This is a genomic window from Pseudomonas sp. MF06569 (genome assembly GCF_059862735.1).
Genome location: NZ_JCBCUZ010000015.1, coordinates 57,040 through 114,710, shown reverse-complemented (window position 1 = coordinate 114,710; position 57,671 = coordinate 57,040). Strand labels below are relative to the sequence as shown.

Here is a 57,671-nt window from a genome sequence, read left to right as displayed (position 1 = left end):
GAGTCGGATTGGTGCTTTGTGCTTGCACGCACCGAACCGGGCAGTGTCGGCCATCGCGGCCTGTCTTTTTTGCTGGTCGCCATGGATCAGCCAGGTATACAGGTTCAGCCGATCCAGCAATTGACCGGCACCTGCGAATTCAATGAAGTGTTTTTTGATCAGGCCAGGACGTCGGCGCACAACATGATCGGCCAGCCTGGCGATGGCTGGAAAATTGCCATGGCGCTGCTGGGGTTTGAGCGAGGGGTTTCGACCCTAGGGCAGCAGATGCAGTTTCAGAATGAACTGGACGAAGTCGTGCGTATCGCCAGGGCCAATGGCGCGGCGCAGGACCCCGTCATACGTCAACGCATTGCCCAGGCCTGGGCCGGCTTGCGTGTGTTGCGCTACAACTCGCTGCGCATGTTGTCCGGAGCTCAGGACGGCAGCCTTCGACCTGAAGCAACAATCTACAAGCTGGCGTGGTCCACCTGGCATGTGGAACTTGGAAAGCTGGCGATGGACGTGCTCGGGCCTGAAGCCGAGTTGCTGGCAGGGGCACCTTACGAGCTGACCCGCCTGCAGGCCCTGTTCCTGTTTACCAGGGCCGACACCCTCTACGGTGGCAGTAGTGAAATCCAGCGCAACATCATTGCCGAACGAGCGTTGGGCATGCCGCGCGAAGCGCGTTAGTACCTGTGGGAGCGGGCTTGCTCGCGATGCTATCGACGCGGTTCCCCTGCTGAACCGCGGCGTCTGAATCGCGAGCAATCCCGCTTTCACGGTGTTGCGCAGCAGTCCTTACCTCAACCTGTCAGAACGTGTACTTGCCGTTAAACGACAGGTAGTCCCTGTCAGCCATTGTCCGCCCCTGGGCAATATCGGCCGAACTCAAGTACGCCACGTAGGTAAGCCCCAGCTGGAAGTTACCCAGGTATTTAAAGTCTCCCCCCACTGTCAGGCGCTTCTCGGCACGCCCCAACCCGGAGTAGGCACTGCCGTCGATGTTCTGGGTCCAGGTGGCTTTGGTCGTCAAATCCCAGCCGTTAAACACGTTGGGGTGATCGAAATACGCGCCGATGCCAAGCAGGCTTGAACCACGGGTCTGACCGTCGTACACGAACGTGTTGAAGGTGCCATCCGTGCCCGCTCCACCACCGCTGATCGTCAGGTCATCCACACCCTGAATCCTCTGGTGCACCACCTCGGTCATCAACGTGGTCTGTTGCGCCATGAACGTCGGCCCAATCATGTACACCGCGTTCAGGTTGCCCTGCCACACCTGGCCACGGGCCGGGGCACCATTGCTCAAGTACACCGCGGCACCATCGCGGTAGCTCAGGTCACCGGCAAACTGCACCGAATCACCGACTTTTGTGGTGAAGCTCATGCCCGTGAGCTTGATGTTGTCAAAGTAGCCCAACTGGTAACTCGGGCCATTGCCGTTGCCACCCACCTTACCCAGCGAGGAGTAGTGCGTCTGCCCGGTGAAGTCGAAAAACAGCGCCGGAACCCGATCGTGATAACGGTAGTGAAACAAGCCGATTTCGGTGTTTTGCGTCAACCGGTAGCGGGTGCCCAGGCCCCACTCGCCACTGTTGCCGGGTTTGACTGAACCGCCATAACCGACAGCCGCTGCATCCGGCAAATTATTGATGACTCCCGGGGCCAGCCGAAAGAACTCGGCGCCCGGGCCAAAGGTGTCGCTGCCGAAATAGTCACCCACGGGATTGAGCTGGGTTTCTTCCCACTTGTATTGATAGAAACCGAGCAAGGCCAGATCTTCGTTCACCGACCACGAACCCGAGACTTGCCCGACCGGCAAGTAGGCATCCTTGGCTTCGGTGCCCGGCACGTTGAATTTGGTCGAATCCACTGGCGCCTGGCCCTGGCTGATGTTGGGCCAGAACAGGCTTTCACCCCAGGCCACCAGGTGCCGCCCGGCCTTGAGGGATAAATACTGGTCGTCATTGACCGTAAAGTCGCCGTACACGTAGGCGTCCAGCAGCCGCGCCTTGCTGCCACTGAGTTTGCGCGTGTCCTGGCTGAAGTCGTTGTAGCGTCCGGTCTTGTTGACCGTATCCGGTGAATCGTTGTCGTTGCGCTGACGGTAGACCTCGTCATAAAAGTGACTGCCGCGTACCACGGCGCCGAGGTTGTCGTGCTTGAGCATCAGCTCGCCAAACACACTGACCCGATTATTGATCAGTGAACCGCGCTTGAAGTTGCGCGTGGCGTCGTCGTAGTTGATGTTATTGAGGTATTCGTGATCAGGCTTTTCGGTACGCATCGAAGCCGTGTAGTTCACGGTCAGCGATGAGTCGAGCGTGGTGTTTTCACCCAGCTCGATGGTTGGCGCAGCCAGCGCCAGGCCGCTTAACCCCGACAACAAACCGGTCCCCACAAAACGCGTGTATTGCTTGAACATGCCTTGCTCCTTGTTATTGTTTTTTTTTGCCCCGCCCAGCCGCCTGCGCACAGGCAAGGCCCGTGGCAGACAGCTGGATGGAGTCAGGGCGTTACAGGTTTACTTGCCGGCCCGGCGTGCTGCTTCAGGACCGAAATCCCCCGGCGCAAATCCGCCTTTGTTCAGCACATAGCCGTTACGTTGTTCGTTGATCAGGTTGAACGCCAGGTAGCTGCCCGCATTCAAGTCGTGATACAGGCCAACACCCGCCTGCCAGGTCTGTGTCTCCGGGGCATAGAAGTAGTTGACCATCGAGGTGCGCCACAGCTCGCCACGGTTGTCGTAGTTGTCGCCCATGATCGGGAACCAGCTGTCTTCGTCGATGTACATCGTGCGCTTGCCATACAGATGGCGGTTGCCGGGTTTGAGTACGCCTTCGAGCACCCATACGCGGTGCAGCTCATAGCGCATGTTGTCGGGGTTGATATGGCCCGGGGTCAGCAGGTTGGCGTACTTGAGGTTGCTGTCATGCAAGCGCGCCGTGTTGTACGGGATATACAGCTCTTTCTTGCCGACGATATTCCAGTTGTAGCGCTGGGCAGAGCCGTTGAAGATTCGAACTTCGTCGACCGTGATGGAACCACCGGAGCCCGGGAATGCCATGTCGAAACCGTAACCCGGGGATTGGCGAACGCGACGCGTGCCGGGGTCGTAGCGCCAGCTCTGGCGCGGCTCGGTCTTGTCGTTCCAGTACTCGGTACCGGTATTGATTTCACCCTTGTCGCGCTGTGGCAGCAGGGTCTCGTTGAGATAGAACGATGAGTTGCCGGTGGTATCACCTATTTTGCCTGGCTCAAGGCCCGGCGCCATGTTGCGCGAATGCACACGGCCCCAGTTGATGTTGCCGTCCTTGAGCACATAGGCGTTGTCTGACGTGTACTCCTCAGTCCATGCCCGCACGGTAAACAGCGAGGCGTTTTTCAGCAGCTCGATACCGTTTTGCGGGATAGGGAATGCCACACCGCCGGTGCGAGCAACCACGCCCTCACCGTCATCGACCAGCTTGGCGACCGAAGCATTTTCCAGGGTGGCTTTGCACACGGTGTCAGAGAAACGGAAGTCGCGGTGCGAAGGATAAACCGGCATGCGAAAGGTCTGCGGATAGAGCTTGAACAGGGCTTTCTGCCCCTCGGACAAATGGGCGTCGTACTGACTCAGGTTTTGCGCGGTGATCACAAACAGCGGCTTTTCGGTGGGGTACGGATCCACAGGATGCTTGCCCGTGCCCTCGAACTTCATCCCGGGCGCCGCACCCAGCCATTGACCGCCAAACGCCGGGATTGTGCCTTCGGCATTGCCCGCCTGCTGTGCGCCGACGCAGGTCAGATCCTTGCCCAGCCGGGCGATCTGATCCGCAGGTGCCTGGGCCAGTGCCAGCCCGCTATAACCGTGTAAAACCAGTGCGACTGACAGCCAGCCGCCCATGTGGGTGATGCGTCCCATGGAGTTCTCCTTTTTTATTGGTCATGCAAATGCTCGTGTGGGAGCGGACTCCACCAACGGCTTGCCCAGGTTGAACCACGCGGCCAGCGCCGGAAGCAGGAAGATCGCGCCCAGCACGTTGACCATAAACATGAAGGCCAGCAGCAGGCCCATGTCGGCCTGGAACTTGAGGGGGGCGAACACCCAGGTACACACACCCAGCGACATGGTCAGTGCGGTAAAAACCGCGGCGGTGCCGCGCTGGCACATGGCGCGGTAGAAGGCTTCGCGCAGGTCCTGCCCATCGGCCATTTCATGCTCGATGCGCTCGTAAAGGTAGATCCCGTAGTCCACCCCTACTCCCACGCCCAGCGCCATCACCGGCAGCGTGGCCACCTTGAGGCCAATGCCCAGCAGCGCCATCAGGGCATTGCACAACACGGCGACGATCGCCAGAGGCACCAGGATGCACAACACGGCTCGCACCGAGCGAAAGGTCAGCAGGCAAAACAGCGCCACCGAGAAGAACAACGCTGCGAGCATCACCACCTCGGCGTGTTTGACCGCTTCGTTGGACGCGGCCATGACACCGATGTTGCCGCCCGCCAGTTTGAACTCCACGCCCGGCACCTGGATGGCAGCGATGATGCGCTTGGCCTCGTCCAGTACATGGGCCACGGTGGCGCCTTCATGGTCGGTCAAAAACACCAGAATCTGCATCTGCTGACAGCCGTCAGTCACCAGCCCCGAGTCCGGCGAATAGGCATAGGCGCCCTGCTGCAAGCCCTGGGACGAACCCGGAATGGCTGCCCAGCGAGGATTGCCTTCATTGTTGCCGGCAATCACTTGCTTGCTCATGCCCGCCACGCTTTGCACCGATTGCACACCGGGCACTTCGCGCATTTTGTAGTCGAAAGTTTCCACTGCCCGCATGACCGCCGGATCCAGACAGGCTTCACTGCGATCACTAATAGTCAGGAACACCGACAACACATCCAGCCCGATGGAGTAATTGCTGATGATTTTCTGGTTGTCCTGGTTGTAGCGCGAGTCGGCACGCAGCTCCGGCGCACCTGAACCGATGTCACCGGTCGCCAGCTCACGGGCCTTGATAGCCCCCACCGCCAATAGCACCAGACTCAGGGCGAACACCCACAGGGCCGGGCCCGGTGTGGCCAGCGCTGATACCCGCCACCACAGCGGGTGGCGCTGGTTAGACACGTTCGCCTTTGCCGTCATCAAGCGCGGTTCAAGTCGCAGATGCGCGATGATGAGCGGCAGCATGACCTTGTTAGTGATGATCATCAGCATCACGCCGATGCAGGCCGTAACACCCAGCTCGTGAACGATGGGGATATCGATCAGCATGATCACCCCGAAACCCAGGGCGTTCATCAGCAACGCCAGGGCACCGGGGATAAATATCTTGCTGAACGCCGCCTTGGCGGCAGTGACCGAGTCACTGCCGGCCAGCACTTCCTGCTTCCAGGCGTTGGTCATTTGCACGGCGTGGGACACGCCAATGGAGAAGATCAGGAACGGTACCAGAATCGACATTGGATCGATCCCAAGACCCAGCAATGGCAACAGGCCGAGCAGCCAGATGACCGGCAGCAAGGCGACAAACAGCGCCACCAGCGTCAGGCGCCACGAGCGCGAATACACCCACAACAGCACACCGGTAATCAGGAATGCGATGGCGAAAAAGCCCATCACCGTATTCAGGCCTTCGACCACGTCGCCCACCAGCTTGGCAAAGCCGACGATGTTGATTTCGATATCGGCACTGCTGTATTTGGTGCGGATATCTTCCAGGCGCTGGGCGATCTGCACGTAGCTCACCGGTTGCCCGGTTTTGGGGTCGATGTCCTGCAGGTCGGCGCGCACCATCGCCGATTTCAGATCGTTGGCCAGCAAGCGGCCGATCTGTCCTGAGCGCGCGGCATTACTGCGCACTTGCTGCAAGTCTTCGGGCGTGGCGGCATATTGCGGCGGCACCACCAGATCACCGACATAACCGTCTTCAGTGATTTCGATGTAACGCACGTTGGGGGTAAACAGCGAGGTCACGCTGGGGCGGCTGACCCCGGAGATGTAAAACACGTCGTCGGTGACGTTCTGCAGGGTCTGGAGGAACTCGGGGTTGTAGAGATCGCCCTGGCCTTTCCAGTGCACGCTGACCAGCAGGCGATTGGCGCCGGTGAAGATACGGCTGAAGTCCAGGAAGTTGAGCATGTAGGCATGACGCACCGGAATCTGCTTGTTGAATCCGGGGTCCAGCCGTACGTGGGTGGCGCTGTAGCCCAAGGCCAGGGTTACCAGCAGAAAAAAGCCAAGCAGGACATTGCGCCGGGCCATCAATTGCTCGGCGCAGTTGTTTACAAAGCGCTGCATGCCCATGCTCGCGGTCCCTCGCACACTCGTTTAGGTGATCGCGATAATCAAACGGCCCCGCCCCTTGAACATCGTCCATAAGGGTTATGCTGTTTGAGGGATGGACTGCGCAAAAGCTTAAAGCCAGCGCCTTGAATATGTAGCCGCTGAGGAGCGCAGCGAGGCTGCGATCGGCTGCGCAGCGGCCGTAAACCTGAGTATTCGTTATTGCGCGTAGCCTGAGCTCACGGTGGCAGCGTCGCAGTGGCGCACCATCCCCATAGCAGCCTCGCTACGCTCCTCAGCGACTACAGGGTATCTCTTGTCACTCTTTACTGGCCTTGAACGTCAACTCGCCCTTGGGCCATTTGGCGGCTTTGGCAGTGACGGCCTTCAGGGTTTTGCTCAGGCCTTCCTTGAGCTGCTCCTGGGCGGCGAAGATCAACATCACGGTCTGACCTTCCTTGAATACGATGCCTTCGCCCAGAGGTGAGCTGACATAGGCGTAATCGCCGATGCCGTAGATGGTCATCTTGATGTCGCGGAATTTTATTTCGAACTTGCCACCTTCACGGCTGGGCAGGACCGCAGCGCGAAAATGATCGCCAACCTTGAGCCCCAGGCCTGGCTTGTCATCGACTACCAACGCTGCTTCTGTATCGATTTCAGCGATGTAAATACCTTCTGCGTTCTGCTCGGTGATGTACACAAAGCGGGACTGGAACAGTTTGACCAACCGCGCCCGCAAATCGCCAAGAACAAATAACGCATGCATCTCCAGATTGCTGACTGCCAACGAAAAACCCTCGAAAACGTGAAGTGGAGCTACCAGAACAAATGACAGGCAGCAGAAAAAAGGCCTCAGCCCACTTATATAAAAACCGGATACAACAAAATCTCCGGACTGCTGGAGTCGGGAGTGGCATGTAACAAAGACCGACGATTACCGCAGGTTAATGGGCATCAACCCGGGCCTGCATCAGCAAAAAACAGGCTAAAAAATACAACCGGAGTGCCATTCTACCGACTCACGCCCGAGATTGGGTATACACATCCACTTCTCAATCGGGCAAACCGCTATTTTTACTTCGTTTGCTGACCGTGAAATAGCGCTTTCGTCGCCCGGACACGTTAACTGCGCCGCTGGGTGTCAACAACTGCCATACTTGCGCAAAAATCGACCTGGCCCATGCCGCCGGGTTGTCTGGGCTCCATTACCTCGAAGGGAAAGTGACACGTGACGGAATTTGATATTGGCGAATTTTTTATCCGCGGCGAGTCCAAAGAAGTCGACGGTGAGTTTCAGGCAGTGATTGTCATGCGCGCCAAGCCACCGCTAAAAACGGTGACTTACCATCAGGTCGAGAAAGACCGCTGGTTCAAGACCGCCGAGCAGGCAGAAATTGCAGCCAAGAGTTCGGCACTTGAATTAAAACAGGCGGTGGACGCAGGCGCCCTTAACGCCTAGCCCCTCCAATACGGGAACCCGGCAGACCCGAATCAAGCGCGCTGCGCCCGACCGTGCGCTGCCCATTGGGTGGCGCTCAACTGCGCCATCCAGGCAGAGCGACACTCCTCCGCTTCCAGGCGGCTCGAGAACGCCGTACCCCGCTGCTCACCATTGACCAGCACAACCCAGCAAGCCTTCTGCCCCGTGGCCCGCAACCCTTCGGGCACACCGCTGCCAATCATCACGGCGACATCAACCCGGTTAGACATGATGGTTACTCCACCTATTTAGTTAGTCACCTAACGATGTCGGCCATCTTAAAGAGTAACGCTCGATGGAAAAAGCCATGCCCTGCATAGCTCCATTGCATCAGCTGTAACAATATCCGTGTCACCTACGCTCAGACCGGTGCCTTCTGGTCGAACACAGAGCGCCCACCCTCTTGCGGTATGTTGAAGAATCCCTTGTCCAGCACCCCGAGCCCCTCACCCACATTGGCATTCCAGTTGGCCGAATGATGCACGTAGCGCTGGCGCAGTAAACGCTCCTGGGCATTAGTCAGCTTGATCGCATTTTTCGGCACCTGACCCTCCAGCCTTGCAGCAATGGGGATCAGTTCGTCAGGCAAGGCGTCCTGTGCGTCGCTCAGGGCAGCAAAGGGCACCCCGTGCTCACACGCCAGCCTGTGCATCATGCGTAAATACAGGCGTGAAAGCTGGCCGTACAGGCGGCGTTGCATAAAGACAGCGGCCTGGACCCTCTTCATCGGATCCTGGCGAGTGCCTGCCTTGCGCTCCTCAGTGCGCACCTGCAAAAAATCGTCCGGCGCCAGCGGATCAATCAAGTCCTTCTCCTGCCAGTCCAGCCATTGCGCTTGAGTCAGCTTCCAGGCCCGGGTCAGCCTGACGGGTGTGGACGGGCTGACCAGATTGCTTTGCCAGCGCGTCAACTGCACCTGCTCTTGCATCTCGACCGGATAACCACCCCCCAGATCGGCATGGGCACCCGGCAGAAAAATATCCAGCGGCCATTGCGGCGCAATGCGGGTCAGGGAAAAATTGCGCCGGTATTCATCCCGGGCGCACAACTGCACCACTTGTTGCGCACAGTCAGGCCCCAGATACAGATTGAGCCCCGGGTTGATCTCATCCCCCACATCACCCAGGTCCTCCAACCCGCCCATCGCCGCGACGGTATCGAACAAACCAATAAACTCAATGGAGCATGTGAAGTCGGGCGCCAGGGCAAACTGTTTTTTAAAAGGGAGGGTGCGCACTTGGTTGGCGAAGTGCCGGGCTGCTGCCGCGCCCCGACTGAAGCCAAAGATATCCAGCTGCAAACGACCCAGGGTGTTGGGGGGAGCAAGCCGGACAAATCGCCCCAGACATTGGCTCAGCAGCGCCTGGGCCTCATCGGCCTTGCCCAGCACACCGGTGCGGCCACGGCCATAGCTCAGGCCCGGAAACGCGGTATCCGCCGCAGCGGTGGTGGTGCCAATTCCGCTGACGTAAAGCGATGTCTGCGCTCGCGCATCGCTGAACGTCGTTTGCACAGGGTAATGGCGGTGCAGACGGGCGATATTGGTCGGGGTGCCGGCATAACTGCTGGCGGGATCGACCTTCAGGCCCTGGGCCTGACGCTCCTGGCCCAGCAGAAGGTTGAACTGGTTATTGGCTGTGCCATCGAAAAAGATACCGACACGCAATACACGCTCCGTATTGCTTGAGCGACTCATGACTCTGACCCTCGATTAATTCAGTTTCGCGCAAAAACGCCGTGCCGAATATAAAGGGACATCACCAGGACACTCAGCCAAACGTCTATTTAAAATTTTAGCGGGAATTGCTGCGGGGGAGAGGCTTGCAATGGGAACGACTGCAGAGCCCAAGTTACCGAAACCGCATGGCGCGGTTCCGGCAAGGACAGGCGCTTAGGCCTGACGCTGATGCTTGTCGATTTGCTCGTGACGCTCTTGAGCTTCGATGCAGTACTTGGTGGTAGGGCTGATCAGCAGGCGCTTGAGGCCGATTGCATCGCCACTGTCATCACACCAGCCGAAGCTGTCGTCCTTGATACGCTCAAGTGCTTGCTCAAGCTGAGGCAGCATGCGCTGGTCACGGTCGATTGCGTTCACCAGCCAGGTGCGCTCTTCTTCAACCGAAGCGGCGTCTGCAGGGTCGGCCGGAGTGTCCAGGCTCTCGATCGCGATGCGGTTCTGCTCGATACGCTCGTGGGTTTCAACCTTCATGTTTTGCAACAGCTCGCTGAAAAAAGCATGTTGCTCGGCATTCATGTAGTCATCCGCCGGCATGGCCAGCAACTTATCCTTTGTCATTGATTTCTCTATAAAAAATACGTGCATTAAGGCTAATTAGGGAGCGTTCTGACCGATTTTGATCCCAACCCGTTAGGTGCCATCTATTTCAAGCGCCACCCGGCACTCAATTTACGAGGGGCGGCAGTCTAAGGCCGACTTATCGACTCAGCAACCGAAAAAGCACCTATTGTCCAGCAAAACCTGAAAATCGCTGAAAAACGTGTTCGCCGGGGGCTAATGGAGTGCGTTTATAGCAAGAAATTCAATGGCCAGGCTGAAAATGCACACATCACGTGCTAAGACGTGGTGTGCGCATGGATCTGTAATTACAGGCCGCGAGCCAAGGCTCAGGTTTGAAGATACTCAATGACAGGGGCAATGTTGCTGAGCTGTGGCGCCCTCTCAATCATCTCGCCAGGCAGGCACCACGGGTAATCCAGACTCTGCAGCCAATTCATTACAGGTTCAAGGAATTGCGACGGACAAACCTGCATGTGCTCGATCGTGATGCACAGATGCTCTGCCAGTCCCGACTGCGGCGCAAATCGCCAGTGATATTCGCCGCAACCTATGCGTAATTCGCGAGTCTCTTTGACAGACATTCCCACCAGCCATTTGCAGGCATGGGTATTGGCGCCTGCCTTGGGTGGTTCACCCAGACAAAATGTATAGACGTTTTCATAACTCTGGCCAAAGCGGCGCACCAGCACATCGGCGATACCTGCTCGACCGCTGACCTGAGGGGGAAATGAAATGACACCGGTGCGTACAACCATTTCAAGGGTTGCATCTGCAGTGAAGGCTTGGCGCAAAAGGTCAGGACGGTTTGAATCCTTGGCAAAAATGTACTTTTCAATCGAACCAGCGATGTTCGGCATTAGGGATGCGTCCTGGAAGTCGGGTTTGATGGGCACGCAAAGTCATCTTGAGCAGGGGCTGACAACGCTCGCATAAAGTATTTCTACTTTTAACTACTGATGCCAGCTTCAGCATGAAACCACATCAGTAAAAGCGCGACTGAGCTCATATTCATGAGTGATTTCACGATCCCTCATACCTCACCGACCACATCGAACAATCCTACAGTTTTCTCCGTAAACCTTATCTCTTAGCTACGCATTACCTTACAACACCCCGCAGTTTTGAAACTTTACAATCATTGCCGCTAATCCTAGATCGCCAGCTGAGTAAACAAGCGTTATGTCACTGCTTGTATCCTGATACATGGCATTGGCGACAATACCCTCTATGCGTCCATCCATACCCTGCCTATATGGAGCACAACGTGATGAATGAATCCTTGCTTGCCAATGCTGACCACTGCCCCGAGCAGGACCTGTGTTCCCAGGCGCAAGGATGCGCAGACGACACGTGCGTGCTGACACTGTGCAAGCTGCTGAAACTGCGGGATGCATTGATTGTTCTAAAAGGTCCGCTGGCCAAGAGCCCTGCCGCACGCACCTTTATAGAGCAGCGTCTATTGAACAACGAGGTGTATGAGCGCGTTCTGGGCAAGCTTGCCGCTGATAATCGCGGCTAACATCAAAAATAATGCACTTAACAAGCATTATTATGCATTTGCGGACTGCCCCATTACGGGGCAGACTGCACCCGTTCCTCCCCCAAATGAAGGGACATTTCAAGGGCTTGCCGGTAATCCCGTCAGGCCCTTTTTTTACCTCCCCGCTCCACAACACCGGATTGTCCTGACCATGCAAAACCGCTGGATCAGCCGCCTATTGCCTGCGGCTACGAACACCCGTCCCACTGAATGGAGCCGCGCAGCCGTAGGCGTATCCCTTGGCACGCTGTTCAGCGTCTGGGTGTGCAGCCTGTTCTTTGGTCTGCCCGTGGCCATGCATTTGATTGGCCCGCTGGGTGCTTCGGCCATTTTGCTGTTTGCCGTGTCTTCAGGTGCGCTGGCACAACCCTGGTCGATTGTCGGCGGCTACCTGTGTGCAACGGTGGTGTCTCTGGGAGTGGTGTACTTTTTTGGGCGCGGCCTGGACAGCGCCTGCCTCGCCGTCGGCATCGCCATGCTGTGCATGTGCCTGCTGCGCTGCCTGCACCCGCCTGCCGGTGCGCTGGCGTTACTGGTGGTGCTGGCTGACCCGGACAGTGCCAGCCTGGGGTGGGGCATGCTCGCCCCGGTGATGCTCAGCGCAGTGAGCATGCTGATTGCGGCGCTGGCCTACAACAATCTGACCCGTGTGCGTTACCCAAAAAAATCGGCCGAGGCGAACCCGCTGGTGATTGCTGATCAGGCCCCCGTTGACCCGAGCATTACCGCCCAGGACTTGCAACATGCATTGCAGCAAATGGACGCGTTCATCGACGTCACCCCAGAAGATCTTGAAGAGCTGATCAGGGCCAGCGAACAACATGCGCGCCGTCGCAGCATCGGCGAAGTCTTCGCCCACGAGGGCTGATGCGGATACCGGGCACTATTGGCTTGCCCGGTTTCGATAAGCCGCCAACTCCTGCTAGGGTTATCCGGGCAACTCCGGGGAGAAAATTGTGGAACACTTGATCCCCCCGGATACCGTCATCCGACAGTGATCAAGGCGCGCGATGCTCAAAACCATTGAATCAGCGATTTCGAAACAAGCTGCCCCCCCTGCCTTGCAAGCCGAATTTGCCCAACACGATTTCGAAAAACTGCGCAACTTTTGCCGCCTGACCTACATCACGAGCATTGCGATCTGGTTGCTGTTCAACCTTATTGTCAGCACCAAGGGCGGCCAGGGTTTTACCGGCCTTTCCCTGCTGTTTATCAGCGTCATGGTGGGGCTGACTGTCATTCTTGGCTTTATTCACAACTACCGGCACTTCGACGTACTCAACCTGATTTTCGTCCTGTTCATCACGCTCGGCCTGCGCCTGATCATCTTTGGCCTGCCTGCAGAGACACAGCCCATCTGGCTGGCACTTGCCAGTTCCAGCATTCTTTACAGCGCATCGGTTTTGCCCCTGAGCCGCTGGGCCTTTCTCAGCGTTGCGGCCATCAACTGCGTGATGCTCAACCCTTTCCTGATGACCCAGGCGTCGATCATGGATCTGCGCGGCCTCTTGATCCTGTGCTACTTCGCCTTTTTGTGCAGCCTGACGATCTACAGCTTTTTCAAACTACGCCGGGTCAAACTGCACAACTACACAATGTCCAAATTGCTGGTGGCCCAGGCTTATCTGGATGCCCTGACCGAGATTCCCAACCGGCGCTCCTTCATGCTCCAGGCAGGCCATGAGTTACAGGCCCTGCCCCGGGAACACGACCACTATCTCGCGATGATCGATATCGATAACTTCAAGAAGGTCAACGACCAGTTTGGCCATGATATTGGCGATGAAGTGCTCAAGCGTACTGCCGACATCATCAAGGGAGTGATGGCCGACCATGAATACGCGCGACTGGGCGGAGAAGAGTTTGCCGTGTACCTGGCCGGTGTACGTCGCAGCGACGCCGAGACGCTGATGGATACGTTGTGCCGACAGGTGCGTGAAGCCCCCCATTCGCACCCGGTGACTGTCAGCATCGGCCTGGCCCGGGTGGGCGATGACGACACCCTGAACCTGGCCCTGGCCAATGCAGACAAGGCGTTGTACGCATCCAAGCACAGCGGCAAGGACCGGTTCAGTGTTTATCAGTAGAGACCGACTCGCGATACAGGTGCCGAGGTGTATTCGAACGACCGCAGTGCTTCCATCGCGAGCAAGCCCGCTCCCACAAAGGCGCTGCAACCATCAGGTTTGGTGAGCGCCATCGAGGCAGATTTTATTGTTCCTGAGCACTCAGGTCAGTGCTTCCATCCCAACCGCCACCCAACGCCGCGATCAACTGCACGCTGGCAATCAGTCGGCTTTGCAGCAGGTTGAGCACGCTGCGCTCGGTGCTCAGGGCGGTGGTTTGTACCGAGACCACGTCCAGATAAGCAATCAGGCCCGCCTTGTACTGGTTGCTGGTCAAGCGCAGCGATTCGCGGGCCGATTCCAGTGCCTGTTCCTGCACCACAGACTCATCCCCCAGCACCTTCAACTGCACCATGTAGTTTTCCACTTCCCGTAAACCGTCGAGCACGGTCTGGCGGTACTTGGCCACGGTCTGGTCGTAGACGGCTTCGTTACGGTCCACTTCTGCCGATCGCTGGCCGCCATCAAACAGCGGCAGGGAAATTTTCGGCCCCACCGACCAGAAACGGTTCGGCACGCTGATCCAGTCCTGATACTGGCTGCTGCTGTAACCGCCCGACAGGCTCAGGCTGAAGTCCGGGTAGTAAGCCGCTTTGGCGACGCCGATATTGGCATTGGCAGCGATAACCGAACGCTCCGCCGAGGCGATATCAGGACGTCTTTCCAGCAGTTGTGAAGGCAGGCTGACCGGGATCTGCGGCAGCTTGGGCACGTCTGCCATTTCAGCCAGGTTGAACCCCGCTGGTGCCTGCCCGGTGAGTACCGCGATCGCGTTTTCAAACTGTGCGCGCTGCCAGATCAAGTCGATCAGGCTGGCCTGTGTATTGCGCAACTGGGTTTGCGCCTGAGCCACCGCATCCTTGCCGGAAATCCCCGCACGGTACTGGTTTTCGCTCATTTTCAGCGAACGCTGATACGCCTCGACCGTGGCTTCCAGCAAGCGCTTTTGCTCATCGATAACCCGTAGCTGCAGGTAGTTCTGCACCAGTTCCGATTGCTGGCTCAGGCGCATGGCGGCCAGATCGGCCAGGCTGGCTTCGGCACTGGCCTCGTTGGCTTCCAGGCCGCGACGCAGTTTGCCCCACACATCAGCCTCCCAACTCACCCCGACCTGGGCATTCAAGGTGTCACGAATACCGCTGCTGGAACTGGTCAGGCTTGAGTTGGAGCTACCGGTGCCCTGGCTGGAGCGGGTTTTGCCCACGCTCAAGTCGGCGCTGGGCAAAAAGGCCCCGCGCGCGCTGCGCACCAATGCCTGGGCCTGACGGAACTGGGCTTCGGACTGCGCAATGGTCTGGTTGGAACTGTTGAGTTTTTCAACCAGCCCGTTGAGCTGCTGATCACCGTACAACTCCCACCAGGCACCACGGGCCAATGAATCGCTCGGGTTGGCCTGAGTCCAGCCGGCGGCCTCTTTGTACTCAAGGGGCGCTGAGGTTTGCGGGCGCTGGTAGTCCGGGCCGATTGCACAGGCACTGAGCAGCGCAACGGACAATGCCGGGGCAAGGAGAAACAAACGAGAGGTCATAGCGGAGTTTCCAGAGCAGCATCAGTGCGCACGCCACGCCACTTGTTGAAACGATGGCGCAGACGGTCGAGATAGAGGTAAACCACCGGGGTGGTGTAAAGGGTCAGGATCTGGCTGAAAATCAGCCCGCCGATAATGGTCAGGCCCAGGGGCTGGCGCATTTCTGCACCTTCAGCGGTGCTCAGCATCAACGGCAAGGCGCCGAGAATGGCCGCCAGGGTGGTCATCAAAATCGGCCTTAAACGTTGCAGGCACGCACTGCGGATCGACTCCTGCGGCGCAAGGCCCGAGTGCCGCTCCAGTTGCAGCGCAAGATCGATCATCAAGATCGCGTTTTTCTTCACCACACCGATCAGCAAGAACAAACCGAGCAGCGAGATCAGGCTGAATTCGCCGCCCGTGAGGTAGATACTCAGCAGCGCGCCGACACCGGCCGACGGCAAGGTCGACAGAATGGTCAGCGGGTGGATGTAACTCTCATAGAGAATCCCCAGCACCAGATACACCGCCACCAACGCACCCAGAATCATGAACGGCTGGCTTTTTTGTGTGGCGGCAAAGGCATCTCCCGTACCGGCCATTTTCACGATCACTTCCTCGGGCAAGCCGAGTTTTGCGATAGCCCGTTCAATGGCCGCAGTGCCCTGCTCCAGCGAGACCCCGGGTGCCATGTCAAACGCAATGGTCTCCGAAGCGAACTGGCCTTCGTGGGAGACCCGGTCGTTCTGCAGGCTGTTCTCGTAATGGGCAATGGTCGACAGCGGGATGCGCTGACCCTCGGCGGTAATTACCTGCACCTGATTCAGGGTTTCAGGGTCCTGGGCGTATTTGGGATTGACCTCCATCACCACCTGATACTGGTTCAGGCTGTCATAGATGGTGGAAATCTGCCGCTGGCTGTAGGCGTTGTTGAGCACGGCCGTGACCATGTCCATGTCCACCCCCAGGCGTTTGGCCTGGTCGCGGTCAACCACCAGCGTCACCTGTTGTGCGCCGCGACCTTCGCGGGCATCGATGGCCGTCAGTTCCGGCAGCTCCTTGAGCGCGGCCACCACTTTCGGATACCAGGTGCGCAATTGGCCGAGGTCGCCACTTTGCAGGATGTACGAGTATTGCGAGCTGGTCTGATCACGCCCGCCGCCAAACTGCAGGTCCTGGTCGGCCATCAGCATCAGGCGGCCACCGGGGACTTTGGGCATGTTTTCGCGCAAGCGCTCGATGACCTTTTGTGCAGACACCTTGCGCTCTGAAATCGGCTTGAGGCGCACGATCATGAACGCATTGTTGGTACCGCCGTTACCGCCAATAAAACCCGCGACGCTCTCGACCGCAGGGTCGGCCAGCACCGCCTTGCGGAAGATTTCCATCTTCGGCTGCATCACGCTGAACGACAGGCCATCGTCACCGCGAACAAAACCGATCAGTTGCCCGGTGTCCTGTTGCGGCATGAAGGTTTTCGGTACCACCACATACAGTGCAACGTTGACGCCAATGGTCACCAGCAGGCTGAACAGCGTCAGGCGCTTGTGGCGCAACACCCAGTCCAGGCTGCGGGCATAGCCACTGACCATGCGCTCGTTGAGGCGGATGCTCCAGCGCTGCATGGCGTTTTCAGTGCCCGGCACATGGGGCTTGAGCCAACGTGCACACAGCATCGGCGTCAGGGTCAACGACACCACCAGCGACACTACAATGGACGCTGCCAGGGTGATGGAAAACTCGCGGAACAGGCTTTCGACAATCCCGCCCATGAACAAGATCGACAGGAACACCGCTACCAGCGACACGTTCATCGAGAGCAAGGTGAATCCGACTTCCTTGGCCCCCAGGTACGCGGCTTTCATGGGAGCAATACCGGCATCGATGTGGCGCGAGATGTTCTCCAGCACCACGATGGCGTCATCCACCACCAGCCCGGTGGCCAGAATCAGGGCCATCAGCGACAGGTTGTTCAGCGAGAACCCGTACAGGTACATGATCGCGAAGGTGCCCACCAATGAAACCGGTACCGCCAGCGTCGGAATCAGCGACGCACGGAAATTGCCGAGGAACAGGAACACCACCAGAATCACCAGTGCCACGGCAATCAGCAGGGTCATTTCGGCTTCATGCAAGGTGGCCTTGATCACGGGCGAACGGTCCATCGCCAGGTTCAGCTGGACACTGGCCGGCAGCACCGCCTGCAGGGCCGGCAACTGGGCCTTGATCGCGTTCACGGTCTCGATGATGTTGGCCCCGGCCTGACGGTTGACCACGAGCAGCACCGCTGCATCGTTATTGAAAAAGCCACTGTTGTAGCGGTCTTCGACACTGTCCTTGACCTTGGCCACGTGGCTCAGTCGCAGGGCTGCGCCATCCTGGTAACGGATGATCAGCGGCTCGTAGTCCTTGGCTTTTTCCAGCTGGTCGTTGGCCTGGATCTGCCAGTTGCGATCACCGTCGGACACCGCGCCCTTGGGGCGACGCACGTTGGCATTGGCAATGGTGCTGCGCACGTCATCCAGGGAAACACCGTACTGGTTGAGCAGTTGCGGCTCCAGCTCGATACGCACCGCAGGCAACGAACTGCCGCCAATCTGCACTTCGCCCACACCCGGCACCTGGGACAGGCTTTGGGAGAGGATGGTGGAGGCCAGGTCGTACAGCTGGCCCTTGGAGAGCACCTCGGAAGTCAGCGACAACACCATGATCGGCGCTTGTGACGGGTTGATCTTTTTGTAGGTCGGCATGCTTTTCATGCCACTGGGCAGCAGGTTGCGCGAAGCGTTGATTGCCGCTTGCACTTCCCGTGCTGCGCCGTTGATGTCGCGGTCCTGATCGAACTGCAAAATCACCCGGGTCGAGCCCTGGCTGGAGTTGCTGCTCATGGTGTTGATCCCGGCGATCGCGCCGAAGGATCGCTCCAGCGGCGTGGCCACGGTAGACGCCATGACCTCGGGGCTGGCCCCCGGCAAGTTGGCCGAGACCACGATGACCGGGAAGTCCATTTGGGGCAGCGGCGACACCGGCAACAAACCAAAACTCACGCCGCCCAGCAACATGATTGCCAGGCTCAGGAGCATGGTGGCTACCGGGCGCTTGATGAACGGACCGGACAGGTTCATACCGACGCCTGCCCGGTCTGGACAGCATCACCGCGCCAGCGACGACCCAGTCGATCGAAGTACAGGTAGATCACGGGGGTGGTGAACAGGGTCAGCACCTGGCTCACCAGCAAACCGCCGACCATCACCAGGCCCAGGGGCTGGCGCAATTCAGCCCCGGAACCGGTGGCCAGCATCAGCGGTATGGCACCAAACAAGGCCGCCAGGGTGGTCATCAAAATCGGCCGGAAACGCAACAACGCGGCTTGATAAATCGCCTGCTCGGGGGCCATGCCCTGGTTACGTTCGGCATCGAGGGCGAAGTCGATCATCATGATCGCGTTCTTCTTCACGATACCGATCAGCAGGATGATGCCGATAATCGCTATCATCCCCAGGTCATTGCCGCTGAGAATCAGCGCCAGCAAGGCACCCACCGCCGCCGAAGGCAGGGTCGACAGGATGGTGATCGGGTGGATGTAGCTCTCGTAGAGCACGCCCAGCACGATGTACATCGTGACCACCGCCGCCAGAATCAGCAGCAAGGTGCTCGACAGCGACGCCTGGAACGCCTGTGCAGCGCCCTGAAACTCGGTCTTGACCCCCAACGGCATGCCGATGTCTTTTTGCACTTGATCGATCAGCTCGACGGCCTGGCCCAGAGCAACCCCGGGGGCCAGGTTGAAAGAGACCATGACCGAAGGGAACTGGCCAATATGGGAGATCGCCAGTTGCGCCTGACGCTCTTCGACCCTGGCCAGGCTCGACAGCCGTACCTGGCCGCCGTCGGTGGTTTTGACATGGATCTGGTCCAGTGCTTGCGGGCCTATTTTCTCGCCATCCTTGGCCTGCAGTACCACGCGGTACTGGCTGGCCTGGGTGTAGATGGTGGAGATCTGGCGCTGGCCAAAGGCGTCGTACAGCGCGTCCGTGATATTGGCTACCGACACCCCAAGGCGCGAGGCCGCATCGCGGTCAATCACCAGATACACCTGCAAACCCTTGTCCTGCAGATCGCTGGCCACATCGGCCAACTCGGGTTGATTGGACAGCGCCGTGACCAGCTTCTGGCTCCAGGTGCTGAGCAACTCGGCATCCGGTGAAGACAGGCTGAACTGGTACTGGGTGCGGCTCACACGGTCCTCGATGGTCAAGTCCTGCACCGGCTGCATAAACAGGCGAATGCCCGCCAGCTTGTCGAGTTGCGGTTGCAGGCGCGCGATCACCTGGGAAGCACTGTCGCTACGCTCGCTGTGTGGCTTGAGGTTGATCAGCATGCGCCCGCTGTTGAGCGTCGGGTTATCCCCGTCCACCCCGATGTACGACGACAGGCTTTCAACATCCGGGTCTTGCAGAATGATCTGGCCCAGCTCCTGCTGACGCTGGCTCATGGCGCTGAACGAAATCGACTGCGGCGCCTCTGAAATGCCCTGGATCACCCCGGTATCCTGCACCGGGAAGAAGCCCTTGGGCACCACCATGTACAAGAACACGGTCAACGCCAGGGTGCCGATAGCCACCAGCAGGGTCAGCGGCTGGTGCTTGAGCACCCACTGCAACATGCGCCCGTATTCGGCAATCATCCAGTCAATCACCGCGCCGCTGGCACGGTAGAAGCGCCCCTGCTCTTGCGGCTTGGGTTCTGCCTTGAGCAAGCGTGCGCACATCATGGGCGTCAGGGTCAGCGAGACCACCAGCGAGATCAGGATCGCCACCGCCAGGGTGATCGCAAACTCGCGGAACAAACGCCCCACCACGTCGGCCATGAACAGCAGCGGAATCAGTACCGCAATCAGCGACAGGGTCAGAGAAATCAGGGTAAAGCCGATTTGCTTGGCGCCCTTGAGCGAGGCCTGCATCGGGCTGTCGCCTTCTTCGATATAGCGCGAAATGTTTTCGAGCATGACGATGGCGTCATCCACCACAAAGCCGGTGGCGATGGTCAGGGCCATCAGCGTCAGGTTGTTGATCGAGAACCCCGCCAGGTACATCACGCCAAAAGTGCCGACCAGCGAGAGCGGTACGGCAATCGATGGAATGATGGTGGCGCTGGCGCGACGCAGAAACAGGAATGTCACCATCACCACCAGCGCGATGGCGATCAGCAATTCGTATTGCACATCGCGCACCGAGGCGCGGATGGTTTGGGTGCGGTCGGTCAGCACCGTAACGTCGATACCGGCTGGCAGGTTGTCGGTGATGCTCGGCAGCAGCGCCTTGATCCGGTCGACCACCTCAATCACGTTGGCACCGGGCTGGCGCTGGATGTTCAGCAGCACAGCCTGGTTTTCGTTGGCCCAGGCGGCAAGACGCTCGTTTTCGGCGCCATCGACAATTTCAGCCACGTCCTTGAGTCGCAGTGGCGCGCCGTTGTTGTACGCCAGGATCAGTTCGGCGTATTCCTCAGGGGTTTTCAACTGGTCATTGGCGTCCAGCATCGATACCCGGGTCGGGCCGTCAAAGTTACCCTTGGGCTGGTTGACGTTGGACGCCCCGATCAGGGTGCGCACATCCGACAGGTTCAGGCCATTGGCAGCCAGCGCTTCGGGGTTGACCTTGATCCGCACGGCCTGGCGTTGACCGCCGGCAATGCTGACCATGCCCACGCCGCTGATCTGGGCAATTTTTTGCGCCATGCGCGTATCGACCAGGTCATTGAGCTTGGGCAGCGGCATGGTTTTGGAACTGATCGCCAGGGTCAGCACCGGGGTATCCGCAGGGTTGACCTTGTTGTACACCGGCGGTGCCGGCAAATCCTTGGGCAGCAGGTTGCTGGCGGCGTTGATCGCGGCCTGCACCTGTTGCTCGGCGACATCCATATTGATGTCGAGGTTAAAGCGCAACGTCAGCACCGATGCGCCACCGGAACTGGTGGAGGCCATTTGCGTCAGGCCCGGCATTTGCCCGAACTGACGCTCAAGCGGCGCCGTCACGGCACTGGTCATGACATCCGGGCTGGCCCCGGGATACAGCGTCATCACGCGGATAGTCGGGTAGTCGACCTGAGGCAAGGCCGACACCGGCAACAATCGATAGGCGATGATCCCGGACAACACGATGGCCAGCATGCACAGCGTGGTTGCGACCGGGCGCAGGATAAACAGTCGCGACAGATTCATTCGCGGGCCTTGGTCTTGGCTTTGTCAGGGGCCGGGGCCGGGGCCGGAGCTGTATCGGTGTCAGGGCCGCCATCCAGCAGTTGCCCTGCAGCCGTTGTTGGCACTTCAGCACTGTCATTGACCACTTCGACTGCACCACCGTCGCGCAGACGGTCGGTGCCTTCGAGCACCACACGATCACCTGGGGCCAGGCCGTCTTCGATCACCGTCACGTCGCCGTCGGTGGCACCCACTTTAATGGTGCGGATCTTGACCTTGTTGTCGCCGTCCATTGCATACACGAACGAGCCGTTGGTGCCGAACTGAATGGCCGCTGTCGGCGCCAGCACCACGTTTTGAAGGGTGTCGGCCAGCAGGCGGACATTGACGAACTGGTTGGGGAACAGCACCTGATCGCGGTTCTCGAACAGCGCCTTGAATTTCAGGGTACCGGTGGTGATATCAATCTGGTTATCGATGCTGCTCAACACACCCACTGCCAGCTCTTTAGTGTCACCCCGGTTCCAGGCCTGCACCGGCATTTTTGCGCCACTGCGATAACGTTCAAGCACCAGCGCCAGATTGGTCTCGGGCAAAGTGAAGGCGACCACGATCGGCTCGGTCTGGGTGATCACAACCAGCGCCGTGGTGTCGTTGGCTGCGACCAGATTGCCGACATCCAGTTGACGCAAGCCCACACGGCCACTGATCGGTGCACGGATCTTGGTGAAGTCCAGATTCAGCTTGGCATCATTGACGGCTGCCTGATTGGTCTTGACCGTGCCCTGATATTGGCTGACCAGTGCTTCGGCTGTATCCAGGGTCTGCTTGGCGATGCTGTCTTCGGCATACAGGCCACGATAACGCTGCACATCAACCTGGGCGTTTTTCAGTTGAGCCTGGTTCTGCAGCAGCGTGCCTTCGGCTTGCAGCAGCGCATTCTGATAGCTGCGCGGGTCGATTTCGGCCAGCAGTTCACCCGCCTTGACCATCTGACCTTCCTTGAAATAGATCTTGACCAGCTCCCCCGCCACCCGGCTGCGCACGTTGATCGTGTTGAGTGCCGTCACAGTACCCAGGGCCTTGAAGTACACCGGGAAATTACCCTGTGCTACTTCCGACACCCGCACCGGAACGGGCTGAGTAGACCCGCCAAATCCGGGACGCATCATCCCCGAGCGGCTGGTGTGCCCGGCGGGCTGATCGGTCGCGGCCTTTTTCGGGGCAGATGGCCAAAGCCACCAGCACAGGCCAAGGACTATCAGCAAGACCAGCAGGCCAAACAGCCAGAAACGGGATTTGTGGGAAACAGAGGATTGCATGGAGTGATCAACCATTAGCGCGAGCGATAATTTACAGGAGGACGAACGATAAGCAGTGCGGGGCGTTATGAAAAGGCTCTTTACCGGCTATTTACGTTATAGAGGGGTCATGAGCAAAAGATGACAGCCATTGTGGGCGCAAAAAAAAACGGCCTGGCACCTCTCGGTGCCAGGCCGCTTTGAGTCTTGCAGTACGACTTACTTCAAAACAGCCAGGGCTGCTTCGTAGTTCGGCTCTTCAGCGATTTCTTTGACCAGTTCGCTGTGCAGCACGTTGTCGTTTTCATCCAGAACCACGACCGCGCGCGCAGTCAGGCCAGCCAACGGGCCGTCAGCAATGGCTACGCCGTAGTTCTCGATGAACTCGCGGCCGCGCAGGGTCGACAGGTTTTGCACGTTTTCCAGACCTTCGGCGCCGCAGAAACGGGCTTGCGCGAATGGCAGGTCAGCCGAAATGTTCAATACAACGGTGTTCGGCAGAGCATTGGCTTCTGCGTTGAACTTGCGCACCGAAGTGGCGCAAGTCGGGGTATCTACGCTTGGGAAGATGTTCAGCACTTTACGCTTACCAGCAAAGCTCGCCAGTGTTGCGTCGGACAAATTACCTGCAACCAGCGAAAACGCTGGCGCCTTGGAACCTACTGCAGGCAGTTCGCCGTTGACTTGAACAGGGTTGCCTTTAAGCGTCACTTGAGCCATGAACGATGTCCTTCTTAACAGTTTTTGAAGAGGCCGAAGTTAAACATGAATCAGGTGGACGACCTATGACCTGATCGTAAAAATCTCACGACTCTCGCTACAAAAAGACTATTCCCACAGCCCTTCACACCCTGCAGGCATGACCTGTTTCTGTGTGCTGGAGCGCAGAACCGCTAAAAGATACGCCGGCAAACGGGCCAATTCTCGACCGACTGCTAGCGTATAAAGCTTGCGCCCAAGGATCAGGATCGCCATGCCAATCACCCGCCTTGCCTCAGGTTTCTTGCTTACCCTTGCCCTGTACCCGGTCACGGATGCGCTGGCGGATAACGCCGAGACTGCCAACAAGAGCAACAACCCGTTGAACCTGGCCCCGGGAGCCAACCTTCAGGACTACTACACGCCACAGGTTTACGACAGCAATATCCACACCAACGACGCCCTGCTGCGCGGCACCCTGCCCGTGGCGCCGAACGATTTCATTGGCGTACCGCAACTGCTGCGCGCCACGCTGCCGATCAGCACCCGCCCTGACCCGCACACTGGCTACAGCACGGGGATTGGCGACCTCAACCTGTTTGATATTTTCCTGCTTAAAACCGAGGGTGTGCAGTTGGGCATCGGACCGCAGATCACCGCACCGACTGCCGAGCATGACGAACTGGGTACCGGCAAATGGCAGGCAGGCTTCGCCGCTGTCGCCATCGACGCATCCCCCCGGGGCCTGCTGGGCGCGCTGGTGCAGTATCAAAGCTCGTTCGCCGGTGACAGCGACCGCCAGCATGTGGAGAGCGCGACCTTTCAACCGTTCATCATCCACAACCTGCCCAAGGGCTGGTACCTGCGCTCCACGGGCACCTGGACCTACGACCTGAAAAACAACACCCACTACATCCCCATCGGGCTGGGTGCAGGCAAGGCCTGGAAAGCCGGGAGCAATATTTTGAACGCCTTCGTTGAGCCGCAATGGACCGTGGAGCGCAAGGGGGACAACCTGCCTCAGTTCACCCTGTTTGCCGGGATCAACGTCACTTTCGGCAAGTAGGGAGAAGATGCTGTAGTCGCTGCCGAAGGCTGCGATCGGGATCGGGATCGGGATCGGGATCGGGATCGCGCAGGCTTCGGGGAAACGGGTTGCTTCGCAACCCTTCGCAGCCTGCGGCAGCGACTACAATTTACACATGCATTCGCGCGCGTTTAGCTTATTTCTTGAGCTTCAAGTACGACTGATGCAAGTCCGAAGCCCAGGTATCTATTACGTTTTTAACGTCATCGGCCTTCATTGCCTGGCTGCTGTTCGCCAGTGGCTTGCCGGTGCCTTTGCGCACGACCTGGGCCACAACATCCTGGCTTTGCCCGTCGATAAAGACGGCTTCGGTGGCCAGTTGGGTTTCCTGATCCCGGATGCCCGAGGCCGTGCTCACCGCCGCAGCCACCAGGGCTACCGGAATGTACTCATAGGGTGCCAGGCTCTCGGTCTCGCTGCTGACTGCGGTGATGGCTGCCCGCACTACAATCACACCCGGTCCAGGGGCGCTGGCCAACGGCAAGGATTTGCTCAATTCACGCTTTAGGGCCTGATCGTAGTAGTTGGTGATTCCGTTCAACGTACTTTGTGGAATCTTCTCTGTCGGTTTGGGTGCCGGGTACAGCTGAGTCGGCTCGATATACACGCTGGTGTATTTATTCACCTTCAGTTTTGGGTCAACCCAACGCATCACCTCTGCACCAGAGGGCGACTTGGCCTCTTTAAGGCGGCTGTAATCCTTCAGGAAACCAGAGTATTCATCCGGGTGCTGGACCTTGCTCGCACAACCGACCATCCCGATTGAGGCGATGCACAACGTACCGATCATTAAACCAAGCTTCATTCTGTAACTCCTGTAGGGGGGCAACCGTAGGAACGCGCCCATATAGGTATAGCCAAGCCTTGGAGAATCACCGCACAAGCCTGTTCTATCCCACGATGAATGTGATCGAGCGCGCACTACACATGGCGCCTGGTCTTACAGCTCAGTTGGATTTTAATTTCGTAAATATCTTAAAAACCAGATCAGATTAAATAAAATCCCCCTAAACACACGATAGAATCTGATCCGCATAAATTCTGATTTTCTGAATCTGTCTTGTTTAACTCAAGCTTCCTAAAGTTCAACCTGCGCCAGACCACGAGGCCTGGCAGGACTTTAAACCGTGGAAGACTTGAGCATGAGCACAGCACTGAACGGGCAGGCCTATAACTATAAGGTCGTCCGCCAATTCGCCATCATGACCGTGGTGTGGGGTGTTATCGGCATGGCCATGGGCGTGTGGATCGCCTCGCAACTGGCCTGGCCGCAAATGAACCTGGACCTGCCCTGGACCACCTTCGGGCGACTGCGGCCGCTGCACACCAGCCTGGTGATTTTCGGGTTTGCCGGCAGCGCGCAATTTGCCGCCAGCTATTACGCCGTGCAGCGCACCTGCAACGTGCGGCTGTTCTCCGACAAGCTCGCTGCCTTCACTTTCTGGGGCTGGCAGTCAGTGATCGTGATCATGCTGATCACACTGCCCCTGGGCTACACCACGACCAAGGAATACGCCGAAATCGAGTTCACCGGTGCCGTCTGGATGACCGTGGTCTGGGTGGCCTACGCCATCGTCTTCTTCACCACAGTGGTACAACGAAAAACGAAACATATTTACGTCGGCAACTGGTTTTTCGGCGCCTTCATTCTGGTGATTGCCATGCTCCATGTGGTCAACCACCTGGCCATTCCAGTGGACTGGTTCAAGTCGTATCCGGTGTACTCCGGCGCCACCGATGCCATGGTGCAGTGGTGGTATGGGCACAACGCCGTAGGTTTCTTCCTGACCACCGGTTTTCTCGGAATGATGTACTACTTCGTACCCAAGCAAGTCGGCAAGCCGATTTACTCTTATCGCCTGTCCATCGTGCATTTCTGGGCACTGATCACGCTTTATATATGGGCAGGCCCTCATCACTTGCACTACACCGCCTTGCCGGACTGGGCGCAATCACTGGGCATGGCGATGTCGATCATCCTCCTGGCACCCAGCTGGGGCGGCATGATCAACGGCATGATGACCCTCTCGGGGGCCTGGCATAAGTTGCGTACCGACCCGATCCTGCGCTTTCTGGTACTGTCTCTGGCGTTCTACGGCATGTCGACCTTTGAAGGCCCGATGATGGCGATCAAGACCGTCAACGCCCTCTCCCACTACACCGACTGGACCATCGGCCACGTACACGCCGGGGCTTTGGGCTGGGTGGCGATGATTACCTTCGGGGCGCTGTATCACATGATCCCGAAAATCTTCGGCCGTGAGCAGATGCACAGTATCGCGCTGATCAACCTGCACTTCTGGCTGGCCACCATCGGCACGGTGCTCTACATCGCGTCGATGTGGGTCAACGGCATTACCCAGGGCCTGATGTGGCGGGCGATCAACGATGACGGCACCCTGACCTACTCGTTTGTCGAGTCATTACAGGCCAGCCACCCGGGCTTTGTCGTACGCCTGGTGGGCGGGCTGTTCTTCCTGTGCGGCATGTTGCTGATGGCCTGGAACGTATGGCGCACGGTGCGTGTGGCCAACCTCAAACAGGCCGAACTGACCGCCCGGATTGCCTGATCCCGTTGCAGCGCAGGCCACAAGGCTTGCGCTTGCCCTCCAGCAAGGAGCGTTGCACATGCTCGAAATAGCCCTCAACAGCTGCGCAGTGATCAGCATTTACTGCGCCGTCAGCTGGTGTTTGAAGCACAAAACCGAGAAAGACATCGACGAAGCCAGCCTGATCCCGTTTGCCGACGACCCGGAGGTGGCACGCAGGGTTGAACTCGCCACCGGCAAAACCGTCAATGCGGTGCAGATCTGCGAGCCAGAGCCGCGCAAGCCAGGGTGGGGCAAGATGGAGATTTGACGTTGGGGTAATGGCACTGCGACAGATTAAATCTGCACCATTGGTTGCACTGCGGGCGTGTTCAGCGGCATTCTGCCACTCTACGTTCAACGAACTAATGATCGAAGACGCAATCAATCTGTACTGCCATTACTACCTTTTCGACAGAGACGCTCATGACTTCCAAGCTGGAACAACTCAAGCAGTTCACCACCGTGGTCGCAGACACCGGCGACCTCGACGCAATTACCCGTCTCAAACCTGTGGACGCAACCACCAACCCGTCGCTGCTGCTCAAGGCTGCAGCGATGCCCGGCTATGCCGAGCTGCTGAAAAATGCCATCAGCCACGCCAAAGGCGATGTGGGCCTGGCCTGCGATCATTTCGCGGTATCGGTAGGTAGCGGTATCTTGAACGTGATTCCAGGCCGTATTTCGACTGAAGTCGACGCCCGCCTGTCGTTTGACGAACCCGCCCTGCTGAGAAAAGCCAACCAGTTGATCGAGCTTTACGACAAGGCCGGTGTAGGCCGCGACCGCGTGCTGATCAAGCTGGCCTCGACCTGGGAAGGCATCCGCGCTGCAGAGAAACTGGAAAAGGACGGCATTCAAACCAACCTGACCCTGTTGTTCTCGTTCGCCCAGGCGGCTGCCTGTGCCGATGCCGGGGTGTTTTTGATCTCGCCGTTTGTGGGTCGAATTTACGACTGGTACAAGAAGTCCACCGGCGTTGACTACACCGGCTCCGATGACCCGGGCGTGCAGTCCGTAACCCGCATCTACAACTACTACAAAGCCAATGCCTACAACACCGTGGTCATGGGCGCCAGCTTCCGCAACCTCAACCAGATCGAGCAACTGGCCGGCTGCGACCGTCTGACCATCAGCCCCGACCTGCTGGAAAAACTGGCTCTGGACGAAGGCAAGCTGGAACGCAAACTGGCCCCTGGCCACGCAGGCGAACCCCGCTTGGTGCTGGACGAGTCGCAATTCCGCTGGGCCTCCAACGAAGATGCAATGGCCACCGAGAAACTGGCCGAAGGCATTCGTCAGTTCGCCCGTGACCAGGAAAAACTGGAAGCACTGCTCAGCCACAAGTGATACCTGCAGGTGCGGGCTTGTTCACGACTCAGACAACCCGGTTTATCCGTTAAACCGGGGTGCGCCCATCGCGAGCAAGCCCGCTCCCGCAACCCGTACTCAGGCTTCAACGGGCCAGCAGCTGCGCGCAATACCGCTCCACCCCTTCCTCCAGTCCCATCATCGGCTCGCGATAGCCCGCCTCGCGCAACTGCCCCAAATCGGCGCAGGTATACACCTGATACTTGTGCTTGAGCCCCTGCGGAAATTCGCAGTAGCGCAAAACGCCGTCCAGAATGGCCGTTTCAAGGGTCAAAGGCGGTCGATCCTCGGCACAGCGCACGCTGTTGATCGTTGCCAGCGCCAGATCATTGAATGAACGGGCCCGCCCGGTGCCCAGGTTGAATATACCGCTGGTTTGCGGGTGATCCAGCCAGTGCAGGTTGACCTTGACCACATCCTCCACCGACACAAAATCCCGCTCATGCCCGCCCGCCGGGTAGCCGCCATACTCGCCAAACAACTCGACATGGCCACGATCGCGGTACTGGTTGAAACAGTGCCAGACCATCGAAGCCATGGGCCCCTTATGCTGCTCACGGGGGCCGTAGACATTGAAGTAACGCAAACCGACGATCTGGCTGCGCGACTTGGGCAATATCTGGCGCACGCGCTGGTCGAACAGGCATTTGGAGTAGGCATACACATTCAAGGGCCGCTCATGCTCACGGGCTTCGCGAAAATCCCTGCCGGCCCCGTAGACCGCCGCCGAAGAGGCATACAGCAGAGGCACCGACTGCTCCTGACAGGCCTGCAACACATCGCAGCTGTAACGATAATTGTTGTCCATCATCAACCGGCCATCACTTTCGACCGTGCTGGAGCAGGCCCCTTGATGCAGCACGGCCCGCACTTCACCCAACTGATGGGTGACGAAGCGTTGCACGAACTCGCGCCTGTCGAAGTAATCGGCGATATCGCAATCCGCCAGGTTGCGGCACTTGTCGCCATCGGTCAGATCGTCCACGGCGATGATGTCGCGCTCGCCGCGCCGATTAAGCGCCTTTACCAGATTGCTGCCGATAAACCCGGCAGCCCCGGTCACGATGATGCTCATCTATGGCAACCTCCTGGAACATGGATTGACCCCAGACTAAGCCTGTGCGGCGCACCCGCATTGATGCAGGTCAAACGTCATGCCGGCCCGGGTTTTCGTGGTTTTTAACCATAGTCGACGCAGGGCAGGCACAACATGAAGCATGGCTTCAGAAGCGGTACTTCATCCCCAGCATCAGGTTGCGCGGGTCGCCATAGTAATAGGTCGAATACAGGCCATATCCGCTGAGGTATTCGCGGTCGAACACGTTGTTGAGATTGACCGAGGCACTCAGGTTTTTATTGATGTCATAGCGGGCCATCAAGCCGACCACCGCGAAGCTGCCTTCCTTGGTCTCGGCTTTGATCGATGAATCGAGCTCGCTGTAGGTCGAGCCTTGCCACGTCAGGTTGCCGCCCACGTTCAGGTCTTTGAGATCCCCTGTCAGCTGGTAGTTGGTGGCCAGTTTGAACAACTGCTCGGGGTGGTTGCTGTTGATCCGCTTGCCGTCCTTGTCCCGTGGCTGGGCGTAGGTATAACCCGCAAGCAATTGCCAGCCGCTCATGACTTCGCCGGAAATTTCAGCCTCAAAGCCTTTGGTCTTGATGCCACTGACTGCCTTGTAGGCATCCTGGCCATCGGCGCGCATACCGTCGTATTCGGCGTAGTTGTCCTGCTTGATCAGAAACAGGGCAAAACTGGTGTTCAGGGCACCGCCGAAGTACTCCGACTTAAGGCCAGTTTCGTAGCTTTGCCCGGTTACGGGAGCGAGCACTTTGTTGTCGCGGTCGAAGTAGCTTTGGGGAGTGAAGATGTCGGTATAGCTGGCATAGACCGAGTGATTTTCCGTCACGTCATAGACGATCCCTGCATAAGGAATCATTTTCCCGGTTTTTTTACTGTTATCCGTATCCGGGGTGGTTTGCGCTGCGTTGTAGGTCATTGTTCCCTTGCGATCGTAATTCACCACTCGGGTGCCCAGGATCACGGACAGATCATCTATCGGCTTGAGACGCAACGCCGCGTAGGCCGCTGACTCTTTGGTCTTGTACTTCTGCTTCAAGCCCCGGCTCAAGTCCGTGGGACGAGGCGCGTCGTTGTTCCAGTTTTCATAGTTGACGGTCAAATCCTCGGCATTCATTGCCAGATAGTCCGTACGACCATCGCTGACATTCATCCCCACCACCAGCTCATGGGTCCGGCCCAAAAGCTCGAATGGCCCGGTCGCATAGGCGTCCAGGGTATCGGTATTGATCTTGAAGGTTTTGGTACCGCTCATGAATTGAGCTTCTCCCGTGGCTTTATCCGGGAAAGGTCCCCACCCCACCAGATTCCCCTGCAACTGCTCGGTATTGCCCTTCCAGTGGCTGGCCTCGACTTTGAGTAACCAGTCGTTGTCAAAACGCTGCTCAATGCCCGCGAAGTATTTGGTGCTTTCGCTGTCGGCATATGCCCACTTGGCTGCAGGGTTCATCGAGCGGCTGAAGTGGGTTCGGCTGCCATCGCTGTAATACAGCGGCAACTGACCAAAACTTGAGCCGTTGGAGTTAATCCGCTGATAGTCGATACCGGCATAAGCGGTAGTGTCGTCGCTCACATCTGCTTCACCGATGGCATAGAACACGTCCTTGATAGAGGAATAGCGATCGATGAAAGAGCGGCCATCTTCGCGTGCTGCAACCACGCGGCCACGCAGCGCACCGTTTTCAGTGAGCGGCCCGGACAGATCCAGTTCGCTGCGATAGCGATCCCATGACCCGCCGCTGCCTGAGACATAACCCTGAAACTCCTTGGTAGGACGCTTGCGCACCAGGTTCACCGCGCCTGACGGGCTGCCCACCCCGCTCATCAGGCCGGTGGCGCCGCGTACCACCTCTACACGGTCGTAAATGGCCATGTCCCGCATGCCCAGGCCGTTGGTATTGGTGGTGAAGTCCGAGGTCGGCACGCCGTCGTACTGAAAGTTGTCCAGGGTGAACCCGCGGGAGTAGAAGTTGTACCGCTCGCTGTCGTCATGCATCACCGTGATGCCAGGGGTTTGCGCCAGTACCTGAGCGATACTGCCCAAGCCTTGATCGGTCATCTGCTGACGGGTCATTACCGTGACCGATTGCGGTGTTTCGCGCAGCGAAAGTGGCAATTTAGTCGCCGTACGGGTCTCACCCGTGGTGTAGGAATGGCTGTCCTCAGTGGTGCTGCCCAGCCCGAGCCCCGTGACGCTGGTGGCTTGCAGTTGCAATTGCGCTCCGTCGGAGGTCAACGGATAGAGTACCCAGACCCCATTGGCACCTTCGGTGGCCGTCAGACCACTGCCCTTGAGCAATTGCATCAGGCCCTGAGCCACCTCATAACGCCCCTTGAGTGCTGGCGCCTGCTTGCTTTTAACCAGGGTCGGGTCATAGGGCAGGGAAATATTGGCCTGCTGGGCGAAACGGTTTAACGCCAACTCCAGATCGCTGGCTGGCACGTCGAAACTGTGCTGAACGCTGATGGAGGCGGCGCTGACCAGCGATAACGGTTGTGCGACGGCGCCCAGTAAAACGATCTGCAAAGCGATGGCCAGGCGGCTGCGGGAAGGCAATGAAGAATTGCGATAAACACGGGACATTGGCGCGGGGCTCCTGCAATAAATAAGTCTTATGCCTATCTGTCGAAGGACTCGTGTAAACCCGCAAAGAAATTTGATAATTATTCGTATTTGTAGATTCAAGCGTCTGCTGAACCTTAAACCGCCACAATCCGTGTCCAGAACCGTGTTCTGTGCTCGATTCGAACCGGCAGCGACTGGCTCAGGCCTTCCAGCGCATGCTCGATACCATCGAGCTGAAACACCCCCGATACCCGCAAGTCACTGACCGCCGGATCGCACTGCAACCAGCCATGGCGATAGCGTGCCAGCTCTTGCGTCAGGTCCTGCAAACGCATCTGCCTGGCTACCAGCACGCCACTGGCCCAGCCACTGGCAGAGAACGCTGAAGCGGTTTGGGGCTGCGCCGAATGAGCGTCAATCAGGTACTCATGGCCCGCCTGCACCCGAACTGGCAGGGAGTCCGGCAGATGAATCGCCACCACCCCCTCCTCGACCATCAACCGGGTACGCCCGGACTCCTGGCGTACATCGAAGGCTGTGCCGATGGCTTGCAACCGAGCCTCACGGGTGTGAACCCAAAACGGTCGGCGGCCGCTGACGGATACTGGGTCTTGGCCAGTGCGGATAAAAATTTCGCCAGCGCGCAAAACAATCAGTCGCTGCTGCGCAGTGAACAGCACATCAGCAGAACTGTCGGTATTGAGCTGCAAACCCGTACCGTCGACCAGGTTGTACAACCGCCGCTCACCCACCCCGGTCCCGTAGTCGGCACCAAAATGACGCCACGGTTGCTGCTGGATCGCCAATGCGCCCGCCCCGGCGCCCAGCATGCCCAAGCCCAGTATCTTGAGTGCCTGGCGGCGCGAGCGAATACGGCCACTGCCGGCCAGGGTGTCCAGTGCAACGCGACCGGGCAGCAACGAGGCCTGACGCAAGGTCGTCTCGGTCAGTTGCAGGGCTTGCCAGGCCGCTTCATGACTGGCATCGGCGGCGCGCCACTGCTTGCACGCAGCAAACACATGGGGTTGAGCCGCACCGGACTGGGTTTTCACCAGCCAGTCAATGGCCTGGTCAAGCACATGGGGTGCAAATTCGACCGTCGAGGGCCCCCCGCTCACAGGGCGCTACGGGCGAGAAAACAATGACGGATGGCCGTAGCCATGTACTTTTCCACCGAACTGACGCTAACCCCAAGGCGCTCGGCAATCGCCTGATAGCCAAGCCCCTCGAGGCGCGAAAGCAAAAAGGCGGTTCGCACCGCGGGCTTCAGGCCGTCGAGCAACGCGTCGATTCGGGTCAGGGTTTCAAGGAGGATCAACCGTTCTTCAGGGGCAGGCATTTCCTGCTCGGGCAAATGGGCAATCGCAAGCAGATACGCCTGCTCGACCTTCTGGCGACGAAAGCGGTCTATCAACAAACCCTTGGCGATCGTGCTCAGCCAGGCACGCGGCTCACGCAACTGCGCAACCTGCTCCGGTTTGCCCAATACATAAAGGAAGGTGTCCTGCGCCATGTCGGCAGCATTGTCGGTATCACGCAAACGCCGCCGCAGCCAGTTCACCAGCCAGCCGTGGTGATCGCTATACAGGTTATGCACGTGTGCATGCAGCAACGGTGGGTTCGACGGGGATGGCGACACGGGAACCCTCGGGACGTGCTGTCAGCACACTGCGAATAGGAATGGGTCGCAATCATATTCGCAGTACTGGCCAGACTCAAGCCTTGGGCGGCTTGCGAGGGTCAATCACGCAGTGTCGCCGCACAGAACGGCGGCGACAGGGACAAGGCTCAAGGGATCAGGGAGTACACCAGCGACGAGATCGCGATCAGGCCCACAACCGTGACGAACACGTTGGAGATCTGGCCCGAATACTGGCGCATGGCCGGGACCCGACGAATCGCGTACATCGGCATCAGGAACAGGATGGCTGCAATGACCGGCCCGCCCATGGTTTCGATCATGCCCAGGATGCTCGGGTTAAGCGTGGCCACCGCCCAGCACACCACCAGCATGAACGCTGCAGTCATGCGGTCGAGGTTTTTCGCTGCAGGGCGCTTGCCGGTTTTCAGTACCAGGCCTTTAAGGCCTTCACTGGCGCCGATGTAGTGGCCCAGGAACGACTTGGCAATGGCCACAAACGCAATCAGCGGCGCAGCAAAAGCGATGGTCGGGTTGCTGAAGTGGTTGGCCAGGTAGGACAGGATCGACAGGTTCTGCGTCTTGGCCTCAAGCAGTTGCTCAGGCGAGAGCGTGAGCACACAGCTGAACACGAAGAACAGCACCATCACCACCATCAGCAGGTGGGCGCGGGACAGGATCTGCGAGCTGCGCTCATCGGCGTTGGCACCATAGCGGCGCTTCTGATCCACGGCGAAGGCCGAGATGATGGGCGAATGGTTAAAGGAGAACACCATCACCGGAATCGCCAGCCACAAGGTGTGCAGCAATGCAGTAGGTTCAGGCAGCGTGGTCGCGGTACTCAGAATGCCGCCATTCCAGTGCGGAATCAGAAACACCGCCAAAAACAGCAAGGCCACAATGAACGGGTAGACCATCATGCTCATGGCCTTGACGATCACTTGTTCGCCGCAGCGCACAACAATCAGCAAGCCCAGAATCAGTACCAACGCCAGGATTGCCCGTGGCGGTGGCGTGATGTGCATTTGATTGAGCATAAAGCTGCCAACCGTGTTGGTCAGCGCTACGCTGTAGATCAGCAGAATCGGGAAAATCGCCAGGAAGTACAGCAGCGTGATCAGGGAACCGGCGCTAAGGCCAAAATGCTCTTCCACCACATCCGTGATATCTGAGCCTTCGCGCCCGGAGAGCACGAAGCGGGTCAAGCCACGGTGTGCGTAAAAGGTCATCGGGAACGCCAACAGCGCCAGGATCAATAACGGCCAAAAGCCGCCAAGCCCTGCGTTGATGGGCAAGAACAAGGTACCTGCGCCAATCGCTGTGCCGAACAGGCCCAGCATCCAGGTGGTGTCATGACGGTTCCAGCGACTTAAGGTCGCCGGGGTCTCGTCGAAGCGTTCGTCGACGCTGTTAGCCTGGTCATTCATCCGGTCGAATCTCCGCTAGCCGGTCGTTACCACGCAGCCGGAGCGGACAAGAAACACCTTGCTGACATCGCCCCGGCCATAAGAGGGGCGCGATTGTCCGGGATTAGACATAAGAAGCAAAGGTTTAGCTGAGCAATGGTCGAAAATGATGTCAGGCTGCAAAGCAAGACTTCGACACCTATTGATACACTATTACTGCCAAAATCCTGCCCAAAAGGCCCGAGACCTATGCACGTTGCCCGCCGTTTCCCCGTTTTTATCGGTTTATGCCTGCTTGTCGGGCTCCCCCTGGCCCATGCCGACGGACTGACAATTACCTGGCCAGCAGGCTGGGAGATTCAGACCATCCCCCCTGAGCCCGACGACAGCAGCGTGCGCCAGCGGGCCGTGAAGAACGATGCCAATGGCGATCCGCAGATGGTCATGGAGCTGACCCAGTCGACCCTGGTGCCTGAACACAAGGTGAATATGGAGGCCGTTTTGCTGCAGATGCGCAAAACCCTGCAGCAAAACTTCGCCAAAGGCGGTTATCAGAGCGCTTGCAGCAAAATCAACAGCAGCACCCTGGGGGGCCTGGACGCCTTGCAAACCACCTGCAAAATCACCCAGAACGGCAACCACGTCATCACCCAGACCCTGGTGGCCGCCACTCAGGGCAACAGCGCCTACGCCCTTTCCTACGCAGGTCCGGCAGACGGCTACAAAGCCAACGAACCCGAGGTCCAGGGCATCCGTGCAAGCTTGCGACTGACGCCTTGAAAAGCAGCAAGGCAGCTCCAACCTGACAAAATTGTCATCTGGTCATCAGTTACCTGACAGTCGTTAATGATCAGGCTCACATTTTTTACGTATTGAGGAACTCGATGAAAACCCCATTGCGCCTTGTCGCACTCTCGGCCCTGCTGTTGTCCTCGCTGGCTCAGGCCGCCGAACAACTGACCATTGATGTGCACCGCGATGCCAACTGCGGCTGCTGCAAAGCCTGGATCTCCCACCTTGAAACCAATGGTTTCAAGGTCAATGACCATGTCGAAGCCGACATGAGCAGTGTCAAGCAGCGCCTCGGTGTCCAGCCGCGCCTGGCTTCGTGCCATACCGGCGTGATCAACGGCAAATTCGTTGAAGGCCATGTCCCGGCCGAGCAAGTGGTGGCATTGACCAAGCGCAATGACCTCAAGGGGATTGCGGTACCGGGCATGCCTATGGGTTCGCCGGGAATGGAAATGGGTGACCGCAAGGACGCGTATCAGGTTATCGGCCTGCGCAACGATGGCAGTGATCAGGTGGTGGCCGAGTATCCCGGCAACTGAGATTTCAGCACGCAGCGCACCGCAATGGTGCGCCCCGTATTGCTTTTGAAATCCTCTGGAGCATTAACTGACCTGTAGTCGCTGCCGAGGAACGAAGGCTGCGAGCTTTATTGTCCCGTTCGCACGATCAAGAGCTCGCAGCCTTCATTCCTCGGCAGCGACCACAAAGATGCGACGCATCACCCGGCACTGAAATAACAGTGACACACATCCCGTGATAGATATTTTTCCTACGCGATAATTATCTTTGTCCTACAAAAAAACACCTCATACACCTAACACCTTGAAGTATCTCTCCTACACTCAACGCTGTCGTGTCTACGGCGTCTAATTGCCGTAATCAGACAATCGAATTTTCTTCGCCCGTGGTAGGTCTACCTAAGGCTGGGGTTGCCATTATTGGTGCATTCCTTGCAGTGCCTTATTCATCTTTTGAGCATTTACGCCATGGATGACATGGCCAATCGCAAGTGGGGAAGTACCGGCCGGGTGGCCGTAAGTGGATCAATAAATATAACGGGAGAAATTCATGATCAGTGCGGCTGCGCCACATCAAGAAGAACGTCTGACCCCGCAAGTGGTGACTGAGCTGTTGTCCCTGCCAGACCTGGCCCCTGCGGGAAGGCCCGAACTGCCGCAGGCAAGTGCCAATCCCAACAAAAAGAAAGTGCTGTTTGTCACGTCCGAACTGGCCGACCTGGTTAAAACCGGCGGTCTGGGGGATGTGTCGGCCGCTCTTCCGCGGGCCATGCGTCACTTGCATGATGTGCGTGTCTTGATCCCGGGCTACCCGCAAGTACTCAACAGCGACAACCCCATTCATATCATCGGCGAACTCGGCGGCCATGCTGCCCTGCCCCCCTGCAAGATCGGCCGCATGGACTTGAAGGACGGGCTGGTCATCTACGTGCTGATTTGCCCCGAACTGTATGAGCGCGAAGGCAGCCCCTACGGCGCCAATAACGGCCGCGACTGGCCTGACAACCATATTCGCTTCGCCCGCCTGGGGCTGGCAGCGGCCGATATTGCGGCCAATCTGGCGCAGATTCACTGGCAACCCGATCTGGTACACGCCCACGACTGGCCCGCCGGCCTGGCGCCGGCCTATATGCATTGGCGCGGCCAGCGTACCCCGACACTGTTCACCATCCACAACCTGGCCTACCAGGGCGTATTCAGCCGCGCCTGCTGCCCGGAGCTGGGTATTCCGCACCATGCCCTGCAGCAGGACGGCATGGAATTTTATGGCAAGTTGTCGTTCCTGAAAGCGGGCATGGCCTACGCCAGCCATATCACCACCGTCAGCGCCACCTACGCCGCAGAAATCACGACCCCGGCCTTTGGGTGCGGGCTGGATGGCTTTCTGGCCAGCAAGACCCAGCAAGGACTGCTGAGCGGCATCCCCAATGGCATCGATGAAAGCTGGGAAGCCACGACCGACCCCCATCTGGTTGCCCCGTTCGGCATCGGTGACTGGGATGCAAGGGCCTTGAACACCGCCCATGTGCGCACCCTGTTCGGCCTGAAACCGTCCAAGGGCCCCCTGTTCGCCGTGGTTTCGCGTCTGGTGTACCAAAAAGGTCTGGACCTGACAGAAGCCGTGGCGGCTTTTATCGTGGCCAACGGTGGTCAGATTTGCATCATCGGGCGCGGCGAGCCCGAAGAAGAACAGACCATGCGCGAACTGGCCCTGCGTTTTCCGGGGCAGATCGGGGTGCGCATTGGCTTCAATGAAACCGATGCCCGGCGCATGTTCGCGGGCAGCGATTTCCTGTTGATGCCCTCGCGCTACGAACCCTGCGGGTTGAGCCAGATGTATGCACAACGCTTCGGCTCGCTGCCCGTGGCTCGCAATACGGGCGGCCTGGCCGACACCATCGAGAATGGCGTCACCGGCTTCCTGTTCGATGAGTCCACCGTAGCCAGTTACGAGCAAGCCCTGAAACGGGCATTCAAAGTCTTCAGTTACCCGGCACTCTTCAACGCCATGCGCTGCCGCGCAATGGCCGCACCGTTTAACTGGTGCAAGGCCGTTGAACCCTATGCAGAGCTTTATGAACAACTGGTTGCCAAGTCATTGCTTCGCTCCGTGAAGCCGTGAGTGATGCAACCTGCGGATCTGCCTGACGCCCGACCGTTTCTCGCCAAGGGAGCCCGCCAATGAGCGAAGCGCAACTCGAAGTACTCGCCGGCCGAGCCGGCCTGGCCGTTGACTGGATTGATGCCAACGGCCAACCGCAAAGGGTCACACCCAAGGTGCTGGAGGCCATTCTGGCGGGGTTGGGATTACCCGCCGACAGCGCCGAGGCCATTGAAACCAGCTTGCTGAACCTGCAACTGGAGCAACAGAACAAACGTCTGCCGCCCTTGTTGACCGCAGACGTCGGCAAGGCCCTGGACTTGTCACGCTATTTCCACCCCCACAGCCAGTGCATCGTGCACCTGGAAAGCGGTGATGCGCTGCCGATCCAGCTGGATGCAGACGCCGTGCTGCCGGGCATGATTCCCATCGGCTACCACCGGGTACAGCTGGACGACCAGCAGTTCACCCTGGCCGTGGCCCCGACAAAGTGCTTCAGCATTGCCGATGCCTTGCACCAGTCTGCTCCACGCGCGTGGGGGGTGAGCGTTCAGCTGTACTCGCTGCATCGCCACGGCGATGGCGGGTTTGGCGATACCCAGGCACTGGAAACCCTGCTGCAGGCACTCGGTGAACGCGGCGCCGACGCACTGGCGATCAGCCCGTTGCACGCCATGTTCAGCAGCGCCCCCAAGCACTACAGCCCTTATTCACCGTCCAGCCGTTTATTTCTCAACAGCCTGTACGCCGCTCCCGCCAGCATCCTGGGACAGGAAGCCCTGCACAGGGCCATTGATGCTACCGGTCTTAAAGACGAACTCCACCGGCTTGAACAACTGCCTCTGATCGACTGGCCTGCCGTGACCCAGGCCAAGCAGACACTGCTGCGCCAGCTCTATAACGACTTTGTGCAGAACGAACACCCGCTCCATGACGACTTCAAGGGTTTTCGCCAGCGGGGCGGCGAAGCCCTGGAAAACCACTGCCGCTTCGAAGCCTTGCAAGAGTCGTGTGTGACCGAGCATCACAGCCTGGACTGGCGTGACTGGCCCGAGCAATGGCGCAACCCCGACAGCCCGGCGTTACTGCAGTTCGCCGAAGAACATCAGCATGTCATCGCTTACTACGCGTTTTGTCAGTGGTTGATGGATCGCTGCCTGGGCCGTGCACAAACGGCCGCGCGGGCCAGCGGCATGGCCATCGGCCTGATCGCCGACCTGGCCGTGGGCGCCGATGGTGCAGGCAGCCAGGCCTGGTGTCGCCAGGACGAAATGCTGGCCCAGTTGACCGTAGGCGCACCGCCGGACGCTCTCAACCGTGCAGGCCAGGGCTGGGGGATTTCCGCGTTTTCCCCCGAGGGTCTCAAGCGCAATGGCTTTCGCGCCTTCATCGAGATGCTGCGCGCCAACTTTGCCCATGCCGGTGGGCTGCGCATCGACCATGTGCTGGGCTTGCAGCGCCTGTGGGTGATCCCCCTGGGGGCCTCGGCCGACGAAGGGGCCTATCTGTATTACCCGATCGACGATCTGCTGCGTCTGGTCTGCCTTGAATCGGTGCGCCACCAGGCCATCGTACTCGGTGAAGACCTGGGCACCGTGCCTGACGGACTGCGGGAAAAGCTCAGCGAACGGGCCATCCTCGGTATTCGCGTGCTGCTGTTCGAGCAGGACTACGGCGCGCGCTTCAAACCGATCCTGGACTGGCCCGACGACGCCCTGGCCACCACCAGCACCCACGACCTGCCCACGCTCACCGGCTGGCTGCACGGGCGCGATATCGACTGGAACGAACGCCTGAACCTAGTCGACCCGGTGGCCGCGCAACGCTGGCGCGAGGAACGCCAGCGCGAGTGCGAAGGCCTGGACCGGGCCTTGCGCCAGGACCCACAGAACTTTCAGGAAGAAGCCCAGGGCAACGCCCCGACGCTGGACGCCAGCATCCGTTTTCTGGGGCACACCCGTGCTCCCCTGGTGCTGCTGCCGATCGAGGATGCCCTGGGACTTGAGGAGCAAGCCAACTTGCCCGGCACCGTCAGCGGCCATCCCAACTGGCGCCGCCGAATGCCGGGTGATTGCAACACGTTGCTGGACGCGATTGATGCAACGCAACGCTTCGAACTGCTGGCCTGCGCCCGCCAGCAAGCCCACGAAAGAGACCTATAATTCACCCATGAGTCAAGGAGCTTCGCCATGAGTAACGACGACAAACACATTCGTGAGTTTGCCTACCAGATCTGGGAGTCCGAAGGGCGCCCCGATGGCCAGGAGGCACGCCACTGGGACATGGCTCACAAACTGGCCCAGGCACAAGCCCTTGCTCCGTCCAAAGCCCAACCACGGGCTGCCAAGGCCAAGGCAGCGCCAAAGCCTGCTGCCGAGAAGAAGCCACGGGCACCGCGCAAACCTGCCTCATCTTGAGAACACTGCGCTGCAGGAGAGTTGAGGTGCCTATAAACCCGTAGCAGCTGGCGCAGGCTGCGGCAACTGCTACGCAACATGAGGCCCTTCAATCAGTGGTGATAGCGCGCGCACGCGCCTCAAGTCCTTAATACGCAGGAGCAGGTCATGAGTAAACACACGTCAGCCGCGCCCACTGGCGACCCCTTGCGCATCCGCGAAGGGCTGCCCTTCCCCCTGGGTGCCACCTGGGATGGGTTGGGCGTCAACTTCGCCCTGTTCTCAGCCAACGCCACCAAAGTCGAACTGTGCCTGTTCGACGCCGCCGGTGAAGTCGAGCTGGAACGTATCGAACTGCCCGAGTACACCGACGAGACATTTCACGGTTACTTGCCAGACGCACACCCCGGCCAGGTTTACGGCTATCGCGTGTACGGCCCGTACGACCCGGAAAACGGCCACCGCTTCAACCACCATAAATTGCTGATCGATCCCTACGCCAAGCAGCTTGTGGGGGAGCTCAAATGGTCCGAAGCCCTGTTTGGCTACACCATCGGCCACCCGGACGCCGACCTGAGTTTTGACGAGCGCGACAGCGCGCCGTTTGTACCCAAATGCAAGGTCATCGACCCGGCGCACACCTGGGGCCATGACCATCGGCTCAACGTGCCCTGGGACCGCACCATTTTCTACGAGGCCCACGTGCGCGGCATCAGCATGCGCCACCCCGCCGTACCGGATACGGTGCGGGGCACCTTTGCCGGGTTGATGGTGGATGAAGTGGTCGAGCACATCACCGGCCTGGGCGTCACCAGCATCGAGCTGTTGCCGGTCCACGGGTTCGTCAACGACCAGCACCTGCTGCAAAAAGGCATGACCAATTATTGGGGCTACAACAGCATCGCCTTTTTCGCCCCGGACCCGCGCTACCTGGCCAGCGGCAAGATCGCCGAGTTCAAGGAAATGGTCGCACGCCTGCACAAGGCCGGGCTGGAAGTGATTCTGGACGTGGTCTACAACCACACCGCCGAAGGCAACGAGCAGGGCCCGACCCTGTCCATGCGCGGCATCGACAACGCTTCGTACTATCGGCTGATGCCCGAAGAAAAACGTTTCTACATCAACGATTCCGGCACCGGCAACACCCTGGACCTGAGCCACCCGTGCGTCTTGCAGATGGTCACCGACTCGCTGCGCTACTGGGCCCGGGAAATGCACGTCGATGGTTTCCGCTTCGATCTGGCGACCATTCTGGGGCGTTATCACGACGGTTTTAACGAACGGCACAGCTTTTTGGTGGCGTGCCGCCAGGACCCGCTGTTGCGCCGGGTCAAAATGATCGCCGAACCCTGGGATTGCGGGCCCGGAGGCTATCAGGTCGGTGGTTTCCCGCCCGGCTGGGCGGAGTGGAACGATCGCTTTCGCGACACCGTGCGCGCCTTCTGGAAAGGCGACGAAGGCCAGTTGGCCGACTTTGCCGGACGCATGACCGGCTCTGCCGATCTGTTCAATCACCGTGGCCGCAGGCCCTACAGTTCGGTCAACTTCATCACTGCCCATGACGGCTTCACCTTGCACGACCTGGTGTCCTACAACGACAAGCACAACGAAGCCAACGAGGAAAACAACCAGGACGGCAGCAACAACAACATTTCGTGGAACCACGGAGTCGAAGGCCCAACCGACGATCCCGACATCAATGCGCTGCGCCAGCGCCAGATGCGCAACTTCATGGCCACCCTGCTCCTGGCCCAAGGCACGCCGATGCTGGTGGCCGGCGACGAATTCGCCCGCACCCAGCACGGCAACAACAACGCCTACTGTCAGGACAGCGAAATCGGCTGGATCAACTGGGAACTGAACAAGCCCGGCAAATCGCTGCTGGCGTTTGTCAAACGCCTGATCAAGCTGCGCCTGCACTACCCCATCTTGCGTCGTGGCCTGTTTCTGGAAGGGCACTCCAGCGAAACCCCCGGGGTTAAAGACGTCACCTGGCTGGCACCCGACGGCAACGAGATGACCATCGAGCAGTGGCATGACGGTCAGGCCCGGTGCCTGGGCATGCTGCTGGATGGCCGGGCGCAAGTGTCCGGGGTTCAACGGGCCGGGGATGACGCGTCACTGCTGATCGTCGTCAACGCTAACCACGACTCGATCAACTTCAACTTGCCCAAAGTGCCCCACGGCATCAGTTGGTCGTGCAAGCTCGACACCACAGACCCGAGCATCAAAGGCCCCCAGCATCTGCCATTCAACAAGCCCTACGAGGTCACGGGACGATCGCTGGTGATGTTTGAGCTGCAACACACCGAGGTGTCGTGAATGTATTGATAAACATCAAGTCCACCCCCATCAAAAGCGGCAGACTACAGCCTTGAGCTTGCCGCTCAGAACTGCCACTGACAGAGGAGTGACCATGCCCGCTGAAGATGTTGTCGGCAATACACTTTTATCTGCCACTACGGCAACAGCGCCTGCTGTCCATCAAATCAAGGTACTGACGGTCAATACGCACAAGGGATTCACCGTCTTCAACCGTCGCTTCATCCTCCCTGAACTGCGCGAAGCGGTGCGCAGTACCGACGCCGACCTGGTGTTTCTGCAGGAAGTGCTCGGCGAGCATGACAAACACGCATCGCGCTACGAAGACTGGCCAGCCACCTCGCAGTACGAGTTTCTCGCCGACAGTATGTGGAGCGACTTCGCCTACGGCCGTAACGCCGTGTATCCAGATGGTCATCACGGGAATGCCCTGCTGTCCAAGTACCCGATCAAGGCCTCGCGCAATCTCGATGTGTCCATCACCGGGCCTGAACGGCGCGGCCTGCTGCATTGCGTCCTGGACGTGCCGGGCCATAGCAATGTGCACGCCATTTGCGTGCATTTGAGCCTGTTGGAAAGCCATCGCCAGCTACAGATCGTACTGCTTAACCAACTGCTCAAATCCCTGCCGCCTGATGAGCCGGTCATCATTGCCGGGGACTTCAACGACTGGAAGCAACAAGGCAATGCGGCCCTGCGCCAACGGGACGACCTGCACGAAGTGTTCGAGCGCCATCATGGCCAGGTGGCCAAAACCTACCCGGCGCGCTGGCCGCTGCTGCGTCTGGACCGCATCTACTTGCGCAATGCCACCAGCCACGACCCAAAGATCCTCGGCAACAAGCCGTGGACGCATTTATCGGATCATTTGCCGCTGGCGGTTGAGGTGCATTTGTAGGCCTGAGCCTCTCTGTTGCTGGCGGTGCTTCTGTGGGAGTGGGCTTGCTCACGATGCAGGCGGCGCGATTTCCCGGTTGAATCGCGTCGATCCCATCGCGAGCAAGCCCGCTCCCGCAGGCTTACACCGGCCGCAGTATCAACACCCCCAACGGCGGCAGATTCAATGCCAGGGATACGCTCTGCCCGTGGCTGGGCACGTCTTCGGTCACTACCCCGCCGCCATTGCCGTAGTCAGAACCGGCATAGGTGGCCGAATCGCTGTTGATCACCTCTTGCCAGGTGCCGGCAAACGGCACGCCGATGCGGTAGCCAGCGCGAGGTACCGGGGTAAAGTTGGTCACCACCAGCAAGGGCGAACCGTCCTTGCTCCAGCGCAGCCAGGCGTAAACGCTGTTGGCCGCATCATCACCGATCAACCATTGGAACCCCTGCGCAACGTCGTCCTGCTCATAGAGCGCAGGTTGCTCGCGGTACAAGCGGTTCAAGTCGCTCACCAGCTTCTGCACACCCCGGTGTTCGGGGTATTGCAGCAAATACCAGTCCAGTTGCTGATCGTGATTCCACTCGCGCCATTGCCCGAACTCGCAGCCCATGAACAGCAGCTTCTTGCCCGGATGGGCCCACATGAAGCTCAGGTACGCCCGTAGATTGGCGAATTTCTGCCAGCGATCACCGGGCATTTTGTCGATCAGCGAATGCTTGCCGTGCACCACTTCATCATGGGAAATCGGCAGGATGAAACGCTCGGTCCAGGCGTACACCAGGCCAAAGCTCAACTCATTGTGATGATGGGCGCGGTACACCGGATCCTGTTGAATGTAATGCAGCGAATCATGCATCCAGCCCATGTTCCATTTATACGAAAAGCCCAGCCCACCCTGGTCGGTGCTTTGACTGACCCCCGGCCACGCCGTGGACTCTTCGGCAATCACCAGGGCGCCCGGAACCTCGTGGGCAACCACATCGTTGAGGTGGCGCAAAAACTCGATGGCCTCGAGGTTTTCCCGGCCTCCGTGACGATTGGGCACCCACTCCCCTGATTTGCGCGAATAGTCGCGGTACAGCATGGACGCTACGGCATCGACCCGCAGGCCATCAATATGGAAGTGCTTGAGCCAGTGCAGGGCCGACGCCAGCATAAAACCGTGCACTTCGGTGCGGCCCAGGTTGTAGATCAGGGTGTTCCAGTCCTGATGAAACCCTTCAAGGGGGTTGGCGTATTCGTACAGCGCGGTGCCATCAAATTGCGCCAGGCCGTGGGTATCGTTGGGAAAGTGTGCGGGCACCCAGTCCAGAATCACCCCGATCCCGGCCACATGGCAGGCATTGACGAACGCCGCAAAATCATCGGGCGAGCCGTAACGGGCGGTGGGTGCAAACTGCGACAGGGGCTGGTAGCCCCAGGAGCCGCCAAACGGGTGCTCCATGATCGGCATCAGTTCGATGTGGGTGAAGCCCAGTTGCTGCACATAGGGAATCAGGCGCTCCGCCAGCTCAGGCCAGGTGTACTGACGCGCGACCTCGCCGATATCATCGACCTCACACTGCCATGAGCCCACGTGCAATTCGTAGATGGACAGCGGCGCATCATGACGCTGCAGTTGGGCACGCGCGTGCATCCAGTCATCGTCTTGCCAGTCGATGCTCAGGGGCGAGGCAACCTTTGAGGCGGTATCGGGCGGCAACTGGGTGGCCAGCGCCACGGGATCGGCCTTGAGCGGCAAGATCCCCTGCTCGCCCAGAATTTCATACTTATACGCCTCACCCGCTTGCAGGCGCGGAACAAACAGCTCCCACACTCCGCTCGGATGGCGCAGGCGCATGGGGTGACGACGACCGTCCCAGCCATTGAAGTCGCCGACCACCGAAACCCGCCGCGCATTGGGGGCCCATACCGCAAAACGCACGCCGTGCACGCCTTCAACGTGGATCAGTTGCGCACCGAAACAACTGCTCAGATCACGATGATTGCCTTCGGCAAACAGGTACAGATCCATCTCACCCAGCAACGGGCCAAAACTGTAGGGATCTTCGCTGACTTGCACAGCGTCGCCCCAGTCAACCTGCAGCAGGTACGGCCGGCTTTGTGCGAAATGCCCGGTATACAGGCCAGGCACTTGTGAAGCTTCAAGACTGCCAAGCAGCTGTCCGTCATCGCGGGCAAGCACATTCACACTCACCGCGCCCGGCAGAAATGCCCGAATATACTGCCCGCCCTCGCCATCCCCATGGGGACCCAATACCGAAAACGGATCGGAGTGCTCTGCCCGTGCCAACGCCTCAACATCCGGGTCTGCGGGTGACAACGAGTCTTTACCTTTACCCGTTTGTTTGCTCGAAATCATGCTGTTCTCCATCCGGTAAAGGTTACGTCTGACCCAGCACGCGTTTTAGCCATCGACATGAGCTGTGTCCTCTAACTCATAGACAGAGCAAAGACTAGCTGTTGTCAGACAATCTGTATCCATTCATAAATAACCCGTGACGGGCTTACGCCCGATGCACTCTTTTCGCACATTAACAGTGCAATGTGTTGCTTTAAGGTCACTGCAAGAGCCAGCCCGGGTCTAAAAAGACTCAGGGACATCACGGCCGTTATCAATGCAAGACACATGCTCATTTCAACCGGGATAAGGCTGGCTGCCGTGATTCGGTGATTTGCTTGACCTTGATCACACTGTATTCAACAGACGTCGGTTACAGGCGCACAAAGCCAATGACAACGGGGTATTGGCCAGGGTGCAGCACATTGTCGCAGGCCGTCTCAAAACACCATCTGATCCGGTTTTTATTCAAATAACTGAGTCTGTTATGCAAACAGTTCGCTGGGCATAGTGCTCATGCCTGATGGAGGCTGATGAGCGAAAGACCATGAGCGAACAAATTCCCGTCCAGATACTTGAGTCATTTGAGGCTTCTAGACCCAGAGCCACAAAAAATAAAAACAAGTCCAGCGACAACATGATCCACACCCGCAGCTTCACTGGCCTGTTTCGCACACTGCGAATAGTGGGGACAGGCTTTTTGTTTTTGCTGTTCTTTGGCACGGTCTGGCTGAACTGGGATGGCCGGCAGGCAGTCCTGTGGGATTTGTCTGAGAGCAAGTTTCATATTTTCGGCGCAACGTTCTGGCCGCAGGACTTCATCCTGCTGTCGGCATTGCTGATCATTGCCGCCTTCGGGCTGTTTGCGATCACGGTCTTTGCCGGGCGGGTGTGGTGTGGTTACACCTGTCCGCAAAGCAGCTGGACCTGGCTGTTTATGTGGTGCGAAAAGATCACTGAAGGTGACAGAAACCAGCGCATAAAACTGCAAGCAGCCCCCTGGCGCCTGAACAAGATCCTGCGCCGTACCGCCAAGCACACGCTGTGGCTGGCCATCAGCGTAATGACCGCGCTGACATTTGTCGGTTACTTCACGCCGGTCCGGCCGTTGGCCACTGAACTGCTGACCCTGGAAATCGCCGGCATCAGCCTGTTCTGGATGCTGTTTTTCACTGGTGCCACGTACATCAGCGCCGGCTGGCTGCGTGAAGCGGTGTGCATGCATATGTGCCCGTATGCCCGCTTCCAAAGCGTCATGTTCGATAAAGACACCCTGGCCATTTCCTATGACGTGGCCCGTGGCGAAAACCGTGGTCCGCGCAAACGCGGGGTTGCACCCAAGCAAGAAGGCCTGGGCGATTGCATCGACTGCTATATGTGCGTGCAGGTGTGCCCGACAGGGATTGATATCCGCGATGGCTTGCAGATGGAATGCATCGGTTGCGCAGCCTGTATCGATGCCTGCGACTCGGTGATGGAGAAAATGGGCTATGCCCCGGGCCTGGTGCGCTATACCTCCGAGCACGAACTGCAAGGCGGCAAGACCCACCTGGCGCGCCCACGCCTGATCGGCTACGCCGTGGTGCTGGTGGTGATGATCGGGGCGCTGGTGGTGGCCCTGAACCAGCGCACGATGGTATCCCTAGATGTGATCAAGGACCGAGGCCTGTTCCGCGAGAACAGCCAGGGCCAGATCGAGAACATCTACAGCCTTAAAATCATCAACAAGACTCAGGAGCCGCAGCAGTACCGAGTGTCGTTGCAAAACAGCGAGGACTTCCAGTTGCAGGGTAAAACCGAACTGAGCCTGGCCCCGGGTGAGATCGTCGATGTGCCGGTGTCTGTTGCCTTGCTGGCCGATCGCCCGAAGAGCAGTTCACAGACCCTCGATTTTGTGGTGACCGACACCGATCAGCCAGACGTGCGCAGCGTGGCCAAAAGCCGTTTTGTTGCACCGCTTAATCGTTAGTGTGTGAGCGGGCTTGCTCGCGATAAGATCGCTGCGCTGTCGCCGAGACACCGCGCCGCCTGTATCGCGAGCAAGCCCGCTTCACACGCCACGCCTGCTCCCACAGATTTGTGATGTTTGAAACTCACGCCGGACCGAGCCTTATCCCATGAAACGCTACGAAAAATTCGCCGACGATATTGCCGAACTGATCCGCTCAGGGGTGCTCGGCCCCGGTCAGCGCGTGCCGTCGGTGCGCTATGCCAGCCAGACCTATGGCGTCAGTCCTTCGACCGTGTTTCAAGCCTATTACCTGCTGGAGCGACGCGGCCTGATTCGGGCCAAGCCGCGCTCTGGCTACTTCGTCAACACCCATGCACCGAGTCCTTTTTGCGAGCCGGTGTTCAGCAGCCATGTCACCGAATCCACCCAGGTGGATGTCAGCGCCCTGGTGTTCTCGGTACTGGACTCGATCAAAGACCCGCACACCGTGCCCTTCGGCTCGGCCTTCCCAAGCCCCATGCTGTTTCCGCTGCAGCGGCTTGCCCGTTCGATGGCCACCGCCAGCCGCGAGATGGACCCGCGCATGGTGGTGACCGACATGTCACCCGGCAACCCGCAACTGCGCCGGCAAATCGCCCTGCGCTACATGGTCGGCGGGTTGATGCTGCCCATGGAAGAGCTGCTGATCACCAATGGTGCGCTGGAGGCTCTGAACCTGTGCCTGCAGGCCGTCACCGAGCCCGGTGATCTGGTGGCCATTGAAGCCCCGGCGTTCTATGCCTGCCTGCAAGTCCTTGAGCGGCTCAAACTCAAGGCGGTGGAGATTCCGGTGCATCCGCGTGATGGCATCGATCTCGGCGTGCTGGCACACACCCTTGAACGCCACCCGATCAAGGCCGTGTGGTGCATGACCAGTTTCCAGAACCCGATTGGCGCGACCATGCCCGAGGCCAAGAAGCAGGCCCTGGTCGAGTTGCTGCGCAGCCATCAGGTGCCGTTGATTGAGGACGATGTATACGCCGAACTGTATTACGGCCAGCACGCTCCCAAACCGGCCAAAGCGTTTGATACAGAAGGCCTGGTGATGCATTGCGGCTCGTTTGCCAAAAGCCTGGCGCCGGGCTACCGCATCGGCTGGGTGGCTGCGGGTCGATACGCGCAGAAAATCGAACGGCTAAAGCTGATGACCTCGCTGTGCGCCTCGATGCCCGCCCAGGCTGCCATTGCGGATTACTTGCAGCACGGCGGCTACGACCGTCATTTGCGCAAACTGCGCTATGCCCTGGAAGAACAACAGAGCGCGATGCTGGCGGCGATTGCCCGTTACTTCCCGGCCCAGACCCGTGTCAGCCAGCCTTCGGGCGGCTACTTTCTGTGGCTGGAACTGCCCGAGCAAATGGACTCGCTCAAGTTGTTCCAGATGGCCCTTGCCCAGGGCATCAGCATCGCGCCGGGGCCGATCTTCTCGGCCACCCAGCGTTTTCGCAACTGCATCCGCCTGAACTACGGCAGCCCGTGGGATGAAGCCAGCGAAAAGGCCATGGAAACTCTGGGCAAGATCGTACGTTCGTTCTAGACAACAGCCCTTGTGGGAGCGGGCTTGCTCGCGACAGGTCCGCAAGGGCGTATCAGACAGACCTCATTGCCTGCATCGCGAGCAAGCCCGCTCCCACAAGGGTATAGAGGCACCTACCCCGGCATGCAGGTGAAATCAGCCGTGTGCGCCACTTCCTTGCCCTGCCCGTCCACCAGCCGTGCGCTGACTTCAGGCCCAAGGCTCGACTCGATCAGCTCGTAACGCTCACCGGCCCTGAACCCGGTGTAATTGACCTTGCCCTGGCAATCCACCTGATTCTCATCACCCGTGGCGCCTTCGTACAACGTCACGTCCAGGCGGTGGGCGCCGGGGGTGACTTCAAAATAGCGTCCATCGTTGATGTTTTTACCGTCTACGCGCTCGGCCATCAGGTCACTGTTGCCCTCTTCTTTCAGGCCGATCCAGGCTTCGCCCGGGTCTTGTTTGGGCATGGGCCCCGCGCAGGCTGACAACAACAGCACCAGGCTCAGAGATGGAATCAACAACAGCGGTTTCAGGTTCATCGCAGGTACGCCTCGAAACAATGAGTAGGCCTCAAGCTTGAAGCGCACCGTACACCGCGCCAAATGAATGAAAATGAAGGGATTTTCAGGCCATTCCTAAAGGATCCTTCACGTTGCTGAAAGCTGATCGTTAGGTGTGGGCGGTGAGACTGCCGAGGTTTGCAATTCCACTCCCCGGAGGTCCAGGCATGCTCGGGCTGGTAAAGACCGCACTGCACAAGCCCTACACGTTTATCGTGCTGGCGATTTTCATCTGCATCATCGGGCCGCTGGCGGCTGTACGCACCCCCACTGATGTGTTCCCTGACATTGGCATTCCGGTGGTCGCCGTGGTGTGGCAGTACACCGGCCTGGCACCGGCCGATATGGCAGGACGGGTGATTTACACCTACGAGCGTTCGCTGAGTACCACCGTCAACGACATCGAACATATCGAGTCCCAGTCATTGCCCGGCATGGGCATCGTTAAAATCTTCTTTCAACCCGGCGTCGATATCCGTACGGCCAACGCGCAAGTGACCGCCGTGTCGCAAACCGTGCTCAAGCAGATGCCGCCGGGCATCACTCCCCCGCTGATCCTCAATTACAGCGCCTCCACGGTGCCGATCCTGCAACTGGCGTTCTCAAGCCCGACACTCTCGGAAGCCAGAATCCGCGACCTGGTGCAGAACAACATTCGCCTGCCACTCAGCGCCCTGCCCGGTCTGGCCATGCCGACGCCCATGGGCGGCAAGCAGCGTCAGATCACCCTCGACCTTGACCCCCAAGCGCTGGCGGCCAAAGGCCTGTCGGCACAGGACGTGGGCACGGCACTGGCGGCGCAAAACCAGATCATTCCCGTGGGCACGGCAAAGCTCGGCACCTATGAATACACGGTGCTGCTCAACAACAGCCCCAAGGCCATCGACGAACTCAATGACTTGCCCATCAAGACCGTCAATGGCGCGCTGATCACCATCGGCCAGGTGGCCCATGTGCGTGACGGCTCGCCGCCGCAAACCAATATCGTGCGTGTCGACGGTCATCGCGCCGTGCTGATGCCGGCGTTGAAGAACGGCACTATCTCTACCCTGTCCATCGTCGACGGCATTCGCGGGATGCTGCCGCGTATCAATGAAACCTTGCCGCCCTCCCTCAAGACCTCACTGCTGGGCGACGCCTCGGTGTTCGTCAAACAATCGGTGGGCAGCGTGGCCCAGGAAGGGATCATTGCCGCCTTGCTGACCAGCGCCATGATTTTGCTGTTTCTGGGCAGTTGGCGCTCCACCCTGATCATTGCGGTGTCGATCCCGCTGGCCGTGCTGTCGGCCATTGCCCTGCTGGCCATCAGCGGCCAAACCCTGAACGTCATGACCCTGGGCGGGCTGGCGTTGGCGGTGGGGATTCTGGTGGACGATGCAACCGTGACCATCGAAAACATCAACTGGCACCTTGAGCAAGGCAAGTCGGTGCGTGATGCGATTCTCGACGGTGCCAAACAGATTGTCGGCCCGGCCTTCGTGTCGTTGCTGTGTATCTGCATCGTGTTTGTGCCGATGTTCATGTTGCAGGGCATTGCCGGATACCTGTTCCGCCCCATGGCCTTGTCGGTGATTTTCGCCATGGGCAGCTCGTTCATTCTGTCGCGAACCCTGGTACCCACCCTGGCAATGTTTCTGCTCAAGCCACATGTGCCGGAGCAAGGTGCCGGGCATCACCCGGAAGACGGCTACATCAACCATCACGAAGGCGATCAACACACCCGCCAACACTCGGCGCCCGTGCGCGCGCTGCTGAATTTACAGCTCGGGTTCGAGCGCCGTTTTTCGGCCGTTCGTGACGCCTACTACGGGGTGTTGGAGCTGGCACTGGCCCATCGCAAACGCTTTCTGGCGGGGTTCATGGCCTGCGTGCTGGTCTCGTTTGCGCTGCTGCCGAGCCTGGGCCAGGACTTTTTCCCGGCCACCGATGCCGGAGCCCTGGCCCTGCACGTGCGCTTGCCGCTGGGGACCAGGATTGAAGAAAGCGCCGCCGACTTCGATCGCATCGAATCGTGCATACGGGAAATCATCCCCGCCGATCAACTGGACACCATCATCGACAATATCGGGATTCCGTTGAGTGGCATCGATATGGCCTACAGCAGCAGCGGTACTATCGGCCCACAGGACGGCGATATTCAAGTCGCCCTGAAGGCAGATCACAGCCCCACCGCCGAGTACGTGAAACGCTTGCGTGAAGCCCTGCCCGAGCGCTTCCCCGGCAGCCAGTTTGCGTTTATGCCTGCGGACATCAGCACCCAGATTCTCAACTTCGGTGCCCCTGCTCCTCTGGACGTGAAAATTTCCGGGCGTGATGACGCGGCCAACCGCGCCTATGCACTGGAACTGCAACGGCGCTTGCAGCATGTGCCGGGGATTGCGGACCTGCGGATTCAGCAATCGGTGGGCTACCCGTCGCTGCAAGTCAATGTGGATCGCCAGAGGGCCAATGGCCTGGGGATTACCGAGCGTGATGTGACCAACAGTATGGTGGCCTCCCTGGCGGGCAGTTCCCAGGTAGCGCCGACCTTCTGGCTCAACCCGCAGAACGGCGTGTCTTACGGCGTGGTTGCCGCCACGCCGCAATATCGCCTGGACAGCCTTCCCGCCCTTGAAGCCTTGCCGGTGACGGGCAGCAACGGCCAGTCTCAAATCCTCGGCGGGCTGGCGACCATCAGCCGGGTCGAGAGCCCGGCCGTGGTCACCCACTACAACATCCAGCCGACGCTGGACCTGTACGCCAACATTCAGGGCCGCGATCTGGGCGCGGTGGCAGCCGATGTGCAAAAGGTGATAGATGGCGCGTCCGACCTGCGGCCCAAAGGCGCAATTGTCAGCCTGCACGGGCAGATCGACGCCCTGCATGAAGCCTTCAGTGGCCTGAGCCTGGGCTTGCTGGGTGCGGTGGTGCTGATCTACCTGCTGATCGTGGTCAACTTCCAGTCGTGGGTCGATCCGTTCGTGATCATCACCGCCCTGCCCGCCGCCCTGGCCGGGATTGTGTGGATGCTCTTTCTCAGTGGCACCTCGTTATCGGTGCCCGCCTTGACCGGGGCCATCTTGTGCATGGGTGTGGCCACGGCCAACTCGATTCTGGTGGTGAGTTTTTGCCGTGAACGCCTGGCCGAACATGGCGACGCCCTCAAGGCGGCGCTCGAAGCGGGTTACACGCGCTTCAGACCGGTGTGCATGACCGCACTGGCGATGATGATCGGCATGCTCCCGCTGGCCTTGTCAGAAGAACAGAACGCCCCCCTTGGACGCGCCGTTATTGGCGGTCTGATGCTGGCCACCGTTGCCACCCTGCTGTTCGTGCCCGTGGTGTTCAGCCTGGTGCATGGCCGTGAAAAAAATAGCCCTGCTGCTGGAGAAACGCCCCATGTCGTCTGATCAAAAACCCTCGCGCAAGCGCTTGATGTACCTGGGCATCGGTGGCCTGACACTGGCCGCCCTGCTGGTCGCCAATGGTCTGGCAGCCCGCAGCCGCCATGAACACGCGGTGAGCCAATGGACCGAAGCGGCGGCCCTGCCGATTGTCAGCGTGTTTCAGCCCATGCATAACGCCCACGGCGATACCCTGCGCCTGCCCGCGCACCTGGAAGCCTGGAGCAAGGCGCCCATTCATGCGCGGGTCAACGGCTACCTGAAAAGCTGGCAAACCGATATCGGCAGCAAGGTCAAAGAGGGTCAGATACTGGCCGTTATCGACAGCCCCGATCTTGATCAGCAACTGGCGCAAACCCGCGCTCATATGGTGCAGGAACAAGCCAATGCCAGGCTCGCGGCCACCACTGACACACGCTGGCAAAACCTGCTGGCCAGTCATTCGGTGTCGCGCCAGGAGGCCGACGAAAAACACTCCAACGCCGCCGCGGCCCACGCCAATGCCCAAGCCGCAGAAGCCGATTACGCACGCCTTTCAACGCTGGAAGCCTACAAGACCATACGCGCGCCCTTCGCCGGAACCATCACCGCGCGTCACACCGACATTGGCCAGTTGATCAAGGCCGATACCGACAGCGACACCGAGCTGTTTGACATCGCCGACACCCACCAACTGCGCCTCTATGTGCCGGTGCCACAGAACTACGCCAGCGTGATCCGCCCCGGCATGCAGGTGCAGCTCAGCGTGCCGGAGCATCCGGGGCACATGTTCAGCGCCCGCCTGATCGGCAACTCGACCTCGATTGACCCGCGCTCGGGCACCCTGATGGCGCAGTTTGTGGCGCAAAACCCCGGCGACGCCCTGATGCCCGGGGACTACGCCGAAGCCACCCTGGCCATCCCGCCGGACACTCACGGCGTCAGCATCCCGGCCAGTGCGCTGATCTTTCGCGCCCAGGGCACCCAGGTCGCCGTGCTCGACAGCGCGCAGCATGTGCATTTGCAGAGCATCCATATCGGCCTCGACCTGGGGGAGCGGCTGGTGATCGATCAGGGCCTTGAAGCAGGCGATACCGTCATAGACAACCCCCCCGATGCTTTGCGCGAAGGCGACAGGGTCAAACTGGCCGCAACAGGAGCCGACCATGCAACCAAGGCTTAAGCGCGCGGCCCTGCTGCTGGCCCTGGCGTTGCAGGGCTGCTCCCTGGCGCCCACCTACAACACCCCGACGCTGGACGTGCCAGCGCACTACCGCGAGCAAAGCAGTGACGGCCCGTGGCACAGCGCCCAACCTGCCGACCAGCTGTCACCGCAGTGGTGGCGGGTGTATCAGGATGAGCGCCTGAACAGCCTGCAACAGCAGTTGCTCAAGGCCAACCCTGACCTGGCAGAGGCGCTGGCCCACTTCGATGCAGCGCAGGCTTATGCCAGCCAGTTACACGGGGGACTCTTCCCGCAAATAACAGCCAGCGGGCAACCGCTGCGCCAACGTCAATCGGACAACCGTCCCTTGCGCGGCACGACCCAACCGTCGGTCTATAACAGCAACACCGCAGGATTCGCGTTGAATTTCGACCTCGACCTGTGGGGGAAAATCCGCAATCAGGTGGCTGCGGGCGATGCCCAGGCACAAGCATCGGCGGATGATCTGGCTGTCGCCCGTTTAAGCCTGCAGCGTCAGCTGACCAGCCTGTATGTTCAACTTGACGGACTGGACGCCCAGCGACGCATCCTGTCCAGCTCACTGGATGATTACAGCCAGGCCCTGCAACTGACCCGTACCCGATATCAGGGGCAAATAGCCTCCGAGCTGGACCTTACCCGCGCCCAGAGCCAGTTGGCCGAAGCCGAGGCCCAACTGGACGACATCCGTGCCCAGCGCAACCTGACCGAACACGCTATTGGTGAACTGGTGGGCGAACCCGCCAGCAACTTCCAGCTGGCGGCCAGAGAGCAGATGCTGAACCTGCCTGATCAGCCGCGAACCCTGCCCAGTGCCCTGCTGCAACGCCGCCCTGATATTGCCGCGGCGGAGCGCCGGGTGTTTGCCGCCAATGCGGCGATCGGCGTGGCAAAAGCGGCCTGGTATCCGGACTTCAGTTTGACCGGCCTGCTGGGCGGGCAAACCCAGGGCAGCGGCAATTTGCTGGCTGCCAGTAACCGTTTCTGGGCCTTGGGGCCGCTGATCAGCCTGCCTGTTTTTGACGGTGGCAGACTCGAGGGCCAGGAGCGCCAGGCCAGGGCCGAATTTGAAGAAGCATCGGCCCACTACCGGGGGCAAGTGCTGCACGCGGTACGCGAAGTCGAAGACAACCTGGCCCAACTGCGCGACTTGCAACAGGAAAGCCTCGACGAGCAAGCCGCAGCAAATGCCGCCGAACACACCCAGGTGATTGCCACCAACAGCTATGAGGCCGGGGCGGTGAGTTATCTGGATGTGGTGACGGCACAAACGGCAGCGCTACAAGCCCAGCGCCAGGTGCAGTCGCTTCGCACCCGGCAGTTGCAGGCCAGCGTGGGATTGTTGACAGCGTTGGGGGGTGGTTGGAACGATCATTAACCCGTTAAGAGCTCTGCAAATAAATTCCGGCCTGCTCCATTTCGCGAATACAAGCGTAATCCACCTCGATCTGGTTGAGGTCGGGATGAACCAGATACACAGTACCCGGCTGGCTGAACACATCCTTTGTACTCGCAATGTGCTGTCCATTAACGACGTAGAAAACCACCTCGTAAAACGACGCCAGTCCGGACAACTTTTCCATAAATGCTTCGTTGGTAAACAGGCCTTCTGAACGATTGATCAGGCTGACATTGTAGGTGTGCTTGAACCGTACATAGTCAGAGCCACACATCAGTAGCCGTTCAAATTCAAGGGGACGGGTGATCGACAGCGCGAACGCATTGATCTGCCCCATGCGGGTGGTTTGTGCACTGACTCCAGTTCTGAGGATCCCGTCTGTACGGGCGGCAATTTCAACCAGTTTCGGTCCTTCTGAGGTGTACATGACTTCAGCATGACTGGGCCCATTGAGGATACCGAGGCTCGTCACTACCTTGCGGGTGTAGGCCACGAGTTCTGCATAGGGCGCTACCGTGGCGTCGAGCAGTTGGTCGATGTCATACACAATGCTGCCGGTGTCCAGCACCCGTTTGGTGTACTTCACCACCTCAGTGATTAACTGACGCCCGCCTTGGGACACCATATTGATCACATACTCGGTGCCCGCCAGGTACTCCTGAAACAATACTTGGCTGTTCTCGATATTGAGCTTGTTGCGCGTGCCCAGCAGTTGGGTGAATGCACGTTCGCAAGTGGCGAGGTCATGGCAAATAAAAACCCCGTCCGCCCCTGCGCTCTCAAGGGGCTTGATCACGACCGGGAACGTGCCCCGAGCCTGAACCCAGTCTCTTCCCGCATTCCATGTATCAACCGCACACTGGGCTGGAGCGGGCAAACCAGCATCGGTAATGCACTGGATCATCTGAAACTTGTTTCTGCGCGCCAGGCTCCTGGAAAAGTCATTGGTGTATTCAAGCGCCAACTGCTCATTCAACTGGTCGGCCAGCAGCACCCCGCTTTCAGCCCCCGCGACAATGTAATCGGGGGCAAAATCCTTTATCGCCAACAGTGTGGAGCCATTGTCCGCGTGAGTCATGAACGCGTGGTAAATACCAAACTCAAAACCTGCATAGTAATAATCATCAATGGTAGAACTGGAC

Annotated in this window: 43 protein-coding genes (2 of these 43 only partly in view); 21 read left to right on the top strand and 22 right to left on the bottom strand. The window is 59.0% G+C overall.

All coding sequences use genetic code 11. The features are described 5' to 3' along the window. Positions 1-672, top strand: partial view of an acyl-CoA dehydrogenase family protein gene (locus AC19YQ_RS15320; RefSeq protein ID WP_133078263.1) — the 3' portion only. 513 nt of this gene lie to the left of the window's left edge; the window shows 672 of its 1,185 coding nt (coding positions 514-1,185); its start codon lies off the left edge, out of view; its stop codon occupies positions 670-672. Positions 673-793: 121 nt separating this feature from the next. On the opposite strand, the gene AC19YQ_RS15315 is transcribed toward AC19YQ_RS15320, so the two are convergent. From AC19YQ_RS15315 to AC19YQ_RS15300, 4 genes are all read right to left on the bottom strand, one after another. Continuing rightward, entirely contained in the window at positions 794-2,407 is a 1,614-nt protein-coding gene (locus AC19YQ_RS15315; RefSeq protein ID WP_133078262.1) for a DUF1302 domain-containing protein, read from the bottom strand. A 99-nt stretch (positions 2,408-2,506) separates the two neighbouring features. Then, a complete protein-coding gene (locus tag AC19YQ_RS15310) occupies positions 2,507-3,889 on the bottom strand; it encodes a DUF1329 domain-containing protein (RefSeq protein ID WP_133078261.1) in 1,383 nt (460 codons plus the stop codon). Positions 3,890-3,910: 21 nt separating this feature from the next. Continuing rightward, positions 3,911-6,262 carry an efflux RND transporter permease subunit gene (locus tag AC19YQ_RS15305; RefSeq protein ID WP_133078260.1) on the bottom strand — a complete coding sequence of 784 codons (2,352 nt, stop codon included), beginning with the start codon at positions 6,260-6,262 and terminating at the stop codon, positions 3,911-3,913. Positions 6,263-6,566: 304 nt separating this feature from the next. Next, positions 6,567-7,037, bottom strand: a complete 471-nt coding sequence (locus AC19YQ_RS15300) for a hypothetical protein (protein WP_133078259.1) — start codon at positions 7,035-7,037, stop codon at positions 6,567-6,569. 441 nt (positions 7,038-7,478) lie between these two features. Here AC19YQ_RS15300 and AC19YQ_RS15295 point away from each other — a divergent pair, with 441 nt between their 5' ends. Beyond that, entirely contained in the window at positions 7,479-7,709 is a 231-nt protein-coding gene (locus tag AC19YQ_RS15295) for a hypothetical protein (protein ID WP_133078258.1), read from the top strand. A 32-nt stretch (positions 7,710-7,741) separates the two neighbouring features. On the opposite strand, the gene AC19YQ_RS15290 is transcribed toward AC19YQ_RS15295, so the two are convergent. The 4 genes from AC19YQ_RS15290 to AC19YQ_RS15275 form a co-directional block, all read right to left on the bottom strand. Beyond that, positions 7,742-7,960 carry a hypothetical protein gene (locus tag AC19YQ_RS15290; protein ID WP_133078257.1) on the bottom strand — a complete coding sequence of 73 codons (219 nt, stop codon included), beginning with the start codon at positions 7,958-7,960 and terminating at the stop codon, positions 7,742-7,744. A 131-nt stretch (positions 7,961-8,091) separates the two neighbouring features. Then, the gene (locus tag AC19YQ_RS15285) at positions 8,092-9,426 is read right to left on the bottom strand and encodes a phospholipase effector Tle1 domain-containing protein (RefSeq protein WP_133078256.1); all 1,335 of its coding nucleotides are present in this window, start codon (positions 9,424-9,426) and stop codon (positions 8,092-8,094) included. Between the two features lie 195 nt (positions 9,427-9,621). Continuing rightward, positions 9,622-10,026 carry a TraR/DksA family transcriptional regulator gene (locus AC19YQ_RS15280; RefSeq protein WP_016780464.1) on the bottom strand — a complete coding sequence of 135 codons (405 nt, stop codon included), beginning with the start codon at positions 10,024-10,026 and terminating at the stop codon, positions 9,622-9,624. 329 nt (positions 10,027-10,355) lie between these two features. Continuing rightward, positions 10,356-10,886 (bottom strand): nuclear transport factor 2 family protein, encoded by a 531-nt coding sequence (locus AC19YQ_RS15275; protein WP_133078255.1) that lies wholly within the window; start codon positions 10,884-10,886, stop codon positions 10,356-10,358. A gap of 410 nt (positions 10,887-11,296) precedes the next feature. Between AC19YQ_RS15275 and AC19YQ_RS15270 the strand changes: the two genes are divergently transcribed. The 3 genes from AC19YQ_RS15270 to AC19YQ_RS15260 all read left to right on the top strand — a co-directional run bounded on the left by AC19YQ_RS15270 (position 11,297) and on the right by AC19YQ_RS15260 (position 13,656). Then, positions 11,297-11,548, top strand: a complete 252-nt coding sequence (locus tag AC19YQ_RS15270) for a type VI secretion system contractile sheath small subunit (protein WP_133078254.1) — start codon at positions 11,297-11,299, stop codon at positions 11,546-11,548. A gap of 172 nt (positions 11,549-11,720) precedes the next feature. Continuing rightward, positions 11,721-12,437 carry an HPP family protein gene (locus AC19YQ_RS15265; RefSeq protein WP_326398193.1) on the top strand — a complete coding sequence of 239 codons (717 nt, stop codon included), beginning with the start codon at positions 11,721-11,723 and terminating at the stop codon, positions 12,435-12,437. A 142-nt stretch (positions 12,438-12,579) separates the two neighbouring features. Beyond that, positions 12,580-13,656: a GGDEF domain-containing protein gene (locus AC19YQ_RS15260; RefSeq protein ID WP_500595436.1), complete on the top strand. Its 1,077-nt coding sequence runs from the start codon at positions 12,580-12,582 to the stop codon at positions 13,654-13,656. Between the two features lie 124 nt (positions 13,657-13,780). Here AC19YQ_RS15260 and AC19YQ_RS15255 read toward each other — a convergent pair whose 3' ends face one another. The 5 genes from AC19YQ_RS15255 to tpx form a co-directional block, all read right to left on the bottom strand. Further along, positions 13,781-15,223, bottom strand: a complete 1,443-nt coding sequence (locus AC19YQ_RS15255; RefSeq protein ID WP_133078251.1) for an efflux transporter outer membrane subunit — start codon at positions 15,221-15,223, stop codon at positions 13,781-13,783. Continuing rightward, positions 15,220-18,327: an efflux RND transporter permease subunit gene (locus AC19YQ_RS15250; RefSeq protein WP_133078250.1), complete on the bottom strand. Its 3,108-nt coding sequence runs from the start codon at positions 18,325-18,327 to the stop codon at positions 15,220-15,222. The genes AC19YQ_RS15255 and AC19YQ_RS15250 overlap by 4 nt, the downstream gene beginning before the upstream one ends. Continuing rightward, entirely contained in the window at positions 18,324-21,425 is a 3,102-nt protein-coding gene (locus AC19YQ_RS15245) for an MdtB/MuxB family multidrug efflux RND transporter permease subunit (protein ID WP_133078249.1), read from the bottom strand. The genes AC19YQ_RS15250 and AC19YQ_RS15245 overlap by 4 nt, the downstream gene beginning before the upstream one ends. Next, positions 21,422-22,741, bottom strand: a complete 1,320-nt coding sequence (locus AC19YQ_RS15240) for an MdtA/MuxA family multidrug efflux RND transporter periplasmic adaptor subunit (RefSeq protein WP_500595435.1) — start codon at positions 22,739-22,741, stop codon at positions 21,422-21,424. The genes AC19YQ_RS15245 and AC19YQ_RS15240 overlap by 4 nt, the downstream gene beginning before the upstream one ends. 183 nt (positions 22,742-22,924) lie before the next feature. Further along, positions 22,925-23,425, bottom strand: a complete 501-nt coding sequence (gene tpx, locus AC19YQ_RS15235; RefSeq protein WP_095028281.1) for a thiol peroxidase — start codon at positions 23,423-23,425, stop codon at positions 22,925-22,927. A gap of 253 nt (positions 23,426-23,678) precedes the next feature. Between tpx and AC19YQ_RS15230 the strand changes: the two genes are divergently transcribed. Next, positions 23,679-24,470, top strand: coding sequence for a hypothetical protein (locus tag AC19YQ_RS15230; protein WP_133078247.1), 792 nt, complete (start codon positions 23,679-23,681; stop codon positions 24,468-24,470). Positions 24,471-24,627: 157 nt separating this feature from the next. Here the strand turns inward: AC19YQ_RS15230 and AC19YQ_RS15225 are convergent, their stop codons facing one another. Beyond that, positions 24,628-25,296 (bottom strand): DUF3313 domain-containing protein, encoded by a 669-nt coding sequence (locus AC19YQ_RS15225; protein ID WP_133078246.1) that lies wholly within the window; start codon positions 25,294-25,296, stop codon positions 24,628-24,630. A 337-nt stretch (positions 25,297-25,633) separates the two neighbouring features. Here AC19YQ_RS15225 and ccoN point away from each other — a divergent pair, with 337 nt between their 5' ends. From ccoN to tal, 3 genes are all read left to right on the top strand, one after another. Next, the gene (gene ccoN / locus AC19YQ_RS15220; RefSeq protein WP_133078245.1) at positions 25,634-27,061 is read left to right on the top strand and encodes a cytochrome-c oxidase, cbb3-type subunit I; all 1,428 of its coding nucleotides are present in this window, start codon (positions 25,634-25,636) and stop codon (positions 27,059-27,061) included. Between the two features lie 58 nt (positions 27,062-27,119). After that, a complete protein-coding gene (locus AC19YQ_RS15215) occupies positions 27,120-27,350 on the top strand; it encodes a hypothetical protein (RefSeq protein WP_133078244.1) in 231 nt (76 codons plus the stop codon). Positions 27,351-27,505: 155 nt separating this feature from the next. Then, positions 27,506-28,429, top strand: coding sequence for a transaldolase (gene tal, locus AC19YQ_RS15210; RefSeq protein ID WP_133078243.1), 924 nt, complete (start codon positions 27,506-27,508; stop codon positions 28,427-28,429). Between the two features lie 106 nt (positions 28,430-28,535). Here the strand turns inward: tal and rfaD are convergent, their stop codons facing one another. The 5 genes from rfaD to AC19YQ_RS15185 all read right to left on the bottom strand — a co-directional run bounded on the left by rfaD (position 28,536) and on the right by AC19YQ_RS15185 (position 35,160). Further along, positions 28,536-29,525 carry an ADP-glyceromanno-heptose 6-epimerase gene (gene rfaD / locus AC19YQ_RS15205; protein WP_133078242.1) on the bottom strand — a complete coding sequence of 330 codons (990 nt, stop codon included), beginning with the start codon at positions 29,523-29,525 and terminating at the stop codon, positions 28,536-28,538. A 148-nt stretch (positions 29,526-29,673) separates the two neighbouring features. Next, positions 29,674-32,112 carry a TonB-dependent siderophore receptor gene (locus tag AC19YQ_RS15200; RefSeq protein WP_133078241.1) on the bottom strand — a complete coding sequence of 813 codons (2,439 nt, stop codon included), beginning with the start codon at positions 32,110-32,112 and terminating at the stop codon, positions 29,674-29,676. A 116-nt stretch (positions 32,113-32,228) separates the two neighbouring features. Beyond that, positions 32,229-33,212 (bottom strand): FecR domain-containing protein, encoded by a 984-nt coding sequence (locus AC19YQ_RS15195; RefSeq protein ID WP_133078240.1) that lies wholly within the window; start codon positions 33,210-33,212, stop codon positions 32,229-32,231. Further along, positions 33,209-33,733 (bottom strand): sigma-70 family RNA polymerase sigma factor, encoded by a 525-nt coding sequence (locus tag AC19YQ_RS15190; protein WP_326398195.1) that lies wholly within the window; start codon positions 33,731-33,733, stop codon positions 33,209-33,211. The genes AC19YQ_RS15195 and AC19YQ_RS15190 overlap by 4 nt, the downstream gene beginning before the upstream one ends. Positions 33,734-33,882: 149 nt before the next feature. Next, entirely contained in the window at positions 33,883-35,160 is a 1,278-nt protein-coding gene (locus AC19YQ_RS15185; RefSeq protein WP_133078239.1) for a serine/threonine transporter, read from the bottom strand. A 228-nt stretch (positions 35,161-35,388) separates the two neighbouring features. Here AC19YQ_RS15185 and AC19YQ_RS15180 point away from each other — a divergent pair, with 228 nt between their 5' ends. The 7 genes from AC19YQ_RS15180 to AC19YQ_RS15150 all read left to right on the top strand — a co-directional run bounded on the left by AC19YQ_RS15180 (position 35,389) and on the right by AC19YQ_RS15150 (position 44,166). After that, positions 35,389-35,919, top strand: a complete 531-nt coding sequence (locus AC19YQ_RS15180; protein ID WP_133078238.1) for a DUF4946 domain-containing protein — start codon at positions 35,389-35,391, stop codon at positions 35,917-35,919. Between the two features lie 104 nt (positions 35,920-36,023). Then, positions 36,024-36,470, top strand: coding sequence for a DUF411 domain-containing protein (locus AC19YQ_RS15175; RefSeq protein WP_037032823.1), 447 nt, complete (start codon positions 36,024-36,026; stop codon positions 36,468-36,470). Between the two features lie 529 nt (positions 36,471-36,999). After that, positions 37,000-38,571 (top strand): glycogen synthase GlgA, encoded by a 1,572-nt coding sequence (glgA, locus tag AC19YQ_RS15170; RefSeq protein WP_133078237.1) that lies wholly within the window; start codon positions 37,000-37,002, stop codon positions 38,569-38,571. A gap of 59 nt (positions 38,572-38,630) precedes the next feature. Beyond that, positions 38,631-40,712, top strand: a complete 2,082-nt coding sequence (gene malQ / locus AC19YQ_RS15165) for a 4-alpha-glucanotransferase (protein WP_500595434.1) — start codon at positions 38,631-38,633, stop codon at positions 40,710-40,712. Between the two features lie 27 nt (positions 40,713-40,739). After that, complete coding sequence (locus AC19YQ_RS15160) at positions 40,740-40,967, top strand: DUF2934 domain-containing protein (protein ID WP_133078235.1); 228 nt, start codon at positions 40,740-40,742, stop codon at positions 40,965-40,967. A 147-nt stretch (positions 40,968-41,114) separates the two neighbouring features. After that, the gene (gene glgX, locus AC19YQ_RS15155) at positions 41,115-43,268 is read left to right on the top strand and encodes a glycogen debranching protein GlgX (RefSeq protein WP_133078234.1); all 2,154 of its coding nucleotides are present in this window, start codon (positions 41,115-41,117) and stop codon (positions 43,266-43,268) included. A 94-nt stretch (positions 43,269-43,362) separates the two neighbouring features. Further along, positions 43,363-44,166 (top strand): endonuclease/exonuclease/phosphatase family protein, encoded by an 804-nt coding sequence (locus tag AC19YQ_RS15150; protein ID WP_133078233.1) that lies wholly within the window; start codon positions 43,363-43,365, stop codon positions 44,164-44,166. A 121-nt stretch (positions 44,167-44,287) separates the two neighbouring features. On the opposite strand, the gene glgB is transcribed toward AC19YQ_RS15150, so the two are convergent. Beyond that, complete coding sequence (gene glgB / locus AC19YQ_RS15145) at positions 44,288-46,513, bottom strand: 1,4-alpha-glucan branching protein GlgB (protein ID WP_133078232.1); 2,226 nt, start codon at positions 46,511-46,513, stop codon at positions 44,288-44,290. 526 nt (positions 46,514-47,039) lie between these two features. On the opposite strand from glgB, the gene ccoG reads away from it, so the two are divergent. Continuing rightward, a complete protein-coding gene (gene ccoG, locus AC19YQ_RS15140) occupies positions 47,040-48,461 on the top strand; it encodes a cytochrome c oxidase accessory protein CcoG (RefSeq protein ID WP_500595433.1) in 1,422 nt (473 codons plus the stop codon). Positions 48,462-48,609: 148 nt separating this feature from the next. After that, positions 48,610-50,019: a GntR family transcriptional regulator MpaR gene (gene mapR / locus AC19YQ_RS15135; RefSeq protein ID WP_326398199.1), complete on the top strand. Its 1,410-nt coding sequence runs from the start codon at positions 48,610-48,612 to the stop codon at positions 50,017-50,019. Between the two features lie 113 nt (positions 50,020-50,132). On the opposite strand, the gene AC19YQ_RS15130 is transcribed toward mapR, so the two are convergent. Next, positions 50,133-50,543: a PA0061/PA0062 family lipoprotein gene (locus AC19YQ_RS15130; RefSeq protein WP_326398200.1), complete on the bottom strand. Its 411-nt coding sequence runs from the start codon at positions 50,541-50,543 to the stop codon at positions 50,133-50,135. Between the two features lie 188 nt (positions 50,544-50,731). Here AC19YQ_RS15130 and AC19YQ_RS15125 point away from each other — a divergent pair, with 188 nt between their 5' ends. The 3 genes from AC19YQ_RS15125 to AC19YQ_RS15115 are packed head-to-tail and all read left to right on the top strand — an operon-like array spanning position 50,732 to position 56,508. After that, entirely contained in the window at positions 50,732-53,953 is a 3,222-nt protein-coding gene (locus tag AC19YQ_RS15125; protein ID WP_500595432.1) for an efflux RND transporter permease subunit, read from the top strand. Next, positions 53,943-55,109 carry an efflux RND transporter periplasmic adaptor subunit gene (locus AC19YQ_RS15120; protein ID WP_500595431.1) on the top strand — a complete coding sequence of 389 codons (1,167 nt, stop codon included), beginning with the start codon at positions 53,943-53,945 and terminating at the stop codon, positions 55,107-55,109. Before AC19YQ_RS15125 ends, AC19YQ_RS15120 begins: the two co-directional genes overlap by 11 nt. Next, positions 55,093-56,508, top strand: a complete 1,416-nt coding sequence (locus AC19YQ_RS15115; RefSeq protein WP_500595430.1) for an efflux transporter outer membrane subunit — start codon at positions 55,093-55,095, stop codon at positions 56,506-56,508. The genes AC19YQ_RS15120 and AC19YQ_RS15115 overlap by 17 nt, the downstream gene beginning before the upstream one ends. 4 nt (positions 56,509-56,512) lie before the next feature. Here the strand turns inward: AC19YQ_RS15115 and AC19YQ_RS15110 are convergent, their stop codons facing one another. Further along, positions 56,513-57,671: the 3' portion of an ATP-grasp domain-containing protein gene (locus AC19YQ_RS15110; protein ID WP_500595429.1), read on the bottom strand. The gene runs 77 nt beyond the window's last position; the window shows 1,159 of its 1,236 coding nt (coding positions 78-1,236); its start codon lies beyond the right edge, outside the window; its stop codon occupies positions 56,513-56,515.

Bases quoted from the DNA above. Each gene is read 5' to 3' on its own strand.
- AC19YQ_RS15305 (WP_133078260.1), bottom strand. From the start codon at position 6,262: ATGCAGCGCTTTGTAAACAACTGCGCCGAGCAATTGATGGCCCGGCGC.
- AC19YQ_RS15215 (WP_133078244.1), top strand. From the start codon at position 27,120: ATGCTCGAAATAGCCCTCAACAGCTGCGCAGTGATCAGCATTTACTGC.
- AC19YQ_RS15280 (WP_016780464.1), bottom strand. From the start codon at position 10,026: ATGACAAAGGATAAGTTGCTGGCCATGCCGGCGGATGACTACATGAAT.
- AC19YQ_RS15225 (WP_133078246.1), bottom strand. From the start codon at position 25,296: ATGAAGCTTGGTTTAATGATCGGTACGTTGTGCATCGCCTCAATCGGG.
- AC19YQ_RS15120 (WP_500595431.1), top strand. From the start codon at position 53,943: ATGTCGTCTGATCAAAAACCCTCGCGCAAGCGCTTGATGTACCTGGGC.
- ccoN (WP_133078245.1), top strand. From the start codon at position 25,634: ATGAGCACAGCACTGAACGGGCAGGCCTATAACTATAAGGTCGTCCGC.
- AC19YQ_RS15310 (WP_133078261.1), bottom strand. From the start codon at position 3,889: ATGGGACGCATCACCCACATGGGCGGCTGGCTGTCAGTCGCACTGGTT.
- AC19YQ_RS15255 (WP_133078251.1), bottom strand. From the start codon at position 15,223: ATGACCTCTCGTTTGTTTCTCCTTGCCCCGGCATTGTCCGTTGCGCTG.
- ccoG (WP_500595433.1), top strand. From the start codon at position 47,040: ATGAGCGAACAAATTCCCGTCCAGATACTTGAGTCATTTGAGGCTTCT.
- tpx (WP_095028281.1), bottom strand. From the start codon at position 23,425: ATGGCTCAAGTGACGCTTAAAGGCAACCCTGTTCAAGTCAACGGCGAA.
- glgA (WP_133078237.1), top strand. From the start codon at position 37,000: ATGATCAGTGCGGCTGCGCCACATCAAGAAGAACGTCTGACCCCGCAA.
- glgB (WP_133078232.1), bottom strand. From the start codon at position 46,513: ATGATTTCGAGCAAACAAACGGGTAAAGGTAAAGACTCGTTGTCACCC.
- AC19YQ_RS15125 (WP_500595432.1), top strand. From the start codon at position 50,732: ATGCTCGGGCTGGTAAAGACCGCACTGCACAAGCCCTACACGTTTATC.
- AC19YQ_RS15175 (WP_037032823.1), top strand. From the start codon at position 36,024: ATGAAAACCCCATTGCGCCTTGTCGCACTCTCGGCCCTGCTGTTGTCC.
- AC19YQ_RS15240 (WP_500595435.1), bottom strand. From the start codon at position 22,741: ATGGTTGATCACTCCATGCAATCCTCTGTTTCCCACAAATCCCGTTTC.
- AC19YQ_RS15260 (WP_500595436.1), top strand. From the start codon at position 12,580: ATGCTCAAAACCATTGAATCAGCGATTTCGAAACAAGCTGCCCCCCCT.
- AC19YQ_RS15290 (WP_133078257.1), bottom strand. From the start codon at position 7,960: ATGTCTAACCGGGTTGATGTCGCCGTGATGATTGGCAGCGGTGTGCCC.
- AC19YQ_RS15230 (WP_133078247.1), top strand. From the start codon at position 23,679: ATGCCAATCACCCGCCTTGCCTCAGGTTTCTTGCTTACCCTTGCCCTG.
- AC19YQ_RS15180 (WP_133078238.1), top strand. From the start codon at position 35,389: ATGCACGTTGCCCGCCGTTTCCCCGTTTTTATCGGTTTATGCCTGCTT.
- AC19YQ_RS15150 (WP_133078233.1), top strand. From the start codon at position 43,363: ATGCCCGCTGAAGATGTTGTCGGCAATACACTTTTATCTGCCACTACG.
- AC19YQ_RS15270 (WP_133078254.1), top strand. From the start codon at position 11,297: ATGAATGAATCCTTGCTTGCCAATGCTGACCACTGCCCCGAGCAGGAC.
- AC19YQ_RS15185 (WP_133078239.1), bottom strand. From the start codon at position 35,160: ATGAATGACCAGGCTAACAGCGTCGACGAACGCTTCGACGAGACCCCG.
- AC19YQ_RS15160 (WP_133078235.1), top strand. From the start codon at position 40,740: ATGAGTAACGACGACAAACACATTCGTGAGTTTGCCTACCAGATCTGG.
- AC19YQ_RS15250 (WP_133078250.1), bottom strand. From the start codon at position 18,327: ATGAACCTGTCCGGTCCGTTCATCAAGCGCCCGGTAGCCACCATGCTC.
- rfaD (WP_133078242.1), bottom strand. From the start codon at position 29,525: ATGAGCATCATCGTGACCGGGGCTGCCGGGTTTATCGGCAGCAATCTG.
- AC19YQ_RS15130 (WP_326398200.1), bottom strand. From the start codon at position 50,543: ATGAACCTGAAACCGCTGTTGTTGATTCCATCTCTGAGCCTGGTGCTG.
- AC19YQ_RS15115 (WP_500595430.1), top strand. From the start codon at position 55,093: ATGCAACCAAGGCTTAAGCGCGCGGCCCTGCTGCTGGCCCTGGCGTTG.
- tal (WP_133078243.1), top strand. From the start codon at position 27,506: ATGACTTCCAAGCTGGAACAACTCAAGCAGTTCACCACCGTGGTCGCA.
- AC19YQ_RS15285 (WP_133078256.1), bottom strand. From the start codon at position 9,426: ATGAGTCGCTCAAGCAATACGGAGCGTGTATTGCGTGTCGGTATCTTT.
- malQ (WP_500595434.1), top strand. From the start codon at position 38,631: ATGAGCGAAGCGCAACTCGAAGTACTCGCCGGCCGAGCCGGCCTGGCC.
- AC19YQ_RS15315 (WP_133078262.1), bottom strand. From the start codon at position 2,407: ATGTTCAAGCAATACACGCGTTTTGTGGGGACCGGTTTGTTGTCGGGG.
- mapR (WP_326398199.1), top strand. From the start codon at position 48,610: ATGAAACGCTACGAAAAATTCGCCGACGATATTGCCGAACTGATCCGC.
- AC19YQ_RS15200 (WP_133078241.1), bottom strand. From the start codon at position 32,112: ATGTCCCGTGTTTATCGCAATTCTTCATTGCCTTCCCGCAGCCGCCTG.
- glgX (WP_133078234.1), top strand. From the start codon at position 41,115: ATGAGTAAACACACGTCAGCCGCGCCCACTGGCGACCCCTTGCGCATC.
- AC19YQ_RS15275 (WP_133078255.1), bottom strand. From the start codon at position 10,886: ATGCCGAACATCGCTGGTTCGATTGAAAAGTACATTTTTGCCAAGGAT.
- AC19YQ_RS15265 (WP_326398193.1), top strand. From the start codon at position 11,721: ATGCAAAACCGCTGGATCAGCCGCCTATTGCCTGCGGCTACGAACACC.
- AC19YQ_RS15245 (WP_133078249.1), bottom strand. From the start codon at position 21,425: ATGAATCTGTCGCGACTGTTTATCCTGCGCCCGGTCGCAACCACGCTG.